General features: G+C 68.0%; 49 protein-coding genes and 1 pseudogene. 25 read left to right on the forward strand and 25 right to left on the reverse strand.

Annotated elements, in window-relative coordinates; genetic code table 11:
• Window positions 1-399: 399 nt before the first annotated feature.
• The gene (argS, locus tag OQF70_RS11155; RefSeq protein ID WP_280537643.1) at window positions 400-2229 is read right to left on the reverse strand and encodes an arginine--tRNA ligase; all 1830 of its coding nucleotides are present in this window, start codon (window positions 2227-2229) and stop codon (window positions 400-402) included.
• A gap of 332 nt (window positions 2230-2561) precedes the next feature.
• On the opposite strand from argS, the gene OQF70_RS11160 reads away from it, so the two are divergent.
• From OQF70_RS11160 to mptA, 5 genes are all read left to right on the forward strand, one after another.
• The gene (locus OQF70_RS11160) at window positions 2562-3359 is read left to right on the forward strand and encodes a CTP-dependent riboflavin kinase (protein ID WP_280537644.1); all 798 of its coding nucleotides are present in this window, start codon (window positions 2562-2564) and stop codon (window positions 3357-3359) included.
• Complete coding sequence (gene ribB, locus OQF70_RS11165) at window positions 3359-4036, forward strand: 3,4-dihydroxy-2-butanone-4-phosphate synthase (protein ID WP_280537646.1); 678 nt, start codon at window positions 3359-3361, stop codon at window positions 4034-4036. The genes OQF70_RS11160 and ribB overlap by 1 nt, the downstream gene beginning before the upstream one ends.
• 122 nt (window positions 4037-4158) lie before the next feature.
• The gene (locus tag OQF70_RS11170; protein WP_280537648.1) at window positions 4159-5088 is read left to right on the forward strand and encodes a branched-chain amino acid transaminase; all 930 of its coding nucleotides are present in this window, start codon (window positions 4159-4161) and stop codon (window positions 5086-5088) included.
• A gap of 54 nt (window positions 5089-5142) precedes the next feature.
• Complete coding sequence (locus OQF70_RS11175; protein ID WP_280537650.1) at window positions 5143-5556, forward strand: hypothetical protein; 414 nt, start codon at window positions 5143-5145, stop codon at window positions 5554-5556.
• A gap of 100 nt (window positions 5557-5656) precedes the next feature.
• Complete coding sequence (gene mptA / locus OQF70_RS11180) at window positions 5657-6616, forward strand: GTP cyclohydrolase MptA (RefSeq protein ID WP_092816580.1); 960 nt, start codon at window positions 5657-5659, stop codon at window positions 6614-6616.
• Here the strand turns inward: mptA and OQF70_RS11185 are convergent, their stop codons facing one another.
• The 3 genes from OQF70_RS11185 to OQF70_RS11195 form a co-directional block, all read right to left on the reverse strand.
• The gene (locus OQF70_RS11185) at window positions 6617-7480 is read right to left on the reverse strand and encodes a helix-turn-helix domain-containing protein (protein WP_280537653.1); all 864 of its coding nucleotides are present in this window, start codon (window positions 7478-7480) and stop codon (window positions 6617-6619) included.
• Between the two features lie 104 nt (window positions 7481-7584).
• Window positions 7585-9237, reverse strand: coding sequence for a DUF255 domain-containing protein (locus OQF70_RS11190; RefSeq protein ID WP_280537654.1), 1653 nt, complete (start codon window positions 9235-9237; stop codon window positions 7585-7587).
• A gap of 72 nt (window positions 9238-9309) precedes the next feature.
• Window positions 9310-10014: a helix-turn-helix domain-containing protein gene (locus tag OQF70_RS11195; RefSeq protein WP_092816587.1), complete on the reverse strand. Its 705-nt coding sequence runs from the start codon at window positions 10012-10014 to the stop codon at window positions 9310-9312.
• 109 nt (window positions 10015-10123) lie between these two features.
• On the opposite strand from OQF70_RS11195, the gene OQF70_RS11200 reads away from it, so the two are divergent.
• From OQF70_RS11200 to arcS, 3 genes are all read left to right on the forward strand, one after another.
• Window positions 10124-10621: a GNAT family N-acetyltransferase gene (locus tag OQF70_RS11200; RefSeq protein ID WP_280537655.1), complete on the forward strand. Its 498-nt coding sequence runs from the start codon at window positions 10124-10126 to the stop codon at window positions 10619-10621.
• Window positions 10622-10833: 212 nt separating this feature from the next.
• Entirely contained in the window at window positions 10834-12555 is a 1722-nt protein-coding gene (locus OQF70_RS11205; RefSeq protein ID WP_280537656.1) for a hypothetical protein, read from the forward strand.
• A gap of 66 nt (window positions 12556-12621) precedes the next feature.
• A complete protein-coding gene (gene arcS, locus OQF70_RS11210; protein ID WP_280537658.1) occupies window positions 12622-14400 on the forward strand; it encodes an archaeosine synthase subunit alpha in 1779 nt (592 codons plus the stop codon).
• A 40-nt stretch (window positions 14401-14440) separates the two neighbouring features.
• Here the strand turns inward: arcS and OQF70_RS11215 are convergent, their stop codons facing one another.
• The 3 genes from OQF70_RS11215 to OQF70_RS11225 all read right to left on the reverse strand — a co-directional run bounded on the left by OQF70_RS11215 (window position 14441) and on the right by OQF70_RS11225 (window position 16881).
• A complete protein-coding gene (locus OQF70_RS11215) occupies window positions 14441-14779 on the reverse strand; it encodes a hypothetical protein (protein ID WP_280537659.1) in 339 nt (112 codons plus the stop codon).
• Between the two features lie 68 nt (window positions 14780-14847).
• Window positions 14848-16521, reverse strand: a complete 1674-nt coding sequence (locus OQF70_RS11220) for an AarF/ABC1/UbiB kinase family protein (RefSeq protein ID WP_280537660.1) — start codon at window positions 16519-16521, stop codon at window positions 14848-14850.
• 3 nt (window positions 16522-16524) lie between these two features.
• Entirely contained in the window at window positions 16525-16881 is a 357-nt protein-coding gene (locus tag OQF70_RS11225) for an Hsp20/alpha crystallin family protein (RefSeq protein ID WP_092816601.1), read from the reverse strand.
• Window positions 16882-17022: 141 nt separating this feature from the next.
• Between OQF70_RS11225 and glp the strand changes: the two genes are divergently transcribed.
• Window positions 17023-18312 carry a gephyrin-like molybdotransferase Glp gene (gene glp, locus OQF70_RS11230; RefSeq protein WP_280537662.1) on the forward strand — a complete coding sequence of 430 codons (1290 nt, stop codon included), beginning with the start codon at window positions 17023-17025 and terminating at the stop codon, window positions 18310-18312.
• On the forward strand, window positions 18309-20417 hold the full coding sequence (locus OQF70_RS11235; RefSeq protein WP_280537663.1) for a molybdopterin biosynthesis protein: 2109 nt from the start codon (window positions 18309-18311) through the stop codon (window positions 20415-20417). The genes glp and OQF70_RS11235 overlap by 4 nt, the downstream gene beginning before the upstream one ends.
• Before the next feature lie 37 nt (window positions 20418-20454).
• Here OQF70_RS11235 and OQF70_RS11240 read toward each other — a convergent pair whose 3' ends face one another.
• The 3 genes from OQF70_RS11240 to OQF70_RS11250 all read right to left on the reverse strand — a co-directional run bounded on the left by OQF70_RS11240 (window position 20455) and on the right by OQF70_RS11250 (window position 22198).
• Window positions 20455-20847 carry a universal stress protein gene (locus OQF70_RS11240; RefSeq protein WP_280537665.1) on the reverse strand — a complete coding sequence of 131 codons (393 nt, stop codon included), beginning with the start codon at window positions 20845-20847 and terminating at the stop codon, window positions 20455-20457.
• A 63-nt stretch (window positions 20848-20910) separates the two neighbouring features.
• A complete protein-coding gene (locus OQF70_RS11245; protein ID WP_280537667.1) occupies window positions 20911-21264 on the reverse strand; it encodes a hypothetical protein in 354 nt (117 codons plus the stop codon).
• Between the two features lie 97 nt (window positions 21265-21361).
• Window positions 21362-22198, reverse strand: a complete 837-nt coding sequence (locus OQF70_RS11250; RefSeq protein ID WP_280537669.1) for a ubiquinol-cytochrome c reductase iron-sulfur subunit — start codon at window positions 22196-22198, stop codon at window positions 21362-21364.
• A gap of 115 nt (window positions 22199-22313) precedes the next feature.
• On the opposite strand from OQF70_RS11250, the gene engB reads away from it, so the two are divergent.
• The gene (engB, locus tag OQF70_RS11255) at window positions 22314-22937 is read left to right on the forward strand and encodes a GTP-binding protein EngB (protein ID WP_280537671.1); all 624 of its coding nucleotides are present in this window, start codon (window positions 22314-22316) and stop codon (window positions 22935-22937) included.
• A 21-nt stretch (window positions 22938-22958) separates the two neighbouring features.
• On the opposite strand, the gene OQF70_RS11260 is transcribed toward engB, so the two are convergent.
• On the reverse strand, window positions 22959-23735 hold the full coding sequence (locus OQF70_RS11260) for a formate/nitrite transporter family protein (protein ID WP_280537673.1): 777 nt from the start codon (window positions 23733-23735) through the stop codon (window positions 22959-22961).
• A gap of 292 nt (window positions 23736-24027) precedes the next feature.
• On the opposite strand from OQF70_RS11260, the gene OQF70_RS11265 reads away from it, so the two are divergent.
• Complete coding sequence (locus tag OQF70_RS11265; protein WP_280537675.1) at window positions 24028-25098, forward strand: A24 family peptidase; 1071 nt, start codon at window positions 24028-24030, stop codon at window positions 25096-25098.
• Window positions 25099-25113: 15 nt separating this feature from the next.
• On the opposite strand, the gene OQF70_RS11270 is transcribed toward OQF70_RS11265, so the two are convergent.
• The gene (locus OQF70_RS11270; protein WP_280537677.1) at window positions 25114-26073 is read right to left on the reverse strand and encodes a hypothetical protein; all 960 of its coding nucleotides are present in this window, start codon (window positions 26071-26073) and stop codon (window positions 25114-25116) included.
• A gap of 174 nt (window positions 26074-26247) precedes the next feature.
• On the opposite strand from OQF70_RS11270, the gene OQF70_RS11275 reads away from it, so the two are divergent.
• Genes OQF70_RS11275 through OQF70_RS11285 form a run of 3 tightly spaced genes read left to right on the forward strand, consistent with a single transcriptional unit; the run spans window position 26248 to window position 28408 of the window.
• Complete coding sequence (locus tag OQF70_RS11275) at window positions 26248-26742, forward strand: cupin domain-containing protein (RefSeq protein ID WP_280537709.1); 495 nt, start codon at window positions 26248-26250, stop codon at window positions 26740-26742.
• 47 nt (window positions 26743-26789) lie between these two features.
• On the forward strand, window positions 26790-27218 hold the full coding sequence (hisI, locus tag OQF70_RS11280; RefSeq protein WP_280537679.1) for a phosphoribosyl-AMP cyclohydrolase: 429 nt from the start codon (window positions 26790-26792) through the stop codon (window positions 27216-27218).
• A 44-nt stretch (window positions 27219-27262) separates the two neighbouring features.
• The gene (locus tag OQF70_RS11285; protein ID WP_280537681.1) at window positions 27263-28408 is read left to right on the forward strand and encodes a hypothetical protein; all 1146 of its coding nucleotides are present in this window, start codon (window positions 27263-27265) and stop codon (window positions 28406-28408) included.
• 33 nt (window positions 28409-28441) lie between these two features.
• Here OQF70_RS11285 and glmM read toward each other — a convergent pair whose 3' ends face one another.
• On the reverse strand, window positions 28442-29800 hold the full coding sequence (gene glmM, locus OQF70_RS11290; protein ID WP_280537683.1) for a phosphoglucosamine mutase: 1359 nt from the start codon (window positions 29798-29800) through the stop codon (window positions 28442-28444).
• Window positions 29801-29954: 154 nt separating this feature from the next.
• Between glmM and OQF70_RS11295 the strand changes: the two genes are divergently transcribed.
• Complete coding sequence (locus OQF70_RS11295; protein ID WP_280537684.1) at window positions 29955-30554, forward strand: hypothetical protein; 600 nt, start codon at window positions 29955-29957, stop codon at window positions 30552-30554.
• Between the two features lie 48 nt (window positions 30555-30602).
• Here the strand turns inward: OQF70_RS11295 and lipA are convergent, their stop codons facing one another.
• Window positions 30603-31541, reverse strand: coding sequence for a lipoyl synthase (gene lipA / locus OQF70_RS11300; protein WP_280537685.1), 939 nt, complete (start codon window positions 31539-31541; stop codon window positions 30603-30605).
• 113 nt (window positions 31542-31654) lie between these two features.
• Between lipA and htpX the strand changes: the two genes are divergently transcribed.
• Genes htpX through OQF70_RS11320 form a run of 4 tightly spaced genes read left to right on the forward strand, consistent with a single transcriptional unit; the run spans window position 31655 to window position 34369 of the window.
• Window positions 31655-32527, forward strand: a complete 873-nt coding sequence (gene htpX, locus OQF70_RS11305; RefSeq protein ID WP_280537686.1) for a zinc metalloprotease HtpX — start codon at window positions 31655-31657, stop codon at window positions 32525-32527.
• Between the two features lie 41 nt (window positions 32528-32568).
• Entirely contained in the window at window positions 32569-33174 is a 606-nt protein-coding gene (locus OQF70_RS11310; protein WP_280537688.1) for a hypothetical protein, read from the forward strand.
• A gap of 5 nt (window positions 33175-33179) precedes the next feature.
• Complete coding sequence (locus OQF70_RS11315; RefSeq protein WP_280537690.1) at window positions 33180-33722, forward strand: hypothetical protein; 543 nt, start codon at window positions 33180-33182, stop codon at window positions 33720-33722.
• Window positions 33719-34369 (forward strand): YigZ family protein, encoded by a 651-nt coding sequence (locus OQF70_RS11320; RefSeq protein ID WP_280537692.1) that lies wholly within the window; start codon window positions 33719-33721, stop codon window positions 34367-34369. The genes OQF70_RS11315 and OQF70_RS11320 overlap by 4 nt, the downstream gene beginning before the upstream one ends.
• A gap of 275 nt (window positions 34370-34644) precedes the next feature.
• Here OQF70_RS11320 and OQF70_RS11325 read toward each other — a convergent pair whose 3' ends face one another.
• Window positions 34645-34863: a hypothetical protein gene (locus OQF70_RS11325; protein ID WP_280537693.1), complete on the reverse strand. Its 219-nt coding sequence runs from the start codon at window positions 34861-34863 to the stop codon at window positions 34645-34647.
• An 81-nt stretch (window positions 34864-34944) separates the two neighbouring features.
• A complete protein-coding gene (gene upp / locus OQF70_RS11330; RefSeq protein ID WP_280537694.1) occupies window positions 34945-35622 on the reverse strand; it encodes a uracil phosphoribosyltransferase in 678 nt (225 codons plus the stop codon).
• A gap of 155 nt (window positions 35623-35777) precedes the next feature.
• Here upp and OQF70_RS11335 point away from each other — a divergent pair, with 155 nt between their 5' ends.
• Window positions 35778-37982 carry an ATP-dependent DNA helicase gene (locus OQF70_RS11335; protein ID WP_280537695.1) on the forward strand — a complete coding sequence of 735 codons (2205 nt, stop codon included), beginning with the start codon at window positions 35778-35780 and terminating at the stop codon, window positions 37980-37982.
• Window positions 37983-38029: 47 nt separating this feature from the next.
• Here the strand turns inward: OQF70_RS11335 and OQF70_RS11340 are convergent, their stop codons facing one another.
• Together OQF70_RS11340 and OQF70_RS11345 are read right to left on the reverse strand one after the other, a co-directional pair.
• On the reverse strand, window positions 38030-38488 hold the full coding sequence (locus tag OQF70_RS11340; protein ID WP_280537696.1) for an NOB1 family endonuclease: 459 nt from the start codon (window positions 38486-38488) through the stop codon (window positions 38030-38032).
• Entirely contained in the window at window positions 38488-38733 is a 246-nt protein-coding gene (locus tag OQF70_RS11345) for a PRC-barrel domain-containing protein (protein WP_092816640.1), read from the reverse strand. Before OQF70_RS11345 ends, OQF70_RS11340 begins: the two co-directional genes overlap by 1 nt.
• 183 nt (window positions 38734-38916) lie before the next feature.
• Between OQF70_RS11345 and infB the strand changes: the two genes are divergently transcribed.
• Window positions 38917-40710, forward strand: coding sequence for a translation initiation factor IF-2 (infB, locus tag OQF70_RS11350; RefSeq protein WP_280537697.1), 1794 nt, complete (start codon window positions 38917-38919; stop codon window positions 40708-40710).
• Between the two features lie 36 nt (window positions 40711-40746).
• Here infB and OQF70_RS11355 read toward each other — a convergent pair whose 3' ends face one another.
• The 5 genes from OQF70_RS11355 to OQF70_RS11375 form a co-directional block, all read right to left on the reverse strand.
• Window positions 40747-41130, reverse strand: coding sequence for a DUF5811 family protein (locus OQF70_RS11355; protein ID WP_280537699.1), 384 nt, complete (start codon window positions 41128-41130; stop codon window positions 40747-40749).
• Window positions 41131-41265: 135 nt separating this feature from the next.
• On the reverse strand, window positions 41266-41766 hold the full coding sequence (locus tag OQF70_RS11360; protein WP_280537700.1) for a pyruvoyl-dependent arginine decarboxylase: 501 nt from the start codon (window positions 41764-41766) through the stop codon (window positions 41266-41268).
• 108 nt (window positions 41767-41874) lie between these two features.
• Window positions 41875-43098: a proteasome-activating nucleotidase gene (locus OQF70_RS11365; RefSeq protein WP_280537702.1), complete on the reverse strand. Its 1224-nt coding sequence runs from the start codon at window positions 43096-43098 to the stop codon at window positions 41875-41877.
• A 143-nt stretch (window positions 43099-43241) separates the two neighbouring features.
• Window positions 43242-44723, reverse strand: coding sequence for a tRNA guanosine(15) transglycosylase TgtA (gene tgtA / locus OQF70_RS11370; RefSeq protein WP_280537703.1), 1482 nt, complete (start codon window positions 44721-44723; stop codon window positions 43242-43244).
• A gap of 50 nt (window positions 44724-44773) precedes the next feature.
• Window positions 44774-46645: a site-2 protease family protein gene (locus OQF70_RS11375; RefSeq protein ID WP_280537704.1), complete on the reverse strand. Its 1872-nt coding sequence runs from the start codon at window positions 46643-46645 to the stop codon at window positions 44774-44776.
• 152 nt (window positions 46646-46797) lie between these two features.
• On the opposite strand from OQF70_RS11375, the gene OQF70_RS11380 reads away from it, so the two are divergent.
• The gene (locus tag OQF70_RS11380) at window positions 46798-47016 is read left to right on the forward strand and encodes a hypothetical protein (RefSeq protein WP_280537705.1); all 219 of its coding nucleotides are present in this window, start codon (window positions 46798-46800) and stop codon (window positions 47014-47016) included.
• A gap of 87 nt (window positions 47017-47103) precedes the next feature.
• On the opposite strand, the gene OQF70_RS11385 is transcribed toward OQF70_RS11380, so the two are convergent.
• Together OQF70_RS11385 and OQF70_RS11390 are read right to left on the reverse strand one after the other, a co-directional pair.
• Complete coding sequence (locus OQF70_RS11385; RefSeq protein ID WP_280537706.1) at window positions 47104-48093, reverse strand: 5,10-methylenetetrahydromethanopterin reductase; 990 nt, start codon at window positions 48091-48093, stop codon at window positions 47104-47106.
• A gap of 148 nt (window positions 48094-48241) precedes the next feature.
• A pseudogene (locus OQF70_RS11390) lies at window positions 48242-48991 on the reverse strand (coenzyme F420-0:L-glutamate ligase); the annotation flags it as partial.
• Between the two features lie 622 nt (window positions 48992-49613).
• Between OQF70_RS11390 and OQF70_RS11395 the strand changes: the two are divergent.
• Both OQF70_RS11395 and OQF70_RS11400 read left to right on the forward strand, forming a co-directional pair.
• Entirely contained in the window at window positions 49614-50198 is a 585-nt protein-coding gene (locus OQF70_RS11395) for a hypothetical protein (protein ID WP_280537707.1), read from the forward strand.
• A gap of 10 nt (window positions 50199-50208) precedes the next feature.
• Window positions 50209-50832, forward strand: a complete 624-nt coding sequence (locus OQF70_RS11400; protein WP_280537708.1) for a zinc ribbon domain-containing protein — start codon at window positions 50209-50211, stop codon at window positions 50830-50832.
• Window positions 50833-51020: the final 188 nt, after the last annotated feature.

Below are 51020 nucleotides of genomic sequence, written 5' to 3' on the forward strand. Positions count from 1 at the left end.
CGCACCGCACCCGCAGGCGAATTTAATTCCCCTCGACCTTCCTGAGATGGGTCGGTTCGGAATAAACACCCGAACGCTCGGTGCGTCCGTGAGGGTCGGCGGCTCCACTCCGCCCGACAACTCCCGTCGCACCACGCCAAAGGCGCGGATTTTGAGAGGAGTCGCATTTCCAGTCAACACGACCGCTTCAGATTAAGGTCTTTAACCCGCGTCACGGCCGGTAAACCGCGTTTCGTGACGTGGCAAATTAAGCGTGTTGACGGGCTTCACCCTCGGGGTCAAGCCCCGAGGCACTCGCCCTGTTCAGCCTGTAGAGCGGCCGATTTTCGATCCGGCGAGCGACGTTCGATCCGGCAAGCGACGGGTGGACCGACAGCCACCGGTCGGGTCGGCGACCGACTACATCGACTCGGGGGCCTCGACGCCGAGGACCCCGAGCGCGTTCGCGACGGTGTGTTTCGAGGCAGCGACGATCGCCAGCCGCGCGTCCCGCAGCTCCGGCGACGACGCCGACAGGACCGGACATTCGCGGTAGAAGGAATTGTACGCGTCGGCGATCTCGCGGGTGTATGTCGCGACGATGTGCGGTTTCAGCTCGTCGGCGGCCTCCTCGATCACGGCCGGGAAGCGAGCGATCTCACGGAGGAGGGCCCGCGCTTCCGCGGTTTCGAGGACGTCCGCGTTCACGTCGACGGATGCCGTCCCGCCGGCGTCGTCGCTTCCGGTCGTCGCATCGGCGGTGACGCCGGGGACCGACACGTCCGCGGCCGCGGCCTCCTGGAGGATGCCGCAACAGCGCGCGTGGACGTACTGGACGTACGGGGCCGACTGCGCCTCGAAGTCGAGCGCACGGTCCCACTCGAAGGTGATCGCCTTGGCGGGCTGTTTCGAGACGATGTCGTACCGGACCGCGCCGATCCCGACCTGGTGGGCGATGCGCTCGACGTCCGACTCGTCGAGATCGTCGTCGCGGATCCGGTCGTCGAGACGGGTCTCGACCTCCTCGCGGGCACGGTCGATCGCCTCGTCGAGGAGGTCATCGAGCATCACGCCGGTCCCGCGGCGGGTCGACATCTTCCCCTCGGGCAGGTTGACGTACGAGTAGATCACGTTCTCAAGCTGGTCGACGTCGTTGCCGAGGAGATCGAGGGTCGCGTTGAGCTGGTCGGCCTGCAGCTTGTGGTCCTCGCCGAGGACGGTGACGGCGCGGTCGTAGTTGTCGAACTTCCACTCGTGATGGGCCAGATCGCGGGTGGTGTACAGCGAGGTGCCGTCCGACCGGAGGAAGACGAGGTTCTTGTCGATCCCCCACTCGTCGAGCTCGAGCTGCCAAGCGTCCTCCTCGTAAACCGCCTGGTCGGTCTCCGTGAGCCGGTCAGCGATCTCGTCGGTCGAGCCGTCGCGCATGAACCGCGTCTCCTTGACGAACTCGTCGAAGTCGGCCGGGAGGCGCGCGAGACACTCCCGCATCCCCGAGAGCACCTGGTCGACGACCTCGCCGACGCGCTCGTAGGTCTCCTCGTCGCCGTCCTCGAGACCCTGGAGGATGGACTGGATCTCGTCCTCGGCCGTCTCGACCGCCTCGGGGGCGGCCTCCTCGAGGTAGCTGTTCCCCTTGCGGTAATACCGGACGAGATCGTACTCGATCCGGTCGCGGGCTGGCGAGTCCTCGAGGTCGGATTCGTCGAAGGTCTCGTAGGCCCACGTGAAGACCGCCATCTGGCGGCCGGCGTCGTTCACGTAGTAGTGCCGATCGACGTCGTAGCCGGCCATGTCCACGACGTTGGCGACGGCGTCACCGACGATCGGGTTGCGCGCACGGCCGACGTGAACGGGGCCGGTCGGGTTCGCGCTCGTGTGCTCGACGACGACCGAGGTGTCCCGGTCCGCGAGCGCGCCGTAGTCGGCATCGATGCCGGCGGCGAGCGTGTCCGCGAGGTACGCGTCGGTCGTCCGGAAGTTGAGGTAGGGGCCGGCGGTCTCGACCGCCGCGAGGTAATCGTATGCCTCGGCGTCGATCGTTTCCGAGACGGCCTCGGCGAGTCGGCCGGCAACCTGCGGGGGCGCGTCCCCGAGCTCGCCCGCCAGCCGGAAGGACGTGCTCGAGGCGAGCGTGGCGTCCGTGTCGGCCGGCGGCTCCTCGATGCCGAGGTCGTCGGTCGGGAGATCGAGGTCGGAAAGCGCCGCCGAAAGCGCCGCCTCGACCTCCGACCGGAACTGTCGGAACATATTCCTCGTTCGAGAGGCCGGCTAAAAGGCCCTTGCGAAGCGGGAGCGACGGAACGGCGGAGCGACGACGGAACGAGACGGTGGAACGGGACCGACAGGATGGGGACGACAGGACGGGAACGCTAGGATGGAGACGACAGGACGGAAACGGTGGAACCGAGATACGGGCGGCTTTCGTCGTGACCGACGTTTCTTTATATATCCCGTGGGATGTGGGCACGTGGGATTCCGGTAACCGGGATACATCACGATCGTGTGACGCCCCATCACGTTATCGTTATCTATACCGTATTCGTTATACTTATGCCCGGCAGGCCCGAACGTCGGAGTATATGCCAGACGCGGCGGCAGCATCCGAACGGACGGGTCCCGACGAGATCGCGGCGCTCAAAACGATCGCCCTGGCGGGCGGGCTCTCGGAGACGAAAGTCTCGTGTGCGGGGCTCGCGGCGGACCTCGACGCGTCGACACAGACCGCCTCCAGGCGGCTCCAGCGGCTGGAGGCGAACGACCTGATCGAGCGGGACGTGGTCGGCGACGGGCAGTGGGTCCAGGTAACCGACGCCGGCGAGTCGGTCCTCCGCGGCGAATACGCCGATTACCGGCGACTCTTCGAGACCGAGACGAAGCTGTCCCTGACCGGCGTCATCACGAGCGGGATGGGCGAGGGGCGCCACTACATCACGCTCGATGGATACATGTCGCAGTTCCGAACGCGGCTCGGCTACGAACCGTATCCGGGAACGCTCAACGTCGAGCTCGACGAGGCGAGCGTCCGAAAGCGTGGCGAGATGGCCGGCATCGCCGCCGTCGACATCGACGAGTGGGAGGGCGAAGACCGGACCTACGGCGCCGCGTCGTGTTACGCGGCGACGATCGTCGCCGACGGGACCGATGCCGAGTCCGACGGCGAGACCGATGCCGAGTCCGACGATCGGGAGCCGCGTGAGTACGCCGGCGCACACGTCATCGTTCCGGATCGAACACACCACGACGAGTCCCAGCTCGAGGTGATCGCGGCCGACAAGCTCCGCGAGGAGCTCGCGCTTACCGACGGCGAAACGGTGCGGGTCCGGATCGAGCCGGCCGACCGCCCGGACCGCGACGGGGCAACCACGGGGGCACAGTGATGCGGGCGGACGCCGAAGCCGCCCTCGAGGGGGCGCTCGACGCCTTCCGTGCCGGCGGACCGGTCTGCATCCACGACTTCGCGGACCGGGAGGGCGAGACGGATCTCGTGTATCCCGCCCGCGCGGTCACCCCGGCAGCCGTCTCGCGGATGCGAAACGATGCCGGTGGCTTGATCTGCGTCGCCGTGAGCCATCGCGTCGCGGAGGCGTTCGAGTTGCCGTTCCTGGCGGACGCGATCGACCACCCCGCGATCGACGACGACCCGGCCTACGACACCCGGTCCTCCTTCTCGCTCCCGGTGAACCACCGGGAAACCTTCACCGGGATCACGGACATCGATCGTGCGCGGACGATCACCGAGTTGGGAACGGCGGCAGCGGCGGTCGAACGCGACCCCGAGGCCTACACCGCCGAAACCTTCGCGTCGGAGTTCCGGTCGCCGGGCCACGTCCACGTGCTCCGCGGAGCCGAAGATCTACTGGCCGATCGAACCGGCCACACCGAACTCGGGCTCGCGCTCGCGGCCGCTGCCGGGGAGCCGCCGGCCGTCGTCGTCTGCGAGATGATGGACGACGAGACCGGCTCGGCCGTCACTCCCGACGACGCCGCGGCCTACGCCGACCGACGGGGGATCCCCTACGTCGAGGGGAAAACGCTCGTCGAGGCGCTCGAGTGACCCGGTCAGCGTGATCGACGGGATCATCCGAGCCGTCGAAGAGGCCGTCAGCACGGCCGACGAATCCGGTAGCCCGTCGCGTGTTCCGCCTGATTTATGGCGGACGCCGACGAGGAGCGAGTATGAGCTTCGAGGAAATGGACGTCGACACGATCTGGAAGAACGGGTCCTTCGTCGACTGGGAGGACGCGACGACCCACGTGCTCACGCACGCGCTCCATTACGGAACCGGCGTCTTCGAGGGCGCCCGGTGTTACGACACGGAGAACGGGCCGGCGCTGTTCCGCTGGGAAGAACACCTCGACCGCCTGTTCGACTCCGCGAAGATGTACGACCTCGAGATCGACCACTCCCGCGAGGAGCTCACGAACGCGACCCTCGAGCTGCTCCGCCGGCAGGACCTCGAGAGCGGATACATCCGGCCGATCGCCTATTACGGGTACAACTCGCTGGGGGTCTCCCCGAAGGACTGCCCGACCGACGTCGCGATCGCCGCCTGGCCGTGGGGCACCTACCTCGGTGAGGAGGCGCTGGAGGACGGCGTCGACGTGATGGTCTCCTCCTGGCGGAAACACGCCTCCTCACAGGTCCCCACGAACGTGAAGACGACCGGCCTCTACGTCAACTCGATGCTGGCGGGCGAGGAGGCCCGCCGGAACGGCTACGTCGAGGCGATCGTCTTGAACAAGGAGGGCAACGTCGCCGAGGGCCCCGGCGAGAACGTCTTCCTCGTCGACGACGGCGAGATCTACACCACGGGCCGAGCACAGTCGATCCTCGAGGGGATCACCCGGGACACCGTCATCACGCTGGCCCGTGAGAACGGCTACACCGTCCACGACGAGGCGACGCTCTCGCGCGGGCAACTGTACACCGCCGACGAGCTCTTCTTCACCGGCTCCGCGGCCGAGGTGACCCCGATCCGCTCGGTCGACGACACGGAGATCGGCCCCGGAACGCGTGGCCCGGTGACTGAGGAGCTGCAGGACGCCTTCTTCGAGCTGGTCGAGCGCCGGACCGAGGAACACGACGACTGGTTCACGTACGTCTAGGTCACGCGTCGGCGGAAACGAAGCGGTTTTCGGCCGGCGAGTCGAATCCGAGGTATGGACAGTGGCGGATCCAGCGACATGACGCTGGCGTTCGAGTTGGCGGCCTTACAACAGCTTGCCGATCCCAACGCCGTGTTCAACAACGCCAGACAGTGGACCGAATACGTCGGCGTCGTCAGCGAGAAGCCGACCTACGTGGTCACGAACTTCACCCGGAAACACCGCGTTCGCCAGGACTTCTTCTCGGGGCCGCGTGGCGTCGAGGAGAGCCTCGAGAACATCAAAACCCAGTTCGAGACCGACCGACACGTCTTCGTCGGGATCACGGACGAGGACGAGGCGGTCGCCGAGGCCGCCGGCTGGGAGTTCCTCCACGTCGAGGACGCCGCGGAAGCCGCCGGCTGGACCCTCGGCGAAGACGAGGAGACGGCCGAGGCGGACGCCGACGACCGCGACGACTGGCCCTGAGCCGACGACCGCGACGACCGACGCTGGCTCCGGATCGATCATCGGTACCGACCCACACCTTTCGAAAGCCCTAATCGGGTCTCGCCCGTTCATACCGGTAATGAGCCACCAGCTCCCCGACGTGCAGGCGTCCACGCCCGACGTCGCCGTCGGCCTCTCACAGGTGGGCGTCACCGACGTACAGAAGCTCGTGAAACTGTCGCGGGGCGGGGACCGGCCGATCGTGTTGATGGCCGAGTTCGAGGTGTTCGTCGATCTGCCAAGCGGCCGGAAGGGCATCGACATGTCCCGGAACATGGAGGTCATCGACGAGATCCTCGAGGACATCACCCGCGAGGAGGCCTATCGCGTCGAGGACGTCTGCGGGGACGCGGCCGAACGACTCCTCGAGAAACACGAGTACACCTCCCGGGCGGAGGTGCAGATGACCGCGGACTACATCACGCGCGAACGGACGCCGGCCTCCGACCGGCCGACCCAGAACACCGCAACGATCATCGCCTCCGCGGAGGCGACCGAGGAGGGAACTCGCGAGGAGATCGGCGCCGAGGTGACCGGCATCACGGTCTGTCCGTGTTCACAGGGAATGTCCGAGGCGCGGGCCCGCGAGGAACTGCACGAGCTGGGCGTCGACGAGGAGACGACCGAGGCGTTCCTCGATGCGGTTCCCCAACCGGGCCACTCACAGCGCGGTCACGCGACGTTGACCGTGACCGCCGACGGCGATCCCGACGTCGACCTTCGGGAGATCATCGACATCGCCAGGAACTCGATGAGCGCGCGTATCTACAACCTCGCGAAGCGTCCGGACGAGGACCACATGACCTACCACGCCCACGCCAACGCGAAGTTCGTCGAGGACTGCGTCCGGTCGCTGGCCGACCAGACGGTCTCCGCGTTCGACCATCTCGACGACGACGCCGTGATCCGGATCGCCCAGTCGAACGACGAGTCCATCCACGAGCACAACGCACACGCCGAACGCGAGGTCACGATCGGACAGCTTCGATCGGAAGTGAACGGCGACGACATTGCCGACGACTCGGCATCGGGATCGTAGCTACCGGCCGTCGAATTCGTCACGCGATCGGAACCGATCGAGCCGCGTCGCCGCCGCCCACCGCGGTTCGAACCGGTCACGGACCGCGGCCGCGAACGTGGGATCGGTCAGATCGATCATCGCGAACGGTTCCCCCGCCGACAGCGGATGGGGGACCTCCAGACAGACCTCGGTGTCGTCGAGGAGGGTACACGACCCCTCGATGCCCTCGACGGGACGGTCACCGGATCCCTCAACGACACGGGCTTCGAACCGTTCGTCGTCGAGTAATCGCTCCAACGATCGGCTGCCGCTGCCGACCCGGTCCGGCAGTCGATCGACGAGGGCCGCCGACACGAGGACGCGCGTGTCGACGCCACGGTCGAGCGCATCGGCGATCGCGGCGGTCACGCGATCGCTTACTGCCGGCAGATCGACGCCGGCCGCCGGCGTCCCGGCAACGATCACGATCCGGTCGTCTGCCGCCGCGAGACGGTCCAACAGGAGGGCAACCGTTTCCTCGGCGCCGACCGCCGCCGTCCAAAACTCCTCGGCAACGGGGTTGTCCGCCGAAAGCTCCGCAGTAAGGGTATCGACGACCGATTCATACCGTGTCAGCCGTTCGTCGAGCTCGCGGCGCTTCTCGGCCAGCAGCCGATCGAGTGCGACGTCCGGTTCGACCGCGACGTACGTTTTCGGCCGGCTTGCGTCCTGACTCCGGACCAGATCACGATCCTCGAGTTCGTTGAGAACGTCGTAGATCCGACCCATCGGGACGTCGCTCGCCCGTGACAGATCCTTCGCGATGATCGGACCGGTTCCCACCAGCGTGCGGTAGGTCCGTGCCTCGTACTCCGACAGTCCGAGATCGCGAAGGCTCGCCATACAGGAGGTCCACACGCGACCGGTATAAACACATCGCCGGTTTATCACACCACGGTCCCGGAACCGTTTTTTGCGGTATAACTGCCGAAATCGTCGGTTCGTGCCTAGCGCATCGCTGAAACCGCGTTCAGCAACTCATCAGGAGTTTCCACGGGGTCGGAGTGGTCAGCAGACACCGCAACGATCGCGGTTCCTGCGTCGGGCGCGATCGGCGTCGGCACCTCCTCGCGGTGGGCGTTCGCCACGACGACCTTCCCGTGGTCGGCCACGCGCCACGCCGCACGGTGGAGATCGGTTCCCGGTTCGGTGCCGACGAACACCGCCGGCGTCCCGTGACACAGCCGCGCGGTGAGGCTTCCGTAACTCGCCAGCTGCACCCCGTATCGGTCGGTCGCGCCGGCGAAGGCGGCCGCCGTCTCGTGGGCAACGTCGACGTATCGGTCGGTCCCGGTCGCGACGCCGAGATCCAAAAGCGCCGTGGCGACCTCGACGTTCGTGTCGAGCGGCCTGAAGGGGTGATCGAGCAGGCCGGCACCCCCTCGCGGGCCGTCGAGGAACGATCCGTCGACGAACAGCGTCTCGATGGCCCGATCGGCGACGGTTTGGGCCACGTCGATCCCCTCGCCGAGGACGCCCTGGGCCCGGGTGAAGACGGCGATAACCCGGGCGAGATCCTCGAGGACGTCCGTCTCGCCGCCCGGCTCCTCGGCGAGGTATCGGGTTACCTCGCCCGTCGAGGCGTCGACCAGTTCGCGTTCGAGGGTCCCGAGGATCCGCTCGGCATACTCGCGAGCGTGGTCGTCGTCGGTATACGCCGCGTAGGTCAACAGCGCGTCGGCAGCAAGGGCGTTTCCGCCCGCAAGCACGGTGTGATCCCGGCGGGGAGCGGTGCGCTCGGCACGACCGTCGGCGTCGCGGGCGTAGTAGGCCCGTCCCTCGCCCGGACCGATGGATCCGCCGACGCCGATGCCGGTCCACAGATCGTCGGTGAGGAACCCGACCGCCTCGCGGGCGATCTCCTCGTAGGCGGCGTCGCCGGTGTGGAGATAGGCGTTCGCGAACGCCCGCGTCAATGCGGCGTTCGCGTCGATCGGCTTCTCGTGGTGAACGTCGTTCCAGTCACGGGTCCCGGCATACCGGAAGAAGCCGCCGGCGACGTCGTCCCGGAGGTTCGTCGAGATCGCATCCAGGGTCCGCAGCGCCTGTGACCGCTCGCGTTTGAGGGCGAACTCGATCGTTCGCGGCAGCGGGAACTTTGCGTCGTCCCCCCAGCCGGCGTGCTCGGCGTCGAACTGCACGTCGAGCTGTCCGGCGAGATGCTCCTCGATCGCCTCGGTGACCTCGCCGGACGGCGGCAGGTCGCCGGCGAGCGCGCGCGGGACACGCCCGGCCGCGTCGCCGTCCTCACTCCACCGGTCGCGGACGGATTCGAGCACCTGTCGCATTCCGTCGGGGCCAAGGTAGCCGGCGCCGGTGAGCAGCTCGCCGTCCGGCGTGAGGAAGACGGTCGAGGGGAATCCGCCCATATTGTAGCGTTCGCGAACCCGGGGCCAGCGGTCGACGTCGACCCGGATCGGGACGAACGACTCGTTGATGTTGGCGGCGATCCGCGGCTCGCCGTACGTCTTCGCGTCCATCTCGTGACAGCCGTCACACCACGTCGCGGTGAGCGCGAGCAGTACGGGGCGGTCGGTCTCGGCGGCCTCGGCGAAGGCGTCCGGCCCCCAGTCGCGCCACTCGACGTGCGTCTCGGTCATACCCGGCGGTCGGGCGGCCGGGAGGGTAAGGGCTTCGAGACGGGCGGCGTCGGCGCAGTCGACGAAGCGCCACTAGAGGCCGCGCAGGTCCTCGAGCGTGTCGTCGATGTCGCGGTCCGCGACCGCGAGCGAGAAGCCATCGGCCCGCGCGAGGTCGCCGGCGTGGTCCCACAGGTCGTCCTCGTCGATCCCGTGCAGGACCACGGCGTTCGGGGTCGGCGTGACGACCCGGAGTGCGACGAGCGGAGACTCCCCGCGCGTCACGTTCGTGAACACGAGCGCGCGGTTCGTCGACTGGCCGTAAAGCCGGTAGAACTCCTCGCTCGAGAGCCGCGAGATCGCCTGAATGGAGTTGATGACCGTGTGACCGTAGATCCGGTCGCGCTCGCCCGCGACGATCTCGGTGGCGTCCATCGCGTCGTGAAACGTCGACAGCGGGACGGCGGTCGTGTACTCCCGGAGATCGAGAACGACGTCGCTCTCGAAGCCCGCCGAGATGACGCGTGCATACTGTCTGAGCCGGTCACCGCCCCGGTCGGCGTCGATCGCGATCAGCGCCTCCACGGTCCGCCGAACGACGCCGATCCCGGGGCTCTCGCGGCGGCCGCTCTCGTAGTCGGAGACCACGGAGGAGGAGACGCCGAGCTGGCCGGCGAGCTCGGTCTGTGAGACGTCGAAGTCCGTGCGCCACTTGCGGAGGGTTGCGCCCGGATCGTCGCTGAGGGTGATCTCGCCGGCGATCCGCCGCGCCAACTCCTCTCGCGCGCGCTGACTCATCGTCACCACGTGCGGTCGAACCGGGCAAAAGGGTGTCGAAATCGGGGTTCGGCGATCATCGATATCCCGCGGCCGAAACCGTGAGAAAGCCGGCCGCTCGACGGCAGGTATGGATATCCGACCGTACGATCTCGACGATCAGGACGACGTCGCGGCGCTGTGGACCCACAAGCGGGCCTTCGAGCGTGGACTCGGCGCGGGAACCGGGGGCGAGGAAAAGGCGACCGCCTACGAGGCGAAGCTCACCGACGCCTACCGGTCGGACTGGCTCGACTGGGTCGACCGGTGCGTCGCGGCCGACGAGCGGTGTGTGACCGTCGCGGACGCCGGCGGCGAGGGAATCGTCGGGTACGTCTTCGTCCTCCCCGAGACGCACCGATTCATCTGGGACGCGGCGGTGCTCAACGAGATCTTCGTCGCGCCCGCCTACCGCGGCGAGGGCGTCGCCGACGACCTGCTGGAGGCCGCGGTCGCGCTGGCGGCCGACCAGGACCTCCCGATCGATCGGCTGATCCTCGACGTCGACCCCGACAACGAACGGGCGCGCCGGTTCTACGACCGACACGGGTTCGAGGCGTGGGGTGAATTGGTGGCTCGGCCGCTGTGAGGCGGACGAGAACCAACCGCTGTGGGTCGGAGACGGTCGGTTTCGATCAGCTCGGGGGAAGAGTCAAATATTTGATGTCTCCGGAGGATAACAACGGGTCGCGTGGATCGGGCAGGATCGAGGGGAACAAGTCAATCTTCCGACCGTTCACGGCGATGAACGGTTCGAACGGACTCGATCGTTTATGTGTGGGCGTCCCGTCCCCACGCTTGATGAGGGTTCGTGTGGCCGCGATCGCGGTCTGTCTCGCGGTCGCGGTCGGCGTCGGGGGGCTCGGGAGCGTCGCGGTCGGGGATGCGGCCGCCGAGTCACCCGCGGAGATGGCGGTCGAGACCGTGAGCGGCGCGGACGTCGCTGCGGTACACGCGGGAGCCGATGACGCCCGACGCCCGCAAGTAGCCGGCGACGGACCGGCAACCGAGAACGAGACGGGGGCCCGAAACGGAACGGAGTCCCAGGAGGGGACGGAATCCGGAAACGGAACCACGACCGAGCAGGAACCGGCTTCGGGACCGGAAACCACTCCGACGACGAACGGGACGGCGGGAACGACCGGCGGATCACCCAGGTTCGGGGCCAGCCTGAGCGCCTTCGTGCAGTCGACCTCAGCCGAAACCGAAACGACGGTCGATCAGGGGATGTGGGAAGCGGGCGCCGGCGAGTCAGTGGACGACGAGGAAGGAGTCGATCGCGCGACCGAGCTCGCCGAACAGGTCCGATCGATCCACGCGGAGCGTCGGACGCTCGCGCGGAACCGCTCGAACGGGACGATCGACGGGGCTCGATATCGTGCCGCCGACCGGCGACTCGAGGCCCGTCTCGAGGCGACGCGCGCGGCCGCCGCGTCGGCACGCGAGCTGACGCCGGACGACTCCGCCTCGAGCCGGGCGTTCGCGGCCGTCGAGAGCGCCGCCGCGGCCGCCCAGGGACCGCCGGAGACTCCGGGAGACGGGAACGGACCGCCGAGTGAGAGCCCTGGGAACGCGACCGCTCCCGGAACCGTCGGTGGCGGCCCCGGAAACGGGACCGGGTTCGAAAACGCGACCGAGCGACCGAGCGAGGTGCCCGGAAACGAGGCGACGTTCCCGTGGGACGGGCCGATCCTGCCGGACGATCCCGGTCCGAACGCCGACGGTTCGGGGAGCCGGAACGCTGCGGACGGAAACGAAAGCGGGGGCGAAGCCGGTGAAAGGGGACAGCCGGGGAACGCCGGGAATTCCGAGAACACCGGAAACGGCGGAACCGCTGGAGATGGCGGGCCCTCCGAAAGCGAACGTGACGGGGACCGTGGAACCAGCACCGACCGTGGGAAGTCGGGGGACGGCGCGCCAGGAAGCGGGAACGGACCGGAGGCCGGGAACGGGAAAAGTGACGACCCCGGAAACGACGACGCATCCGGAAACGACGACCGGCCGGGTGACGGGGCCGGAGACGACCACGGCAACGCGCCGGCCGATCCGGAGGCCGACGACGCCAGTGACGGTTCGAGCAGTTCCGAACCCAGCAGTCCCGAAAGCGACGGGCCAGGAAACGAGGGCGCCGGGAGCGGTAACTCGGAAAACGACGGCGCCGGAAGCGAGAGCTCCGGAACCGACGGTCCTGGGAACGGAGACTCCGGAAACGGCGAAAACTCCGGGGAGAACGCGGGTGAGAGAGCACCGTCGGACGATGGCAGCGGACCACCGTCCGATGGCGGAGCCGAAACCGATCCCGGAAACGGTGACGGCAGTGGTAGTGGTCGAAACAGCGGATCCGAAAGCAGCAGCGATACGGGCCCCGACAACAGCGGAAACGGAGACACCGACGACCGCGGTAACGCCGGCAACAACGGGAATTCCGATTCCGGGGGCTCGGACGGTAGGTCCGGAAACGGCGCCCAGCCGGCGGATCGACCGCGTCTCGCCACGGCGAAGAGCATCGTCACGCCGGCGTGATCCCGGCCGGCTGATCGGGTCGCCCCGGAACGCAACCTATTCGGCCGTCGGCGGCCGACGCGACGTATGACCGACCACTTCGAGGTTCACGAGCGGGACGGCGCCGCCCGCCTCGGCGAACTCCGGCTCGCGGATCCCGTCCGAACGCCGGCCCGGGCGGACCCGTTCATCGAGGACACCGGGAGTCTCTGGGCGGCCGACCGATCGATACCGGACGGCGACGAGAACGCGCTGACGGTGCTCCCACACCGGGGGTTCCCGGCCGGCACCCGCCAGGAGGTCCGGGAGGCGTTTCGGGTCGACCATCCCGACGTCGAGTTCCCCAGCGCGGCGGTCGTGAGTGCCCAGGATCCGGTCGACGCCGGCGCCGACGCGTACGTCATCTCGGAGGCGCCCGCGCTGGTCGGGCACGCGCGGGCGTTCGTCGAGGCGATGGTGCGGATCAAACGATCCCTGCCGGCCGACACCGCCGTGCTGCTGTCCGGGGTCGCGACGCCGCTGAACGTCGCGACGCTCGCGTACGCCGGCGTCGATCTCGTCGACGGAACGCTCGCGCGGGTGAAGGGCTCACAGGGCAAGTACCTGACCGCGGACGGCGAACACTTCCTCGAGGACCTCAAGGAACTCCCGTGTGCGTGCCCGGCGTGTGCGGGCCCCCGCGACGAGTTCACCCGTCAAGACTGCGAGCAGCACAACCTGAACGCGCTCGACGCCGAGCTACGGCGGGTTCGCCACCGGATCCATCGCGGCCGGCTGCGCGATTACATCGAGGGACAGGCCCGCCACGACCAGTGGCTCACCGCCACGTTCCGCCGGCTCGACGACGAGTGGGGGTTCCTCGAGCAGCGGACGCCGGTGATCCGCGACGCGGAGATCACGGCCGCAAGCGCCGAGACGATGGACCGCGTCGAGATCCGGCGGTTCGCCGACCGGGTGACGAGCCGGTATCGATCGCGGTTCGACGCGCCGCTGGTGCTCGTGCCCTGCTCGGCGACGAAGCCCTACAGCGACTCCCAGAGCCACCGACAGTTCCACGACGCGATCCAGTGGCGGGGCCACATCGCCTCGATGACCTCGCCGATCGGCGTGGTACCGCAGGAGCTCGAGACCACCTATCCCGCCCAACACTACGACTCGGTGGTGACCGGCGACTGGTCGAGCGAGGAGATCGAGTTCGTCGCCGAGGTCCTCCGGCGCTATCTCGAGCGGAACGACTACCCCCGCGTCATCGCACACGTCCCCGAGGACGGCTATCGGGAGATCTGCGAGCGCGTGGCGGACGCGGTCGACGTGCCCTTCGAGTACACCTGCGGGGACCACCCGACGACCGACGACTCCCTGGACGCTCTCGCGGCGGCGCTCGAGGGCGAGCCGGCCTACAGCAAGCGCGAACGCGAGCACAACACGGTTCGTGCACTCGCCGACTACCAGTTCGGCCCGGTCGGAGGCACGGACGCAGGCACGGGGATCTTCGGCGAGGACCTCCACACGACCGGCCGCTATCCGAAGCTGCAGGCGTGGTCGGGGCCGGCCGGCGACGCGGGGACGCAGCTGGCGACGATGGTGCCACAGTACGGCGTTCTCTCGCTCACGCTCGCGGGCGCGCGGCGTTGGGTCGACAGTGACGTCCCGACGAAACGGGTCGAGATCGACGGGTTCGTTCCGCAAGGGTCGGTGCTGGCGCCCGGGATCGTCGACGCCGACGACGCGATCCGCGTCGGCGACGAAGTCGTGATCGAGGGGCCGGCGGCGTTCGCGGTCGGCCGCGCCGAGATGCACGGCACGGAGATGGCCGACTCGACGCGCGGGATCGCGGTGACGGTCCGACACTGCGAGGAGCGGTGACCGGCCGCGGGGCCACATCACTGCATCCCGATCTCGCGCCTCACCACGTCTCGATCCGGTCCTCGCGAACGTCCTCGAGACAGCCGGCACAGTCGGGGTGGTCGGCATCGAAGCAGGCCGGCGTGCCGTCCTCGGCGACCGGAACCGCCCGGGTCTCGGCGTGTCGCCGACAGACGATACGGGCGTTTCCGTCCGCGTCCGTGGGCAGGTCGAATCGATCGGCTCCCGTCCGGTCCACGTCCGGATCATCGGATCCGGGAGCGACGTCGTCGGGCTCGGCGTCCTCGACCCCCGACCGATAGGCGCGTTTGGCCGACTCGAACTCCCGGCCCGCGCGCCGCAGCCCCCGGCGAAGCGCACGCTCGATGCCCTCGTCCATACGGGTGATCGGGGCGGCGAGCCAATCAGTCTTCGGCATCCGTCGACGCCGGGGATGGCGTCCGATCGCTATTCGTCCCGCCGCTCTCGCATACTCTGCCGGGTGAACTGCGGGCGGGCGCGGATCCCCTTCCGCGAGCGGAACGACCGGTACAACGCGATCGCGAGCGGGGCCGAGAGACCGAGCGAGAGCGCCGCGAGTTCCCAGGCGTTCGCGAACGAGTAGAGGATCGTCGCGGAGAGGACGCCGACGGCCAGCAACACCGAGTAGGCGATCCGCATCGCCAGTTTGTCGAGCACGTGGGTGTCGTCCTCGATGGTGACGTTGAGGTGGACGTCGCCGCGCTCGGCCCGGTCGAGGACGCGATCGAGCTTCGGCGGAACGGTGATGAGCGACCGGGCGGTCTCCTGGAGCTGATCGCCCGCTTCGGCGGCCATATCCCGGGCGGTCTGTTCGTAGTAGCCCTCCTCACGGAGGTAGTCGGTCGCCGTCTCGATGAAGTCGAACTCCGGATCGAGGGTGACGCAGACTCCCTCGACCACGGTCGCGACCCGGAGCACCAGCGCGAGGTTCCGGGGCAGCCGCAGCGGGAACTCGTAGATCGTCGACTCGACCTGCTCGATGATCTGGTTCACCCGATACTGTTCGATGTCCTCGCCGCGGGCGTCGGCGATCGCCAGCTCCATCACCTCGCCCATCACCTCGCGGTCGGCCTCCGGCGAGAGGGTCCCGATCGCGATCAGCGTGTCGAGGATCGCGTCGATGTCCTGGTTCGCGACGGCGACGTAGAACTCGACGATCTGCTCCTGTACGTACGGGTCGACGCGGCCGGACATCCCGAAGTCGTAGAAGACGATCGAGCCGTCCTCGGCGACCGCGAGGTTCCCCGGGTGCGGGTCGGCGTGGAAGACGCCGTCGTCGATGATCATTCGGAGATACGCGCGCTGGAGCGTCTCGGCGACCGCGGTCGGATCGTGGCCGGCCGCCTCCAGGTCGTCGATCCGGTCGATCTTGGTCCCCGGGATGTACTCCATCGTGAGAACGCGCTCGCCGGACGCCTCGGGATAGGCTGCGGGGATCCGGACCGACTCGTCGTCGGCGAAGTTCCCCCGGATCTCCGCGAGCATCTCGCGCTCGCGGTCGTAGTCCATCTCCTGACGGATCGTCTTGGCGAACTCCTCGGAGAGGTTCTCCAACGAGAAGGCCCGCCCGCTGTCGATGAACCGCTTGACGATCGGCAGCGACCACCGGATCACGCGCAGGTCGGCGTTCACGAGCGGTTCGATCCCGGGACGGCGGACCTTGACCGCGACCGGATCCCCCTCGTAGGTGGCGGTATAGACCTGTCCCAGGCTCGCGCCGCTTATCGGGTCGGGGTCGAAGTCATCGAAGACCGCGTCGACGTCCCCGAACTCGGCCTCGAGCACCTCGCGTGCCTCCGCCCACGGCGCCGGCGGCACGTCGTCCTGGAGCTGTGAGAGGACGTCGATGTAGGCCGGCGGCAGGACGTCGGGACGGGTCGACAGCAGCTGTCCGAGCTTGATGAACGTCGGGCCGAGCGTGAGCAGGACGTCGAGAAGGGTGGCTGCGCGGTCGCGTTGTGTCTCGGCGTCGACCTCGCGGGAACCGCCGAACAGGAGGAACCGTCGTCGGTCGCGCCAGTACGCGATGATGAGCGGCGAGAACCGCCGCAGAACGATCCAAAACCGCCAGTATGCGCGGAGAGTGACCAGCGTGATCACCCGTCAGTGCTCGTCGATCGCGATCGGTTGTCCGTCGGCCGAACGACGCTTCGGAACCGTGAGCTCGAGCACGCCGCGGTCCATCGTCGCCGCCGCCTCCGAGCCGACGCCATCGGGCGGTAACGGGAGATCCACGTCGAGGAACAGCGGACGGTCCTCCCGGAGGTACCGGTAACCGTCTGGGGTCGTCTTCTCCCGGCGAGCCTCGATGTCGATCCGACCGGACTCGGCGACGACCTCGGTCGTCTCGCTGGTCGCGCCGGGCAGGTCGACGACGAGGACATAGGCGTCCGCCGACTCGAGGAGGTCGGCGAACACCGCCTCGGGGAGGTCCCGAAGCGCATCGCGGAGCGCGGACATACACACCGGTACGTGGGGGAGGTCGAAAAAGGGTGTGGTCGCGATCGGCAGACGTTCGAGGGTCACGGGATGGGTGGATCGGTGGACCCGATGGGATCGGCGCGGAGACGGCCTTTTGCCCCCCGAGCGGAAAGGGGGCGTATGGACACGAAGCGACACGAGGCGGGGTTCAAGGACCGAACCCGCGTTTCGGCCGCGCGATCGACGCTGCTGGAGGCCGTTCGGAGCCACGGGCGGACCGAACGGGTTCCGGTGGTCGAGGCCGACGGGCGAACCGTCGCGGAGCCGATCACCGCACCGAGTCCGGTTCCGGGGTACGACCGGGCGGCGATGGACGGCTATGCAGTCCGCGCCAGTGATACTTTCAGCGCAAGCGATCGGTCGCCAGCCGTGCTCCGGGAAACGACCGGAACGGTCGGGCGTGAGGAGGCCGCACGCGTCCACACCGGGAGCGATCTCCCGGCGGGCGCCGACGCCGTCGTGATGATCGAGCAGGTCGAGCCCGTCGATTCGACCGACGAGATCGAGGCCTTCGACGCGGTCGCCGAGGGGGAAAACGTCGGCGCGGCCGGCGAGGACGTCGCCGAGGGGGCACACCTCTACGACCCCGGTCACCGGCTTCGGCCCTCCGATCTCGGCCTCCTGAAGTCGGTCGGTCTCGAGACGGTGCCGGTCGTCGAGCCGCCGCAGGTCGCGGTGATCCCGACCGGCGAGGAGCTCGTGCAGTCGGATCCGGATCCGGGGGAGGTGATCGAGACGAACGGCCTCACGGTCTCCCGGCTCGTCGAGCGGTGGGGCGGCGATGCGCGGTACCACGACGTCGTCACCGACGACGAATCACTGCTCCGGACGGCGATCGACGACGCGATCGGGGCGGGCGCCGACGTCGTCGTCACGACCGGCGGATCGTCGGTCGGGGAGCGCGACCTCCTGCCGGAGGTGATCGACGGACTCGGCGAGGTGCTCGTCCACGGAGTCGCGCTCAAACCCGGCCATCCGGTCTGTCTGGGGACCGTGTCTGAGACGCCCGTGGTCTCGCTGCCGGGGTATCCGGTGGCCTGCATCGTCAACGCGGTGCAGTTCCTCCGGCCGGCGGTGGCGCGCTCGCTCGGCGCGACGATCGATCCCCATCCGACGCGGCGGGCCCGACTCACCCGAAAGATCGCCAGCGAGCCCGGAACGCGGACGTTCGCTCGGGTCCGCGTCGAGGAGTCGGCCGACGGGGACGGACAGGAATCGGACGCCGAGAACGGGTCGGCGTCGACGGCAACGGCCGACTCGCTGCCCGACGCGACGCCGACGCGGGCGAGCGGCTCCGGCGTGCTCTCGAGCGTCGCGCTCGCGGACGGCTGGGTCGTCGTTCCCGAGGACCGCGAGGGGATCGACGCCGGAACCGCCGTCGACGTGGAGTACTGGGAGGTGACCGAATGACGGACCGCAAGGAGTTCCGCGATCTCGCGGCCCCGTCGGCCGCCCACGATGCGATCGCGTCGCTCGATCTCGATCCGGGCGTCGAGGCGGTCCCGCTGTCCGACTCACGGGGCCGGATCCTCGCCGAGCGGATCGACGCGGACCTCGACGTCCCGGGGTTCGACCGCGCCTCGATGGACGGCTACGCGGTCCGTGCCCGCGACACCTTCGGAGCCGACGAGGCCGATCCAGTCGAACTCGAGCGCGTCGGGGCGGTCCACGCCGGGGAGGAGCCGGACGTGGCCGTCGAGCCCGGAACGTGTGCCGAGGTCTCGACCGGCGCGGTGCTACCCGAAGGCGCCGACGCCGTCGTGATGGTCGAACGGACCGACGTGGTCGGCGGCGAGAACGATGCGAACGACGAAGACACCCGAATCGCGGTCCGGACGTCGGTCGCGCCGGGCGACCACGTGATGGTGGCCGGAGCGGACATCGCCGCGGGTGCCAGGGCGCTCGGGCCGGGAACGCAACTGACGCCCCGCGAGATCGGCCTCCTGTCGGCGTTGGGCGTCGAAACCGTTCCGGTCCGTCGGCGTCCGCGCGTCGGGATCGTCTCGACGGGCGACGAGCTCGTCCGTCCCGGCGAGACGCTCGACAGCGATCGGGGACAGATCTACGACGTGAACTCGACGACGATCGCGGCCGGCGTCGAAGAGGCGGGCGGCGAGCCGGTGTTGTACCCACACGCCGGCGACGACTACGACGAGATGGAGCGGTTGCTGCTCAAAGCGGCCGACGAGTGCGACCTGGTCGTCTCCTCGGGATCGACCTCCGCGAGCGCCGTCGACGTCATCTACCGCGTGATCGAGGACCGCGGTGAGCTGCTGTTACACGGCGTCGCCGTAAAACCTGGCAAGCCGATGCTCGTCGGCCGACTCGAACGATCGTCGGACGCGAGCACGACGACTGATGCGAGCCCGACGACTGATGCGAGCCCGACGACTGATGCGAGCCCGACGACTGACCCCAACACCGCGACGGACGACGACGAGCGACGTGGGGAATCGGCCTACATCGGGCTGCCCGGCTACCCGGTGTCCGCGCTCACCATCTTCCGGACGTTCGTCGCGCCGGCGATCCGCGAGGCCGCCGGCCAGCCCGAGCCCCGGACCGCGACGATCGAGGGAGAGATGGCCGTCCGCGAGCGGTACGGGGAGGGACGACTCCGCCTGATGCCGGTCGGGCTGCTCGAACGTGACGGGCGTCTCGACCACGGAACGACGGCGGACGGGAGCGGCGACCGTCCGCTCGTCCATCCCGTCGACAAGGGATCGGGCGCGACGACGAGCCTGGTCGAGGCCGACGGCGTGGTGGCCGTCGACCCCGATACGGACTATCTCGAGGCTGGCGAACCGGTCACCGTCCAGCTGTTCTCACCGGACGTGCGGCCGCCGACGCTGCTCGGCGTCGGCGAGGACGATCCGGCGCTCAACCGGCTGCTCGACCGGATCGATCGGCCGCGATACCTGCCGGTCGGAACCCGGGAGGGACTCCGACGGCTGCGTGACGGACTGCCGGACGTCGCCGTCGCGGCCGGACCGATCGACCGGGACGTCGAGGCCGTCTCGCTCGGCGGCTGGACACGCGAGTGGGGGCTGATCGTGCCTGTGGAAAATCCCGCGGACGTGACGGAACTGGCCGACCTCGTGGACCGGGCGGTGCGGTTCGTGAATCGGGGGACGGACTCGGGATTGCGAGCGAGTCTCGACGACGCACTCGAGGCCCTCGCGTCGGAGCGGGGGACCGACCGTGGGGAACTTGTCGACGCGATCGACGGCTACGACCTGACGGTTCGCGCCTTCGAGAGCCCGGCGCGTCGGGTGCTCGCGGGGGAAGCCGACGTCGGCCTCGGACTTCGGACGACCGCGGAGCGACTCGGAACCGGATTCTGCCCGCTCGGCGTCCAGGACGTTCGGGTGCTCGCGAACGCTGAGCGGACCGATACGGACGGGGTGTGCGCCCTCCGTGAGGCGCTCGACGACGTGCTCGGCGGCGCGGGCGGGGAGACATCGTCCGTTTTCGACGGTCTTGCGGGGTACGACGGCGGAACCGACGGAGAGCTCTAGGCCGCAGGGCGAGGACCGGGAGCGACGGGGCCGACGCTCACTCCCGCGGAACGGCGACGACCGGACGATCGGCGTCGGCGAGGATCCGTCGAGCGACGCTGCCGAACAGGGCCTCCTCGACCGGCGATCGGTCGCGCAACGAGATCACGATCTCGTCGGCGCCGAACGACTCGGCGGCGGCACGGACGTCCTCGGCGGGGTCGTTGCCGCGAACGAACTGATGGGTCTCGACGGTCGCGGCCGCGAGCCTGACGGCGACGACGTTGAGCGCCTCCTCGCCGTCCCGGACGTCCGTGGCGCTCGTGTCGTCGCCGCCGAGTAGGGAGTTGACGGCGTGAACGGTGTCGTCAGCATCGACCCGATCGGCCAGATAGTCACAGCTCGCGGCGCTGGCGTGAACCGAATTCGTGGGACACAGGAAGGTGGTCACGACTCGGATCCGTCGCCGAGCCCGCTTAACCGTTTCCGCGGGCGGGTCCCGGCTTGGCCGCCGTCACTCCTCGGGCAGGTCGTCGGCCGAGGTCGGCACCTCCTCGACCTGTCCGGCCAACGTGGCCGCGTCGCCCGCGACCGTCGATGGGTCGACGCCCGCCTCGTTGGAGACGAGCCGGAGATGGGCCGCAAGCAACGCGAGCGGTTGCAGCGCCTCCTGTTCGCGGTCGTCGGCGTGCTGTGAGAAGGTCGTCTCGACCTCACCGTCCCGAACGACGCCCGCAAAGAGCGCGTCGACGTCCGCATCGAGGAGCTCGCGTGCGTGCTCGACCTCGCGTGCGAACGCGTCGTTGTCCGTCGCGGTGTCCGTGTCGACGTCGTCATCGGCTTCGTCGCCGGCATCGGGCGTGGGCATACCGATCGGTCGCGGGCGCGAAGACAAAAGGGCGCGGGTCGGACGGAGCGTGGGCCTGGAGGCTGGCCGATCGGGGCCACCCGAATCGACGTCGACGTCAGTTCGGGCGCGGGCGCGCAATGAACAGCGTCTGGACGATGTTGAACGGGTCGTACACCGACTGGTGACACTGACAGTAGACGCCGTCGGCGGCGTCATAGCGGGAAGACTCCTCGTTCTTCTTGTACCCCGGAACACAGCAGAAATGGGTACAGACGTTGAGCCAGGCGAGGAAGCCGTTCTCCGTCGAGGCGGCAAGCCACTCGTCCTCCTGTGCCGCCTCCTCGATCAGCGGCGATCGAATGACCGTCGCTGTGAGCGTGTCCTCCGCGTCCTGGGACCGCCAGTTCGCGCTTGCAGGTTTGCCCATTCCATCCTGTCCGATACCGTTACCCCACTCCTCGTAGTCGTCGAAGGAGTCGACGTGGAGCTGTTCGCCGGTTTCGTACTCCTCGCTTTGCCAGTCGTAGCCGCCGGGGGCGGCCCGGAAGAGATTGTCGGACTCGAACTCGGGCTGGATGTTCTCATACCCCTCCATCCCACAGTACTGGAACCACTCGCCGGAGTAGGTCACGTCGCCCGCCATATCCTCCTGGGCGACGGTGATCTCGACGCCGTTTTGGGTGATCGTCGTCACTTCCGGCCACTTCCCGCGGAGGTAGCCGTCATCGGTGATCTCGATCGGGATCTGGGGCATCCCGCGCGGTGCGGGACCGCCGACGAGCTCGATCGCCATCGCGGTCGTCTGCCCACCGCCCGTACCGGTGGAACTCGTTAGGGAGTTAACCGTCGCTGATCCCGTCGCGCCGACGCCCGCGAGGGCGCCTCCGCCGACGACGCCCTTCACGAACCGTCGTCGTCCGGACTCGGGTGGGTACTTATCATCCGCGCTCATACCCGAAACCTCGCTCGCGCCGGTGAAAAGCGTGACGAACCGCCCGCCACGTCACCGGCTGCCCCGACACAGCCGCACACGCGCTTTTTAAAAGGGTGCGGCCGGTAACGTCCATATGTTCGAGGACCGGCCGAATCGCGACGCGGAAGTCGTTCTCGTCGGGCGGTCGAACGTCGGGAAGTCGACGGTGATGCGGGATCTAACCGGCCACGACGTCTCGACCGGCGGGAAGCCGGGCGTCACGCGCCAACCGAACCACTTCGACTGGACGGCACAGGACTTCATGTTCACCGACCTTCCCGGGTTCGGCTTCATGTCCGGCGTCGAGGACGAGCGGCGAGAGCAGATACAGACCGACATCGTCCACTATCTCGAGGAGTACGCGGACCACATCCTGGCCGGCGTCCTCGTGCTGGACGGCAACAGCGCGGTGGAGATCATCGACCGCCATGCGGATCGCGGCGAGGTGCCACACGACGTCGAGATGTTCGGGTTCCTCCGTGAGGTCGGGATCGAGCCGATCGTCGCCGTCAACAAGATGGACAAGGTCGACGACGAGGACGAGCGGCTGAACGCGATCTGTGACCGGCTGGGGCTCTACCCGCCCTGGCAGCAGTGGCAGGGGGAGACGATCGCGCCGATCTGTGCCAAACGGGGCTCGATGGAGCCGCTGTATGAGTGCCTGCGAACCCGATTTCACGAGGCGAAGCGTGACGACCTCCTCGGGTTCGTGAGCTAAGTCCCTCCGTCGAGCGTCCGGTCAGTTTCCGCCGCGAACGACGTGTCCGTACTTCAGGAGGGCGACGAACACCCCGCCGCCGACGAGGTTTCCGACGGTCGCCAACGAGAGGAACGCGAGGTAGTCGAGAACGGATATCGACGGCGACATGAACACGCCGAAGAGGACCTCCACGTTGCCCGCGATCGAGTGCGGGAGATGCAGGATTCCGATGGTCGCGGTCACGATCCAGATGATGAGGATCCGGCTCGTCGTCTCCTGTGCCGCCGTGATCAGCCAGGCGAGCAACCCCATCAACCACCCGGCGAAGACCCCGGCGACGAACAGCCAGCCGAGGTCGTGGGTGACGAGCTTGAGCGCGATCGCCTCGAAGGCGGCCGGCGTCACCACGCCGAGCCCGGGCATCAACAGCACCGCGAGCAGGGTGAACAGGAGCCCGCCGACGAGGTTCCCGACGTACACGAGCACCCACAGCCGAAGCAATCCGCGGATCGACGCCTGGCCGTCCAGCACCGGAACCACCGCCAGTGTGGTGTGTTCGGTAAACAGCTCTGAGCGGCCCAGGATGACGAAGACGAAGCCGACCGAATACGCACTGGCGAGCAGCAACTCGGTGGCGAGATCGCCGAACCCGCCCGCCGAAAGCGTGAGAATTGTCGCCATCAGCAATGGGCCGAAGCCGATGTCCAATCCCGCCGAAACGCCCGAGAGCAGCAGTCCCGATCGCTCCCGATTGATCTCGTGTAACCCGCTCTCGATCAGCGACTCGAGGACGTCCCGGGTCGGTTTCTGCTCCATCACGGCCGTGTTGGTTGATTCGCGGTCGGACACGAGGGGGGCTCTCCCAACTCGGACATCGACCCGCCGGTATGCAAACGTTTCCCCCACGATCACCTGTGCGCGTGTCGACGGGATCGGCCCCGAAAACGGTTATGCGATAGACACCCATAGCCGGGCGAACGGCGGCCGGTCGGGGGAACGATCGGTCGAGTGGCTCCCAGTCGGACGACGACGTGGTGACCGGTGCCCCACGGCGGCACGATCGATCACCGATCCCAACCACTATGCCGGTCGACGCCACGGATGAGGTATGTACGCGACGGCACCCGATCTGCTCCGCCTGGCGATCGTGCCGGTCTTCGCGTGGGCCGCGCTCCGCGATATCCGGACGCGGCGACTCCCGAACCGGCTGTGGCCCCCGGTGTATCTCTTCGGCGCGGTGCTGTTGGCGGTCGACCTCCTGATCCGCTGGCCGATCGGCGGCGTCGCCGACCGGCTGTTCCTCGTTCGGGTCGCGATCAGCCTCCTGTTCATCGCGCCGCTTGGCGTGGCGTTCTGGTACGTCGGCGGATTCGGCGGCGCCGACGCCAAGGCGCTCGTGGCGCTGGCGATCGTCTACCCGACGTTTCCGACGTACGTGCTCCCGATCGCGGGGATCCCGGCGCTGCCGGCGGTCGAGCCGGCGCTCGGCGTGTTCTCCCTGACGATCCTCACGAACACCGTCCTCGTCGGCGCCTGCTACCCGGTCGGGCTGGGGATCTACAACGCCCTCCGCGGCCGGCGATCGCCGGTGATGGTCCTTGCACGACCGGTCGCCATCCATCGGCTGCTGGCGGTCCACGGTCGACTCTTCGAGACGCGCGGGGGCTACACCCGGAACGGGCTCGACCTCGACGCGCTCCGGATGTACCTCCGGTGGCGCGGGACGACGCTGACCGCGGTGCGTGAGGACCCCGACCGCCATCGTGACCCGGAAAGCGTGACCGAGACGTACGCGCCGACCGACGGCGCGGCCCATCTCGAACCGGTGACTGACGGTGCCGAGGGATCCGCGACTGGCGACGCCGAGGGAACCGCGGCTGACGGCGCCGAGGGATCCGCAACTGACACCGAACCGATGGACATCGAACCGCCGGACGACGAATCGGCTGCCGACCCCTGGGCGGCCGCCCGGTTTCTCGAGTCGATCGAGGGAACGGCCTACGGCACCGACCCGGAAACGCTGCGCGAGGGGCTCGAGACCGTCGCCGACCCCGATCGGGATCGCGTGTGGGTCTCACCCGGGATGCCGTTCGTCGTCCCGATGTTCCTCGGGATCGTCGTCTCGCTCACCTACGGCGACGTCCTCTTTGCGGTCCTGCGGGCGATCGGGCTGGCGTAGGACCCGTACCTCGGGTCACCCCTCGGCGTCGATGGCGATCTCGCGGGTCGGGCTTCCGCCGCGCCACTGGAGATGGAGCCGCATCGACGGATCATCCATCTCGGCGATCTCGGGGTCGGTGACGTCGTGTTCATAGACGTATTCGGCGACGTCTCCGGCCACGACGTCGATCGTGATCGATGCCGCGGGCGCATACGCGATGCGCGGCCCGACGCGGTTGATCGCCGCGACGAAGGTCCCGTCGACGTCGCCGACGTTCTCGACGGTGATCGTCGCGGTGACGGTCTCGCCCAGCGTGATCGCGTCCGGCGCGTCGACCGAGACCGCGAAGTCGGTCGGGCCGCGCTCAAGCGCCGCCGTCGTGTCGGCAGCAAGCGCGTGAGCGCCGACGGATCCGTCACCGTCACCCTCGCCAGTTCCGTCGTCGGTCCCCCAGACGAGTCGGGCGTCGGACGCTCCAGGGAGCGGATTCGGAACCTGGACCGCGACCCAGCCGCGCTCGGCCGGATCGGGCTCGGGCCACCCGTACGCCTCGCCGAAGTCGGCGAGGGTCCCCGGCGACGGGCCGATCCCGGTCGTCGCCGGGAACGTCTCCGCCGGCGTCTCGAGCGCGAAGGAGTCAGGCGGGGACGACGTCGGGTCCTCGACGGCGACGTCGGCGACCACGTACTGCGACCCGCGGCCGCCATAGACGCCGTAGGAGTCAGGCGAGTCCATCGCGACGAGCTCCGGACGAACGGTCAGGTCGTGCACGGTGACGCCGGTCGCATCGGATCCACCGGGCGTGTCGGATCCACCGGGCGTGTCGGGTCCGTCCGTCGGTTTCCCGTCGTCAGTGCCGGTTGCGGTTCCGGTGACTGAGGGATCGGTCCCGTTTCCGTCGCCGTCACTGAGGGCGTCCCCCAGACAGCCGCCGACGGAGACGATCGCCGGAAGTGCGGTCCCGACGAGCACCCGTCGTCGAGTCGGATCCATACCGGCGGTACGGAGTCGTCTCCCAAAAGATCACGATTGGAACAAAGGCCCGTTTGAGCCATCTCGACCGCGGATTCCGGGCGAACAGGCCGCATACCGACCGTGATGAGTCGCCGGCTCGACCACCGGATGGGGCTGCACAACGACTACGTCGTTCGCCGCCAACGGCGTCATATGGATCCGGTCAACCAGGCGGATCTGGAGTGGACCGAACTGGACCGCGAGGACGCGACGTTCCGCAGGAAGCAGCTCGGCGAGGCGGCCGACGGCGCGGATCTCGGCTGTAGCCTCTATGAGCTTCCAGCCGGGGGACGGTCGTGGCCCTATCACTACCACACCGCAAACGAGGAGGCGATATACGTGCTCGCGGGAGCCGGAACGCTGCGTCTCGGCGAGGAGACGCATTCGATCGAGGCGGGCGATTACGTCGCCCTCCCGGCCGACGCATCCGGCGGCCATCGCGTGGTCAACGATGGCGACGATCCCCTTCGATATCTGGTCGTGTCGACGATGCGAGAGCCGGACGTGACGGTGTATCCGGACCGGGACCGGGTCGGCGTGTTCGTGGGATCGCCGCCGGGCGGACGCGACGGACGATCGCTGCACGGATACTACCCGATCGACGGTGACGTCGATTACTGGGAGGACACGACATCCGATGGCGAGTGAGCGAGCGCCCCAAAAGGCCTATTCGACCGCTCCGCCTCGATCGGAATATGAGTGAGGCCGCAGACCGAGACACGGAGGCCGCGGACGGCGGCGACCGGGGATCCGGAGGCCCTGACGCGACGATCGACGTCGCGTTCGGCGAGGACGGGCTCGTCCCCGCGATCGCCCAAGACGTCGACTCCGGCGAGGTGTTGATGCTCGCGTACGTCACCGAGGAGGCACTCGACCGGACGCTCGAGACGGGCGAGGCGCACTACTACTCCCGGTCCCGCGAGGAACTGTGGCACAAGGGCGGGACCTCCGGACACACCCAGAACGTCGCCGAGGTCCGCGTCGACTGTGACGCCGACACGCTGTTGTATCTCGTCGATCAGACGGGCGGCGCGTGTCACACCGGCCACCGGTCGTGTTTCCACCGAACGGTCGAGGGCGAGCACGTCGGCGAGCGCGTCTTCGATCCCGACGAGGTGTACTGACCGATGGTCGCCGTCGCGACGCCGACGCCACGGGGGACGATGGCGTGAACGACGCGGTCGCGAACGTCGAACCGGTCGCGTCGGCCGCAAGCGCAGCCGCGGAACTGCGCGAACGATACGACGAACGCCACTCGATCGAGTCGCGGATCGACGAGGTGGGTCGCGACCGCGTCGAAGCCGCCGCGGACGCGTATCGGCGGGCCGTCCGGGTGCTCGACCGGTACGAGGAGGACGCGACCGGCACCGGCGATTTCGGCTCCTACGTCCGCTTCGAGGGCGAGTTCGAGGCAGCCACCGACGTCGGCGACGACGTGCCCGCGGGCGAGGCGTTCGCGGCCGCGAACGAGGCCGTGGACAAGCGGCGACTCTCGGAGTCCGACTTCGACGCCGCCCGGGAGGCGCTCGAGCCGGCCGGCGAGTACGTCTCGCTGCTCGAGGAGCGCGACGAGGCGGTCGACGAGTATCGGCGGGCGAGACACGACGCCAGCGAGGCTCGCGACCGACTGGCCGATCACCTGGCGGACCGCGAGGCGGTCGCGGACCGGGACCACGTCGATCTCGACGCGCCGGTCGATCGCATCCGCGAGCCGGTCGAGCGCTACAACGAGGCGGTTCGGGAGGCGTTCGAGTCGTTCCTGAAAACCGAACGCACGCGCGAGGTCTTCGCCCTGCTCGAGACGGCCGAACGCTATCCCCTCGTCGAGATCGACCAGCCGCCACGGGATCTCCAGGAGTACGCCGACGACCACGCCGCCGGCGAGGAGCCGCTGCCGACGCTGCTCGAGTACGCCGACTACTCGCAGTCGAAACTGGACCACTACGTCGACGACCCCGGCGCGCTTCGGACCGCGGTGGCGGTCCACCGGACCTGGATCGACCGTCTCGACGGCGAGCCGTTCACGCTCGCGTGGCCGCCGACGCCGGCGGAGGAGCTCCGCTACCGGATCAAGGAGCTGACGCCGCTGGTCTCGCGGTTCGCGGACGAGGGGACGGTTGCACTCCTGCGGACGGTTCGCGACCGGACGCGCGAAGACGACTACGAGCGAATACGCGAGGCGGCGGTCACACGGGCCGAACTCGACGAGGCCGACAGGGAGCTGCTCGCCTCGGGCGCGATCCACGACCGGGTGGCGACCGCCCGCGACGTACTCGATCTGATCGAGACGGTGCTCGCGGAGACGGAGGAGTAGACCGCCTGAACGAGGAGAGACTGGCCGGAGTCGTTACCGCGCGTCCTCGAGCGCCGCGAGCACCCCGTCCGCGAGTTCCTCGGCGCGGTCGGCTGACCGGGCCTCGGCGTAGACGCGGACCTTCGGCTCCGTCCCCGAGGGGCGGACCAGGACCCAGGCGTCGCCGTAATCGAGCCGGTAGCCGTCCGTGGTGTTCGGCTCGGCAGCCGCCTCGCGGACGTACGCTTCGGCGGCACCCAACAGGCGATCGAGTTCGGCGTCGGAGTCGTAGGAGACGTTGTGGCGGACGTTGACGTAGTCAGCGTAGGGTGTGACGACCTCGCTGGCGGGGCGGCCGTCCGCGAGCAGCTCGAGAAACCGCGCCGCGATGTAGGCGCCGTCCCGCGAGAGCCGATACTCCGGGAAGAAGACGCCCCCGTTGCCCTCGCCGGCGATCGGGACCCGTTTCCCGGCTGCTTGGAGCTCTCGGACCCGAGTGATGATGTTCGTCGCACCGATGGGCGTCAACTCGAGGTCGGCGCCGACGTCCTCGCACACGTCGACGAGCCGCTGGGAGACGTTGACCGCCGAGACCGCAGCGTCACCCGCCGAGAGAGCATCGGCAGCCAACGCCGCCAGCGAGGCGTCGCCCTCGATGTACGCACCGGTCTCGTCGACGAAGACGGCCCGATCGGCGTCGCCGTCGTGCGCGATCCCGAGATCGGCGTCGCTCGAGCGGACGAGCCGCTGGAGATCCCCGAGATGTTCCGGAACCGGTTCCGGGAGCCGTCCGGGAAACCGGCCGTCCGGCTGCGCGTTCACGGTGCGGACCGAACAGCCGAGACGACGGTAGATCGCCGGATTGGTCAGCGATCCGGCACCGTGACCCGGATCGACGGCGACGGTGAGGTCGGCGTCGGCGATGGCCGCCCGGTCGACGGCTTCGACGACGGACTCGACGTAGGCGTCGTTCACGCCGTCGATGGTGGTCGTTTGACCGGCACCCCGCCAGTCGGTCTCATCGAACTCCTCGCCGAGAACGTGGTTCTCGACGCGCTCGAGGGCGTCGACCTGAAGCTCGACGCCGTCGTCGCCGACCAGCTTGATGCCGTTGAACTCCGGCGGGTTATGGGAAGCAGTCACGAGGACGCACGGAGTCTCCCGGACCGCACAGTACCGGCCGACTGCGGGCGTCGGGGCCACACCGAGCCGGTCGACGTCACAGCCGACCGCCGCGAGCCCGGCCGCGGCGGCGTTACAGAGCAGCTCGCCGGTCGTCCGGGTGTCCCGTGCGACCGCGACGCGGTCGGTCTCCCACACCGTGCCCGCCGCCTTCGCCACCCGCAGCGCGAACTCCGGCGACAGGTCGGCGATCGCGACCCCGCGCGTCCCGCTCGAGCCGAACAGCTTCATACTGGGTGCACGGACGCACCGGGGAAAGCGATTCCGAAGCCACCCCACTCGAAGTCCGAAGCCACCCCACTCGAGGTCCGAAGCCGCCCCACTCGAGGGGCTAGACGATGGCGATGTCGGGACGTTCATACGACCGCGGCGGCTACGCGAACGTATGACGCTGTCACGACGGGCGTTGCTCTCGAGCGTCGGGACCGCCGGGACCATCGCGGTTGCTGGCTGTCTCGACTTCGCCGCCGGAGAGGGGCCACAGGGACCGTCGGGAGAGATCGACGAGTTGTCGTGTGACGACGACTCTTTCCGGCGACTCGACCAGCGGTTTCCCGAGGACGAGGCGAGCTACGTCTCGGCATACACCGCCGACGACGTCCGGTTCGAGCTCGCGCTCCAGGGGGCCGAGAAGACCTACGGCAGCGATCTTCGGATCGTCCTCCGCTGTCTCGACCAGGACGTCGACGCCGAGATCGCGAGCGACGAGCACATCGCGGTGCAGCGACGAACGGCGTCCGGGTGGCAGGACGTTCGTGGAACACCCGACGGCAGCGAGGTGACGTATCCGGAGTCGACGAAAGTCGTCAACTCCGGCGAGGGATACACGTGGTCGCTTACGCTCCGGGAGGAGGCGGTCGCGGACACGCTCTCGACCGCCGATCTCGAGGTCTGTCCCGCCCTCGGCGCCGGGACACACCGGTTCGTTTACTGGGGACTGCCGGGCGACGTCGCCATCGGTCGGCAGTTCGAGATCATCGGTTAGTCAGCGGTTCGATCGTCGAAGTCGACGGTTCGATCGCCACGGCCGGCGTCAGGAACCGCCGGCCGCACGAGCACGCTGCCGGGCCGCCTCGATCGAGGTTCCCTCACGAAGGAGTGCGTCGACGAACAGCTCGCCGGCCTTGTAGGAGGACCGGACCATCGGTCCCGACGCACAGTACAGGAAGCCGAACTCCTCCTCGGCGACCCGACGCCACGTCTCGAAGACGTCGGGATGGACGTACTCGAAGACGTCGAGATGTGACCGGGAGGGCTGGAGGTACTGCCCGAAGGTGACGATATCGACGTCGATCTCGCGGAGATCCGACAGCGTCCGGTAGACCTCGTGGTCGTACTCACCGACGCCGAGCATCAGGCTCGTCTTCGTGTGGATGTCCGAGGTTCGGTTCACACGATCGAGCACCGCCAGCGACTGTTCATAGCCCGCGCGGCGGTCACGTACCGGCCACTGGAGCCGTTCGACCGTCTCGACGTTGTGGGCGATCACGTCGGGATCCGCATCGATGATCCGGTCGATCGCGTTGGGGTCCCCCCCGAAGTCGGGGATCAACACCTCGACGAGAATTTCGGGATCGCGGTCGTTGATCGCCCGGATCGTCTCCGCGAAGTGTGCCGATCCGCCGTCGGCGAGGTCGTCGCGATCAACGGACGTCAACACGACGTACTCGAGCCCGATCTCGGCGACTGCGTCGGCGACGTTCTCGGGCTCGGTGGGATCGAGCGGATCCATCCCACCCGTTTCGACGTCACAGAAGTTACACCCTCGCGAGCACCGATCCCCCATCAGCATGAACGTCGCCGTGCCGGGCCCGTCGCGGCCGGACCAACACTCGCCGAGGTTCGGACAGTTGGCCTCCTCACAGACCGTGTTGAGGTTCCGGTCACGAAGGGTCGATTTGATCTCGGTGAACCGCGTGCCGGCCGGTGGCTGCGTCTTGAGCCAGTTCGGTTTCCGCCGCCTCGATGCCATACCGGTCATTGGACGCAAGCCGGCAAAAACGTGGGGATCGATCCGTCCAGGGCGGTCGGTTCGCGGCGTTTGGGTTCGGCACGCTTTAGCATCTTCACCGAGTATATGCGTGTATGGAGTGGAGCACCGACTGGGGCCTCAGGGGCAGAATGGCGTTCACGATGTTCCTGCTGTTCGCCCTCTATCTGGCGTTCGTTGGGGTCCTCGTGTCCGTATTCAACGCGGGAATCTTCGTCACCCTCCTGCTGCTTGGCGGCTTCTCGCTTGCACAGTACTTCTTCAGCGACAAACTCGCCCTCCGAAGTATGGGCGCCCGAACGGTGGAGCCCGACGAGGCGCCGGAGCTTCATCGGTCGATCGAGCGGCTGAGCCAGCAGGCGGACCTCCCGAAACCGACGGTCGCGATCGCCGACACCCAGGTCCCGAACGCGTTCGCGACCGGGCGCAACCAGCAGAACGCGACGGTCTGTGTCACGACGGGACTGTTGAACACCCTCGATCAGGACGAGCTCGACGGCGTGCTCGCCCACGAGCTCGCGCACGTCAAGAACCGCGACGTGATGGTGATGACCATCGCGTCGTTCCTCTCGACCATCGCGTTCTTCATCGTCCGATGGGGCTGGCTGTTCGCCGGTAACGACCGAAACGCCCCGCCCGTGTGGGTCGCGATCGTCGTGTCCCTGCTCGTCTGGATCGTCTCCTTCCTGCTCATCCGCGCGCTCTCGCGGTACCGGGAGTTCGCCGCCGATCGGGGCGCGGCCAGCATCACCGGCAATCCGAGCGCGCTCGCGTCGGCGCTCCAGCGGATCAACGGGCGGATGGATCGAGTCCCCAGCGAGGACCTCCGACAGGAGGCGGAGATGAACGCGTTCTTCATCATCCCGATCCGGTCGGGGCTCATCGGGAAACTCGCCAGCACGCACCCGCCGATGGAGCGACGTGTCGAGCGGCTCCGCGAGCTCGAGCGCGAGCTCGAAACCGCGTGAGAAAGGCCCTAATCCCTCCGGCCCCTACGCCGGGACAGTAGATGGGACTCTTCGAGACGATCCGGTCCGTGTTCGGCACGAACGCGGAATCGGACGCCACGCGCGAGGCCGACCCCGAGGACCTCTTCGGGATGTCGACGGCCTATATGACGATGGAGGCGGACCTCGGGTACGACCACGTCGGGGAGGCGGCGCTGTGTTTCTCCGGCGTCGACTCGACGGCGTTCGCCGACGCCGTCGACGACGTCGAGGCGATCCTCGATGCCGGCGAGGCGGAGACGGGGACCGGCTTCCACCAGCACGAGGACGACCACGGCTATCGCTGGTTCGTCCTCGAGGATGACGATCCGGAGGACCTCGTGACGAGTGTCCACTTCGCGGCCGACACGTTCGTGGAGGCGGGATTCGGGTCGCGACTGCTTGCGGCCGTGTTCGGCTTCGAAACCACGGATCGGTGCGCGTACTGGATCTACTCCTTCCGCCGAGGTGCCTATTACCCGTTCGTGCCGACCGGATCCAGCGATCGGGACGAGCGCGTCGAGTTCAAGCTTCGGTCGGTGCTTGAGTCCGAACTCGACGTCGAGGACGACGAGTCCTACTGGTACCCACTGTGGCCGGATGCGTCCGGCGATCATCCCTGGGAGTGACCCGGATGGGCGAACCAACCGAGAGCCCTGCTGAAGCGGAGACGGCTGAGGACGGCGCGACCGACGATGACGGGATCGGTCGACGGGGAGACTCGTCTCGGGACGACACCCGGTATGGCGGTCGAGACCGCTCCCCGAAGCCGGTGCTTCGAGCGATCGCGGTCCAAGCGGCGGTCCTCTCGGCGGCGACGCATATCCTCTGGGCGTGGCCGCGTTTCGGTACGGGCACCGACCCGCGCCCCGCCACGTTCCTCCTGGCGGCGGCGTTCACCGTGCTTATCGCGGTTGCGACGGTTCGAGGCGGAGAGTACCGCCGGCTGTATGCCCTCGGTGCCGGGACGCTGGCGGCGTTTCTCGTCGGCTTCCTCCTGTGGCATCGGACCGCCCCGATCGAGGCGCTGGTCGGCGACCCGTACGCGCTCGTCGGGAAGGCTGCTGAGGGCGTCGGCGTCATCGCGTTCGTCGCGCTGTACCGACTTGCACCCCCGACGGCAGTCGCACTTGATCGCCTCCGGAAGGATGATGAGCGGACAGGACCGGAGGAATGACCGATCCGGACCCGTACCTGACGGTCGCCGAACGGGCACGGGCCGCCTTCGAGGTGCGGGGGTCGGAGTTCATCGGGCACGTCGGGCCGGCATCGTCCGTCGAGGGGGCGGAGACGTTCGTCGACGCGATCCGGACCGAATACGACGACGCGACCCACAACGTCCCGGCGTACCGTGTGCCGGCGACATCACCGGAGGAACGGTCATCGAATGGGCACGGAGACGATTCCGTGATGATCCGGGAATACGCGAGCGACGACGGCGAACCATCCGGGTCCGCCGGAAAGCCGGCGCTGAACGTCCTCCAGGGGCGTGATCTCCGCAACGTGGTCGTCGTGATCACGCGCTATTACGGCGGGACGAACCTCGGCGTCGGCGGGCTCGTACGGGCGTACGGACGTGCCACGAAGGAGGCGATCGAGGCGGCCGGCATCCGTGAAGAAGTCCCACACAGGCAACTAACGGTGACGACGTCCTACGACGACTCCGGGACCGTTCGAGGGATCCTGGAGTCGGTGGGCGTGGATTTCGAGGCCGACTACGACGTCGACGTGCGCTTCGCGGTTCGGGTTCCGGTCGCGGCCGTCGCGGAGCTCGAGGACCGGCTCCGAAGCGCGACCAGCGGACGCGTCTCGATCGACGAGTGATCGACTGCCGACGAGGACTGATCGAGCTGTTCGGCGGAAATCGATCGGACGAGCCAGCCGGCACCGGCGCCGGATCGAGCCCGAGCGTCAAAATGGCGAACAGGCGATGAAAGCTGGAACCGAACGTGGGGGTGTCGCTCGGCAGAGAACGTGGATCCCACGGCGGACATCGCGCACCCGCCTCGCCGGCCGTGGGACAGGCAGTCAGGACATACGGCGGCTGGAGCGGTATCAGGTATATACCTCCGGACGGATCTCGACTCGAAACGTGGTGTTCAGTCGACGATGATGTCGGAGCTGTTCCCGGCGACGCCACCGGAATCTGGCTCCATCTCCCGCTGATACCGGTCGATCCACTCGGCGAAGCAGTCGGGGCAGAGCCGCTGGGTGTCGATGTTCGCGCGGTCGACGCTCAGCCGGATCGTTCGGGCGAGCGCGTCCGGCGTCGGGTCCCCGCAGGCGCTACAGGGCTCGTCTGGCTCCGCGTCGGTCATACCGGTAGCTCATCGGGCAGTCTCTTAAAATGGATGGGGCGATCGTCGTCCGGAGGCGTACCAGTCCGATCGGAAACGGAATCAGGTCGTGCGGAACGCCCGATCGCCGGCGTCGCCGAGTCCCGGGACGATGAAGCCGTCATCGTCGAGGTGGTCGTCGATGGAGACGGTGAGCAGGTCGGCCTCGGGGGCGGCGTCGCCGACTCGAACGAGGCCATCGGGTGCCGAGACCGCCGACAGGACGAACAGGTTCTCGTAGCCGTCAGCCTCCGAGAGCACGTGGTCGAGGACGGCACACATCGTCGACCCGGTCGCGAGCATCGGGTCGGCGATGATGACCGTGTCGTCCTCGGTGATCTCGGGGAGCTTCACGTAGTCGATCGTGATCGGGAACTCGCCGGCGTCGTTCATCCCGGCGTCCTCGTCGCGCCCCGCGGAGATGACGCCCTGTTTGGCCCGCGGGAACGCCTTGAGCAGCCCCTCGACGAACGGGGTGGCGGCGCGCAGCACGTTGATGATCACGACGTCGTCGAGGCCCTTCACGCGCTCGCCGGTCGTCTCGGCCAGCGGCGTCGTGACGGGGACGAACTCAGTGTCCATCGCGCCGTCGATGATCTCGTAGCCACAGATGCGGCCGAGTTTGACGAGCCCCTTCCGGAAGGCGACCTGTTCGGTCTCGACGTCCCGGAGCCGCGAGAGGGTATCCTTCGCCAGCGCGTGTGTGATCAGGTAGGCGTCGTCGCGGTCTTCGATCGTCATTATCGGCGATACCGGTCGCCGAATCTTTAAAAATCCGGTTTCGTCGTCCCCGACCGCGAGGATGACCGTCCCCGAGCCCACGAACCGCTTCGGTCCCCGATCAGTTTCACCGAGGTACCCGACCCCTTTTAGCCGATGACGCCGAACCATCGACCGTGTCAGACCCGGCGTATCTGCGGTTCTTTCCGTACGAGGAGCCCTATCCGAACCAGCGCGAAGCGATGGATAGGGTCGCGAACGCGCTCTCACGCGGCCAGGACGTCCTCTTCGAGGGCGCGCCCGGAACGGGGAAGACCCTCTCGGCGCTCGTGCCGGCGCTCGAACACGCACGCGAGCACGATCGGACGGTCGTCATCACCACGAACGTCCACCAGCAGATGCGCCAGTTCGTCGAGGACGCGCGGGCGATCACGCGAACGGAACCGATCCGGGCGGTAGTGTTCAAGGGGAAGTCGTCGATGTGTCACATCGACGTCGACTACCAGGAGTGTCAAACGCTACGGGACACGACGCGGTCGCTCGTCGAGGCCGAGGCGGACAAGGGCGAGCTCGAGCGCCGCCAACGCGAACTGTTGGCGGAGAGTCGCGACGGCGACGCCGCGGCCGCGGAGGCACGCGAGGTCGTAATGGAGGAACTCGACGATCTGGACGAGGAGATCGCGGAGATCGACGCGACGAACGTCTGTGACCACTACTACAACAATCTCACGCGGGACACGGACGCGTTCTTCGAGTGGCTCTTCGAGGACGTCCGAACGCCCGAGGACGTCTACGAATACGCCGAGGAGCGCGACCTGTGCGGCTACGAACTGCTGAAGGAGGGGATGGAGGGCGTCGACCTCGTCGTCTGCAACTATCACCACCTGCTCGATCCGACGATCCGTGAGCAGTTCTTCCGCTGGATCGACCGGGATCCCTCGGAGATCATCACCGTGTTTGACGAGGCACACAACGTCGAGGACGCCGCACGCGAGCACGCGACGCGAACGCTCACCGAGAACACCCTCGAGTCGGCGCTCGAGGAGATCGACGGGAGCGACGATTCCCGAGCCGAGGCCGCCGAGAACGTCGTCTCGGCGTTCCACGAGGCGCTCGTCGAGACGTACGATTCGGCCCTGGGGTTCGGGGAGCGAGAGTCGATCGGCGATCGCTGGGAGGACGTCTCGATAGCCAACGAGGACCGTCGCGACGACCTCACGCTCGCGTTCCTTGACCGATACGCGGGTCGCGGGATCGACGTCGAGGCCGAGCTCGCGGTCCAGCTCGGACGGGCGTTCGACGAGGAGTACGATCGCCAGTATCGGGAGGGAGAGACGACGAGCCGGAAGGAATCGGGAACCCTGCAGGCCGCACGGTTCATCGCGACGTGGATGGACGAAGGTGCGGAGTTCGGCCAGTATCCGGTCGTCTCCGTGCGACGCAACGAGACCACCGACGAGGTCTACGGCCGGGCGGAGCTGTACACCTGTATCCCGCGAACGGTCACGAGCGAGCTGTTCGAGGAGGTCGCCGCGTCGGTCCTGATGAGCGCGACGCTGCGCCCCTTCGACGTGACTGCCGACGTGCTCGGGCTCGAGGACGTCGCGAGCTTGGCCTACGAACTCGCGTATCCGGCGTCGAACCGCGTCACCTACGCCGTCGACACGCCGCCGCTTTTCGCCTCGGACCGATCGGACCCGGAGGTGCAGGGGACGATCGGCGAACTCCTCCGGGACGCCATCCGGTTCACGCCGGGGAACACGCTGGTCTTCTTCCCGTCGTATTCCGAGGCCGAACGGTACTATGAACGACTCCGAAGCGGGATCGACGGACGCTCGGAACCGGATCGAGCCGGACCGCTCGGGACGCTCCTCCTCGACGGATCGAGCGTGGAGACGGAGACCCTCCGCCGTCGCCTCGTCGACGGCGACGACTGTACGCTTTTCACCTCGCTGTGGGGAACGCTGGCGGAGGGCGTGAGTTTCGACGACGACGCGGCACGAACCGTGATCGTCGTCGGCGTCCCGTACCCACACCTCTCGGACCGAATGGAGGCAGTTCAGGCCGCCTACGACCGCGCGTTCGCCGAGGGCTCCGGAACCCGTGACCCGGGATGGACCTACGCCGTCGAAGTCCCGACGGTCAGGAAGACGCGGCAGGCGCTCGGTCGGGTCATTCGGGGCCCCGACGACTTTGGGGCCCGGATACTCGCCGACCGACGCTACACCGGCGCCGATATGGGCAAGTATTCGGTCAGGGATCGGTTCCCGCCCGAGGAGCGTTCAGAGCTCATCGACATCGCGCCGGAGAAGGTGAAGTTCGGGATATTGAACTTTTTCACGGACCACGACGCCTACGACGGGGATCCGCCGAGCCCGTAGCGGACGGGAGACGGGAACGGCGACCCCGAAGACCGGCTTTTGACGCCTCAACTCGGGTTCTTGCGGGTCAGATCGCTCCCGCAGACCGGACACCGGTCCCGATCGTCGTCGAACGTCCGGCCGCAGCCGGCACACTGAAACAGCCACTCGCGCTCCTCGGTGATGCCCTCGCGGGCGATGGGGTCGACGGCGACGTCGAGCCGCTCGGCGACGTTCTGCATCGCGTAGTCGTCGGTGACGAGCGTGGCGTCGAGTTCGACGGCCGCGGCGATCAGACGAACGTCGGTCTCCGAGAGCGTGTCGGCGTCACCGGAGTTCCGGGCGGCGCGTTCGACGCGCGCGATGACGTCCGCGTCGGGAACGTGCACGTGCATTCCCGACCCCTCCATCGCGCCGAACCGGAGGGCGTGACCGCCGTCGAGCTCCTCGTGGACCGCGGGAATCGACGCCGTGGGGCCGTCGACGTCGTACTCGTGGATGAATGCCGACGAGTCGAGAACGAACATTACCGCGAAACGACGATGTAGTCCTTGACGGCCTGCACGTTCCCGACCGGGATCTCGATCCGTCCTCGGTCGTCGGCCGAGAAGCCCACACGACCGGGGTCGAGCTGTTCGTGCGGCGAGACCAAGAGGTTTCGCAGCTCGCCGGTTTTGAGGTTCATCGTGATGTTGTACAGGTCGCCGAGTTCGGTACCGTCGGCGCCCATCACGGCTTTACCCGAGAGGTTCTCCGCGAGGATGTCGGCCATACGTCGATCGATCCGGGGCGTCACCTTAAACGCCACGGGCCGTCAGACGGTCGGCGGACGGAAACCGATCGATCCGTGGTCGGGAGCGCTCCGAAACGGGCGAGATCGCCCCTTCGCGTTTTGAAACACTTAACTGGCGTCCACGACTCGAACACGATAAGTAACCTTCTCGGGGGCATTCCGATGACCGACGACACACACTCCACCACCCTTCGAACGCCGATCGTCGCCGTGCTCGGCCACGTCGATCACGGCAAGACCAGCCTGCTCGACAAGATACGCGGATCGGCCGTCAGCGAGGGCGAGGCCGGCGCGATCACCCAACACATCGGGGCGACGGACATCCCGTTGGCGACGATCTCGACGATGGCGGGCGAGCTCGTCCAGCCAGAGGACTTCGACCTGCCGGGATTGCTGTTCATCGACACGCCGGGGCATCACTCCTTCTCGACGCTGCGCGCGCGCGGCGGCGCGCTCGCCGACATCGCGGTGTTGGTCGTCGACGTAAACGACGGCTTCCAGCCGCAAACCGAGGAGGCGATCGACATCCTGCGCCGAACCGGAACCCCGTTCGTCGTGGCCGCCAACAAGATCGACACGACGGCCGGGTGGAACCCCCAGGAGGGACTGCCGATCCAGGAGACCTACGAGGAACAGTCCGAGCGCGCCCGGTCGATGCTCGATGAGAACATCTACGCGCTCATCGGCGAGCTCTCGGATGCGGGGTTCTCGGCCGACCTCTACTGGCGCGTCCAGGACTTCCAGAAGAACATCGGCGTCGTCCCCGTCTCCGCGATGACCGGGGAGGGAGTCCCGGACCTGCTGACCGTGCTGATGGGCCTCTCCCAACGGTTCATGAAGGAGGAGATGGCGATCGACGTCGCCGGCCCCGGCGTCGGCACCGTCCTCGAGGTGAAAGAGGAGCGCGGCTTCGGCGCCACCGTCGACGCCGTGATGTACGACGGCGTGATCCGGACGGACGATCAGGTCGTCATCGGGGGACAGGATGAGCCGATCGTCACGGACATCCGGGCGCTGTTACAGCCCCAGCCGCTGGCGGAGATCCGGACCGAAAAGCAGTTCGAGAAGGTCGATTCGGTCGCCGCGGCGGCGGGCGTGAAGATCGCCGCCCCCGACCTCGCGGACGCGATGGCCGGTGCGCCAGTCCGGGTCGTCCGCGACCGGGACATCGACGACGTGATCACCGAGGTGACCGCCGAACTCGAGGAGATCGACGTCGACACCGCCGAGGACGGGGTCGTGATCAAGGCGGACACGCTCGGATCGCTCGAGGCGATGGCGAGCGCGCTCAAGGAGGCGGAGATCCCGATCATGCGCGCCGAGGTCGGCGACATCGCGCCGCGGGACGTCGCGATCGCCGAGACAGCGAACCAGGACGAACACAAGGCGATCCTCGGGTTCAACGTCGACATTCTCGCGAACGCCAGCGACGAGCTGGAGGCCGCCGACGTCAAGCTGTTCACCGACGACGTCATCTACCAGCTCATCGAGGAGTACGACACGTTCGTCGAGGAACGCAAACGGGCCCAACAGGAGACGATCCTCGACAAGATCGTCAGACCGTCGCGGTTCCGCCTGCTGCCCGACCACACCTTCCGGCAGAACGACCCCGCCGTCGTCGGCGTCGAGGTGCTTGCGGGGACGCTCCAGAACAACCGCCACGTCGTCGAGTTCGAGAACGGCGAGCCCGACCGACGAGGCCAGCTCTCGGGCATCCAAAAGCAGGGCGAGGACGTCGAGGAGGCGCGGGCGGGCGAGCGCGTCAGTGTCGCCATCGACGGCCCGACCGTCGGCCGCCAGATCGAGGAGGGCGACGTCCTCTGGACGGAGATCCCCGAAAAGCACGCGAAGATCCTCGAACAGGAACTCTCCGACGACATCACCGCCGACGAGCTCGAAGCGCTCCACGGCTATCTCGACAAGCGGCGGAGTCGTGACCCCTTCTGGGGGAAGTGAAGAACGGATCCGGTCGCTACGCGTCGGTGAGAGTGGTCACTTCGCCGTCGGTGTGATCTCGCCGACCGCGTCCATCACCTGGAGGGCCGCACTCGCCGCGAGCCCCTTGGCGACCTCCTCGGTGTCGGTGTCGGCCAGCCCCGTCTCGAGGTCCTCGACGTCGGGGGAGAACCCGGCGGTGACGGGATGTCCGGCGGGCGGGTTTACCGCGACGGTCGCCTGTGGGCCGTTGCTCCCGACGGAGAGTTCCGATCCGACGACGTAGCTGTTGGGGAGGTACGATTCCGTTCGCGAGACGATCCCGGCAACCGCGGTTCGAAGCTCGCGTTCCTGTGTCGCGGACAGCTCGATGGCCGTCCGGTCCGGTTCGCCGGCTGGGGTGACGCCCGGTGATCCCGCGTACGGGTTATTGCCGTTCATTGAGGATGGGATCGATAGGGCCACCGCGTTCAAAAAGGCGTCGGCGATCGGGGGCGGGGTGGAACGGGAGATCGATCGGATCAACGGTTCGGTCGATCGGCAGAGCCGGTCAGCGGACCCGGTCAGCAGAGCCGGTCAGCAGATCGGTTCCGACTCCCCATAGGCCGCGATCACGACGACGCAGGTGTGTGCGTCCGGGGCCGGCTCCGCCGACTCGACGAGGGTCGTCCGGTCCCGCAGGTCCCAGTCGCGGAGTTGGGCGCCCGCATCGAGACCGTCGTCGATCCCCGCCCGGACCGCCGTCGGGTCGTCGCCGGTCACCTCGTAGAACAATCCGGGACCCGGGCCGGTCGCCCACCCGAGCCCGGCCGCGATCGTCCCGGTGTCATCCTCGGCGGCGCCGGTCACCGACTCGGGCCCGACGAGGCGTTTCGCCTGCACGACGAACAGGCGGTTGCCGGCCGGACCGAGGTCGGGTGCGCGGTCGACGATCTCGACGGTCGCATCGGCCGGGACGACCGAGGAGACGGTGACGAGGTTGTAGTTGTGCAGGTTCGCGTCCGCGAGGGCCGCGTCGTACGCCGCCATCGCCGTCGGGGCGACGCCGACGCCGGCGGCGACGTGGATCGATGCCATCATCGATGATCGGCGGGCGACGCGCTAAGGGATTTCGAAACCGACCGACGGACGAACCCGGTGGGGAGATGGAGACCCCGGAAGAACCGATCGGGGTGCGCGAGACGGTCAGTATTGGTAGTGAATGTTGCGGTCCGCGGTTTCCTCCGCCGAGTCGAGCTTCTCCACGGCGTCCTCGAAATCGGCTCGGGTCACCTCGGTTCGGCCGTCACGGATCGCGAACATCCCGGCCTCGGTGGCCAGCGAGGCGAGGTCCGCGCCGCTGAACTCCTCGAGGTCCGTGACGAGCCCGGAGAGGTCGAGGTCGGCGGCGACGTTCATTCCCTCGGTGTGGATCTCGAGGATCCGTTCGCGGGCCTCGGCGTCGGGCTTGGGAACCTCGATGAGCCGGTCGAAGCGGCCCGGCCGGAGGATCGCCTCGTCGAGCATATCGAACCGGTTGGTCGCGGCCATGATCCGGATCTCGCCGCGGTCGTCGAAGCCGTCCATCTCGGAGAGCAACTGCATCATCGTCCGCTGGACCTCGGCGTCGCCGGAGGTCTTCGAGTCCGTCCGCTTGGCGGCGACGGCATCGATCTCGTCGATGAAGATCACGGCGGGCTCGCGGTCGGCGGCGAGCTCGAAGAGGTCACGAACCAGCCGTGACCCCTCGCCGATGAACTTCCGGACGAGCTCGGAACCGGCCATCTTGATGAAGGTGGCATCGGACTCGTTGGCGACGGCCTTCGCGAGCATCGTCTTGCCCGTCCCGGGCGGCCCGTGCAACAGGACGCCGCTCGGCGGTTCGACGCCGACCGTTTCGAACGTTTCGGGGTTTTCGAGGGGGTCCTCGACGGCCTCACGGACGTCACGGATCTGGTCGTCGATGCCGCCGATGTCCTCGTAGGTCACGTCCGGCGAGGCGTCGACCTCCATCGCCTGTGCCCGCGCGTCGGTTTCGTCGTCGAGCACCGTCTGGATGGCGAAGGAGTCGTTGATCGCCACGCGGTCACCGGGGTCGAGATCGGCCGACACCGAAGAGGCCGCCTCGGTGAGCACCTCCTGGTTGTTGCCGTGCTGTTTGATCACGACGCCGTCCTCCGTGGACTCCTCAACGGAGGCAATGTACAGCGAGGAGGTCTTCAGGACCTCGTTCTCCCGTTTGAGTTCGTCGACGTCGCGCTGGAGTTCCGACCGGCGGCTTTCGACGTCCTCGAGCCGCTGTTCGAGCTCGTCGTTCACCTGCACGATCCGCCGGAAGTGCTTGCGGATCGCTTCGAGCCGTTCCCCATCGCTCATCTCGGGATCGAGTTCGAGGCGGGGACGGTCCGGCAGTGACGGACTGTGGGACATTCGTTGCCGGTGGTACGGTTTCGGCGTACATGTGCCTTTGGGTCACGGCCCGTTTTCCGGACGGACCGGGCGTAGAATGTGACCAGTGCGACGATCGGTGCGGCGATCGTCGTGAGTCAGCGTCCGTGCGACGGTCGGGGGGATCAGCGTCCGATCGTCGCGAGATTCTCGAGCGCGACCGATTCGGGGAGCCGGTCGAGCACCGTCTCCTCCCAGTCGTCGTGTGCGAACGTGATCGTGGTTTCCGGATGGTCTCCGGCGAGTCGGGTGACGCCGTCGACGGCGGCGCGGCGCAACGCGGCGTTCGACCGGGCTGGTGCCTCGGCGGTCAACGGATAGGTCTCCGACAGCGCCGGCGGGATGGGTCCGAACGGGGGCCTGACTCGCCACACGGCGTCGTAGTCGTGATCGGAGGGCGGCTTCGAGACGGTCAGGAGGAGCGACTCGGGAACCGACAATCGCCCGAGTCGATCGTGGTGGCGTGCGATCTCGGGGCGACGGGCGGAGTCGGCCGAAAGCGAGAAGAACGTTCCCTTCGAGACGGGGTCGGTCCTCTCGAGCTGGTCGCGGTGGTCGAGCAGCGCCTGATAACCGTCCCACATCGCCGGGTGGCCACGGGCACGGCGTTCGACGAGTTCGAGGAGGGTTCCGGACCGAAGGGCCTCCTTCACCCGACGGAGTTCCTCGAGGGTGACGTGGAGGTTGTGCTCGGCGAGCAGTCGTTCCCGCTCGGCATCCGCGGCGTCGCGGAGGGACGCGGGCGTGTGCTCGGCACAGATCGGGCAGGAACACGGGAGATACGTGAGGTCCTCGAGGTGTTCGGTACCCGAAACCGTTAGATAACGACCGTCACGCGCCATCAGCGCGTAGGCCGCCGAGTCGAACAGGTCACAGCCGCAGGCAACCGCGAGCGCGAGCATCATCGGGTGGCCGGCGCCGAAGAGGTGCACCGGACAGTCCGGGTCGAGCCCGCGTTTCGCCCCCATCACCACGTCGACGACGTCGGCGTACCGATAGCCGTTCATCAGGGGGACGACCGCACCGATCGGGAAGACGTCGAGGTCCGTCGCGGCGGCGTGGCGGCCGGCGCGTTCGCGGAGATCCGGGTACGTCGATCCCTGGACCGGGGCGTTGACGAGCATTTCCCCGGTATCGATGGCGGCAGCGTCCGCCAGTGCCGTCTCGGTCGTCTCCAGGTCGGCCGCGGCGCGCTCGCGATCGACGTCGGGGGGCGTCGGGACGTCGACCGGCGTGGCGATGTCGGAGCCGATCGCGTGTTGGAACTCGATGATCTCGGCGGTCGTGACGTCGATGTCGCCGTACTCCGCGAGCTGGAACGACCCGGAATCGGTCATGATCGCGCCGTCGAACCCCAGCATATCGTGGAGCCCCTCCTCGAGCGCTCGTTCGCGAACGCGGTCGGTGCTGTGGATGATGTAGGAGTTGGTTATCAGGGCATCGACGCCGAACGCCGACCGGAGGCGCCCCGGCTCGATCGTGAGCACGTTCGGGTTGATCACCGGCAGGAGGGCCGGGGTTTCGACGGTCACGCCGGCCCGCGGGACGGTAAGGCGGCCGAGGCGTCCGGCGCCGTCGTGGTCCCGGATCTCGAACTGCTCGCGCATATCGCGTCTGCGTCGGGGCGGGCGGTAAGGGTTGCGTTCGGCGCTCCCGGTTAGCCGAGCACCACGGGGCCGAACAGCATCACGAGCAGGGCGACGAGCATCGTCACGCCGATACCGGTGGTGATCGTCCGGGTGAGACGGGGCTTTGCGTCCACGGGGAGCCGCGAAACGACCGCCTCGGTCGCGGTCCGGAGGATCCGACCGCCATCGAGCGGGAAGGCCGGAATGCAGTTGAAGAAGGCCAGCTGGAGGTTGATCCACCCGGTCCAGAAGAGCACGTTCGCGCCGAGGAAGACGGCGGGATCGCCGAGCGCCGACAGCGGCCCGGTCACCTCGTAGAACGGGACGTTCGTCCCGACGAAGCCCGCGAAGTTGTACTGCACGCTCGGATCGACGATGGAGTAGAACGGCAACACGGTGATCAACAGCAACGTGCCGAGGAACGTGTCGCTCGCCGTGCCGGTCAGCATCGAGAGATACTGGTCGGCCGGATAGTCGGTCACGCCGAGGCTATCGATCGACACGCCCGAGAACCCGGTGGCGATTTGGACGCCGAGGTACGCATCGCCCGCCGACCGGTCACCCGTCGACGCGTCATCCGGCGACGACTCACCCGTCGATGCGTCCCCGCTGGCCGGTGTCGCGTTCTCATCGGCTCCCGATGCGGCACCGTCGCCGCCGTTCGATCCCAGCGTGACCGTGAACTCCTCGCGGTCACCGTCGACATAGCCGACGATCGTGACCGTCTCGCCGGAATCCCGCGCATCGATCGCCGCGCTGAGGTCTGCCCCATCGACGACGCGATCGTCACCGACGGCGGTGATGACGATGTCCTCGCCGGCCGGGGCGCCTGCGGTGGCGTTGAGCGGTCCATCGGGAACGACAACGGTGAGCGCGCCGATCGGACCCTCGACGGTCGTTCCGTTCGCCGTCTCGATGGTCGCGACGTGGTCGTCGCCGACGGCCTCACGGAACGCCGCTTCAGTGGTGACCGGATCGCCGTCGACGGCCGTGATCGTGTCGTTGACGGCCAGTCCACCATCGCCGGCAAGCGGCGACGTCTCCGCGACGCCGGTGACGAGCAGCGATCGATCGATGGTCCGGTCGGTGCCGTCGTGTAGCGTGACGGTGATGCGGTCGTCGGTGTTCTCGGAGAGCTGACGGGAGAGGTCGGTGGCGTTGTCGACCGGAGCGCCGCCCACGGCGACGATCCGATCACCCGGGCCGATACCGGCTTCCGCGGCGGGCGATCCGGAATACGCGCCGCCGATCGCCGCGCCGGGTGCGACCGAGACGGCACCCGCAACGGGACCGAACAGCAGTCCGAAGGTCACGAGCACGACGATGAAGTTCGCGGTGACGCCGGCCGCGAACATCCGGGTCCGACTGCCGCGGTTCGCCCGCCCGGTCGACTCCTCGTCGGGTTCGACGAACGCCCCGACCGGAACGAGGGTGAACAGGGCGAGTCCCATCGAGTCGATCTCGATGTCCTCGACGCGGCATAAGAGTCCGTGCGCCCCCTCGTGAACGACGAGGGCGACGAGCAGCCCGCAGACGATCTCGAGGGCGACCGAGAGCGGGAGGAAGTCGTTGACGCCGGGAATGATGAGGACGTTCTGGGGGGTGTTGATGCCGGTCGGTTCCGGCGGGTTCGAGAGCACGCTGAGCGCGTTCGCGATCAACAGCAGGAAGGTCCCGACCATGATCACGAGCGCGACGCCGACGCCGACGTTCGCGACCGCTCGCCAGAGGCGTTTCGGCGCCGAAAGCCGGTCGAGTAGCGCCTTTCCGCGTTTCGTGTGGATCGTCGTCATCGGCCCGGAAATCCGTACCGACTCGGGGAGGAGCCCACGGTTGTCCAGCCACGCCGCCGCCGCGGTGTACGCGAGCACCCCCAAGAGGATCCACAGCAGGGAACTCATTGGCGGCTGTTCGACTGCATCCCGGGTAAGGAGTTCGATCGCCGATACGGGTCGAATGGAACGAACGACCGGAACGAACCGTGCGGACACCGTTCCCGAGGCCGCCGTGCCCATCAACAACACCCAAATACCCCACCGTCCTACCGTGGGGTATGACACCGGTCGAGTTCCTCGCGGAACTGGTCTTCGGCGTGTACCAACTGGCAAGCATCTTCATCGAGAACGTGGTGGCCGGCGGCGACCCGCTCTCGATCGTCGCGTTCCTCGTGGGACAGGTGCTGCTCGTCGGTTCGATCGTCGCGATCGCCTACCTCGCGGTCGGCGCGCTGGCGAGTACGGTCGGCGTGCAGATCCCCTCGCCCGGGAAGTAGCGCCATCACGACCGACCCACCCACTCGAGCACCGGCCTGCACCACCATCGATTCCCGCTGAGAAGCCGTTTTTTCATTCCCGACGAGTCACGCCGAGAAGACGTCTCGAAGCGCCGCGGCGGCGTCATCGACGGCCGCGTCCACGTTCGGACCGATCGGTGATCCGACGACGAGTCCATCAGCGTACTCCGCGATCTCGTTCGCCCGCTCGCGAAGCTGCGCCGGCGAGCCGGCAAGGCTGAACGCGTCGATCATCGCCGGCGTCACCGTCTCGAAGGCCTCGGAGAACTGCCCGGCACTGACGAGGCTGCCGATCGTCTCGGCGGTTCCGTGGTCGATCCCGTGTCGATCGAGCACCGGCGGCGCCGCGCCGGCGGTGATGAACGCAACGGCGGGGCGGGCGGCTTCCCGGGCGGCGTCGGGGTCGGCGTCGACGCTCACGCTCGCGTAGCCGATCAGATCGAACTCGCCGCGATCGGCCGGGCGATCCGCAAGCCCCTGGTCCACCTGCTCACGTGCCCAGCGGAAGTCGTCCGGGTGCGAACCGTTGAACAGCAGGCCATCGGCGTGTTTCGCGGCCATACGGCACATATGCGGCCCCTCGCCGCCGACGTAGACCGGCAGGTCTGCCCCCTGTGGCGGCTCGTAGTTGAGGCCGGCGTCGGTCGCCTCGAAGGTTCCCTCGTGGTCGATCCGGTCGCCACCCCAGAGTCGCCGTGCCGCCGTGAACGCCTCGAGCACCGGCCGGAGGCCGCGTTGGTCGCCGAGCCCAAGGTTCGCGAGCGTGGACGGATCGCCGGGACCGATCCCGAAGACTGCGCGGCCGTCCGAGACCTCATCGAGCGTCGCGACCCGCGAGGCGAGGGTGACCGGATGCGTCTCGAGCGGGTTGACGACTCCGGGGCCGATCCGAACCGTCGTCGTCTCGGCCGCCAGCCGGGACAGGAACGCCCACGGGTCGCGGTTGTTGTAGTGACACGTCGAGAAGACGGCGTCGTAGCCGGCAGCCTCCGCGGCGACGCCGCGGTCGACGAGTCGATCCAGTTCCTCCTCCGGAGTGAGTTCGATTCCAAGCATGATCAATCACGAGCCGGGATCAGTCGCCACCTTCGCCGCCACCGCCGTCCTCACCACCAGTCCCATCGTCACCACCAGTCCCATCGTCACCACCAGTCGTATCGTCACCGTCAGTCGTACCATCACTGCCGGCTCCACCGTTCCCGCCGTCGTACGTCCAGTCGCGAAGCGCCTGCCGGACCAGGTCGTCTTCGACGTCCCGAAAGTGCGCGTCGGATCCGTCGTGGTCGCCGAACGTGAAGTCGCGAACGACCACCACCGGCGTTCCGCCGTCCCCCTCGCCCGCGATGAGGTTCGCCGCCGCCGCCAGCTCGTCGACCACGTTTTGCACCGTCACACCGAGTTCACGCCCGTCCCGGTCGGATTCGCCCCGCCAGTCGCGGCTGGCGGGCAGTCCCGCCCACCCGATCGCGACACCCCGCTGGCCGTGTCGAAACGGACGACCACAGGTATCGGTGACGACGACGCGATCGGCGGGCAGCCCATCGCGGATCCGGTCCGCGCTGGCGGCGGGCCGCTTCGGAAGCAACAGGAGGTCACCGTCGGGAACGTTCGACCGATCGATGCCGGCGTTGACCCCGATGTGACCGAACCGGGTCGCCGTGAGCAGGAACGGTTCCTCAAGGATGATCTCGGTCGACTCCTCGAGGACCGCCTGCGCAAAGCGCGGATCCTTCGGATCGCCGGTCGCCGCTTCGAGCCCGTCAGCAAGCTCCTTCGCCCGCGATCCCGGGGGGAAGTCGTCGAAGTCGTAGACGCGGCCCTCCGCCTTCGAGACGACCGTACTGGCCACGCAGACGACGTCGTCGGGGCGGAGGTCGACTCGATCGCGGATCAAGGCGGCGAGGTCGTCTCCCTCCCGTATCTCGGGCAGACCGGGAACCGCGAACACGTCCATACGGTTCCGTATCGGCCGGCCGAGGGGAAAACCTCGACGGTACTGGCGGAGGCAGCCGGAATCGCCACCGTCTATCAACTGCCCGAAATTTATAAGTGCGGGTCGAAAGCGTATGTAATCAACGGCGATGCCAGGGAACGACAGGGACGACTCGGATCGGGACGAGGAGTCCAACGACGGTGAGTGGCAGTTCGGGTCGGGTGACGATGGTGGGGGAAACCGGTCCGACGGCCGGTCGCGATCCGGTCGATCCGACCGTTCGCGCCGATCGAGAGCCCGACGCGACGACGGCGAATCGGGCGATCGCGGTCAGTCCGCGAGGCGGTCGACACGCCGATCGACCGCCGAGGGGAGAAGCGATGATCCCGACCGCGGACGGACGGGCGATCGAACTCGGCACAGCGGCCCGAGTGGAACGGAATCGGACGGAACCCGGTCAAGCCGGGGTGCCAGCGACCGGTCCGCCGGGGGGTCAGCGACCCACGGAACCGGCCCGAACGGCGAGGCCAGCGTAAACGCAAGCGACAGCACTACTGCTGATGCCGCCGGGTCGAAGGCGAACGCGGGATCGTCAACGGCGGGAGACACACAGGGGCGAGGGGACACGACGACCGACGACCGGGTGTCGACCGAGAACGGACCGAACGGCCAGCCGACTCCGACGGAGAACGGAGCCGCCGGTTCCACACCGGACACGTCGGCTGCCGCCGCCCAGTCCGAAAGCGATCAGCCGGCAGCAGCCGATCGGGCGGGCGGTCAGCTCGGACCGGCCGAGGTCTACTGCACGAGTTGCGGAGAGGTCATCAAGGAGATGGCCGAGATCTGTCCGAGCTGCGGCGTTCGACAGCAGGCCGCCGCGGCACCGGCCGGAGGCGGCGTACCGGCAGGCGGGGGTGCCCCGGCTGGGGGCGCTCCAGCTGGGGGCGCTCCGGCTGGCGGCGGGATGGCCGGCGGCGCCGCAGGGATGTCGGATATGCGGAGACACGAGCTCGAGAAGGTCGCCAGGAAGAACAAGGGCACCGTGATGCTCGTGAGCTTCATCCTTCCCTGGGCGGGATACCTGATGATCGACGAGACCGTCTTCGCGGCGTTGAGCTTCCTGAGCGGACACTACTTCCTGTTGGGACACCTCATCGTTCCGTTCCACGCCAAGGCGATCATCGATAACGCCCGACGAGAACTCGATCAGGCGGGAGCAACCTGGTGAGTGGTGGAGAATGAGCGTTACCGAAGTCTACTGTCGGAGCTGTGGCGAACGGATCAAAGCTGACGCGGAGATCTGCCCGAACTGCGGCGTCCGCAACCAGGCCCACCAGGGCGCCCAGCCGGCTCGAGGCGGCGGACGGCGGCGCGGTGCTGGCGGGCAACGACGCGCACAGGGCGGGGCAGCCACGCAACGCTCCCCGCCGTCCGACAGCTGGGTCTACGGCGTCGGCGTCGGCGCCGCCCTCTGGGTGATCGTCGCGATCCTCCAGCTCCGCGCGATGTCGGCCGTGCAGGGCATTCAGGCGGGGGGATCCCCCCTCCAGGCCGGAAGCGAGGCGCTCACCTCGCTGTTCGTTGGCGGCCCTATTCAGCTCATCGCGTGGGTCGTGTTGCCGATCGCGTTCTACTACGACAGCAAGTACGTCGCCTACGCGACCGACTGGAACCCCTCGACCGGACTGTTCGTCGGGATCGCGGCGTTGGCGCCGATCCTGAGCAGCCTCATCGGAATGATCGCGATGGTCGGAATGGGGCTCCAGGGGATGTTCGTGGGCAGCATCCTGGTCCCGCTCGTCGTCGCGGGACTGGCGAGCTACTACCTCAAACGCCGGTACGACCTGGTTCCGTCGGAGTGACGCAGGCGACCGGGACCATCGAGCCTCGATCGGGTGACTCAAGCCCCGCCGGGCCCTAGCGGCGACGGGCGGCGGTGACGAGGGGTTACCCCCACCGAGCCCCGTGTGACGATCGGTTTTCTTCCTGTCTCTTTTTCTCTTCTTTCGCTGCCGTTAATACAACTTGTATAAATCACGGAGATCACCAT

This window comes from Halopenitus sp. POP-27 (assembly GCF_029889855.1).
Classification (GTDB): domain Archaea; phylum Halobacteriota; class Halobacteria; order Halobacteriales; family Haloferacaceae; genus Halopenitus; species Halopenitus malekzadehii.

Bases quoted from the DNA above. Each gene is read 5' to 3' on its own strand.
- OQF70_RS11355 (WP_280537699.1), bottom strand. From the start codon at position 41,130: ATGAACGGCAATAACCCGTACGCGGGATCACCGGGCGTCACCCCAGCC.
- OQF70_RS11380 (WP_280537705.1), top strand. From the start codon at position 46,798: ATGACACCGGTCGAGTTCCTCGCGGAACTGGTCTTCGGCGTGTACCAA.
- OQF70_RS11160 (WP_280537644.1), top strand. From the start codon at position 2,562: ATGCCAGACGCGGCGGCAGCATCCGAACGGACGGGTCCCGACGAGATC.
- mptA (WP_092816580.1), top strand. From the start codon at position 5,657: ATGAGCCACCAGCTCCCCGACGTGCAGGCGTCCACGCCCGACGTCGCC.
- OQF70_RS11345 (WP_092816640.1), bottom strand. From the start codon at position 38,733: ATGGCCGACATCCTCGCGGAGAACCTCTCGGGTAAAGCCGTGATGGGC.
- OQF70_RS11325 (WP_280537693.1), bottom strand. From the start codon at position 34,863: ATGACCGACGCGGAGCCAGACGAGCCCTGTAGCGCCTGCGGGGACCCG.
- OQF70_RS11360 (WP_280537700.1), bottom strand. From the start codon at position 41,766: ATGGCATCGATCCACGTCGCCGCCGGCGTCGGCGTCGCCCCGACGGCG.
- tgtA (WP_280537703.1), bottom strand. From the start codon at position 44,723: ATGCGCGAGCAGTTCGAGATCCGGGACCACGACGGCGCCGGACGCCTC.
- OQF70_RS11245 (WP_280537667.1), bottom strand. From the start codon at position 21,264: ATGCCCACGCCCGATGCCGGCGACGAAGCCGATGACGACGTCGACACG.
- OQF70_RS11175 (WP_280537650.1), top strand. From the start codon at position 5,143: ATGGACAGTGGCGGATCCAGCGACATGACGCTGGCGTTCGAGTTGGCG.
- OQF70_RS11315 (WP_280537690.1), top strand. From the start codon at position 33,180: ATGGGCGAACCAACCGAGAGCCCTGCTGAAGCGGAGACGGCTGAGGAC.
- OQF70_RS11365 (WP_280537702.1), bottom strand. From the start codon at position 43,098: ATGTCCCACAGTCCGTCACTGCCGGACCGTCCCCGCCTCGAACTCGAT.
- OQF70_RS11185 (WP_280537653.1), bottom strand. From the start codon at position 7,480: ATGGCGAGCCTTCGCGATCTCGGACTGTCGGAGTACGAGGCACGGACC.
- infB (WP_280537697.1), top strand. From the start codon at position 38,917: ATGACCGACGACACACACTCCACCACCCTTCGAACGCCGATCGTCGCC.
- OQF70_RS11375 (WP_280537704.1), bottom strand. From the start codon at position 46,645: ATGAGTTCCCTGCTGTGGATCCTCTTGGGGGTGCTCGCGTACACCGCG.
- hisI (WP_280537679.1), top strand. From the start codon at position 26,790: ATGAGTGAGGCCGCAGACCGAGACACGGAGGCCGCGGACGGCGGCGAC.
- OQF70_RS11235 (WP_280537663.1), top strand. From the start codon at position 18,309: ATGACGGACCGCAAGGAGTTCCGCGATCTCGCGGCCCCGTCGGCCGCC.
- glmM (WP_280537683.1), bottom strand. From the start codon at position 29,800: ATGAAGCTGTTCGGCTCGAGCGGGACGCGCGGGGTCGCGATCGCCGAC.
- OQF70_RS11385 (WP_280537706.1), bottom strand. From the start codon at position 48,093: ATGCTTGGAATCGAACTCACTCCGGAGGAGGAACTGGATCGACTCGTC.
- OQF70_RS11270 (WP_280537677.1), bottom strand. From the start codon at position 26,073: ATGGATCCGACTCGACGACGGGTGCTCGTCGGGACCGCACTTCCGGCG.
- engB (WP_280537671.1), top strand. From the start codon at position 22,314: ATGTTCGAGGACCGGCCGAATCGCGACGCGGAAGTCGTTCTCGTCGGG.
- OQF70_RS11340 (WP_280537696.1), bottom strand. From the start codon at position 38,488: ATGTTCGTTCTCGACTCGTCGGCATTCATCCACGAGTACGACGTCGAC.
- OQF70_RS11400 (WP_280537708.1), top strand. From the start codon at position 50,209: ATGAGCGTTACCGAAGTCTACTGTCGGAGCTGTGGCGAACGGATCAAA.
- ribB (WP_280537646.1), top strand. From the start codon at position 3,359: ATGCGGGCGGACGCCGAAGCCGCCCTCGAGGGGGCGCTCGACGCCTTC.
- OQF70_RS11195 (WP_092816587.1), bottom strand. From the start codon at position 10,014: ATGAGTCAGCGCGCGCGAGAGGAGTTGGCGCGGCGGATCGCCGGCGAG.
- OQF70_RS11170 (WP_280537648.1), top strand. From the start codon at position 4,159: ATGAGCTTCGAGGAAATGGACGTCGACACGATCTGGAAGAACGGGTCC.
- OQF70_RS11190 (WP_280537654.1), bottom strand. From the start codon at position 9,237: ATGACCGAGACGCACGTCGAGTGGCGCGACTGGGGGCCGGACGCCTTC.
- OQF70_RS11215 (WP_280537659.1), bottom strand. From the start codon at position 14,779: ATGGACGAGGGCATCGAGCGTGCGCTTCGCCGGGGGCTGCGGCGCGCG.
- OQF70_RS11205 (WP_280537656.1), top strand. From the start codon at position 10,834: ATGAGGGTTCGTGTGGCCGCGATCGCGGTCTGTCTCGCGGTCGCGGTC.
- argS (WP_280537643.1), bottom strand. From the start codon at position 2,229: ATGTTCCGACAGTTCCGGTCGGAGGTCGAGGCGGCGCTTTCGGCGGCG.
- htpX (WP_280537686.1), top strand. From the start codon at position 31,655: ATGGAGTGGAGCACCGACTGGGGCCTCAGGGGCAGAATGGCGTTCACG.
- OQF70_RS11275 (WP_280537709.1), top strand. From the start codon at position 26,248: ATGGATCCGGTCAACCAGGCGGATCTGGAGTGGACCGAACTGGACCGC.
- OQF70_RS11200 (WP_280537655.1), top strand. From the start codon at position 10,124: ATGGATATCCGACCGTACGATCTCGACGATCAGGACGACGTCGCGGCG.
- OQF70_RS11250 (WP_280537669.1), bottom strand. From the start codon at position 22,198: ATGAGCGCGGATGATAAGTACCCACCCGAGTCCGGACGACGACGGTTC.
- OQF70_RS11260 (WP_280537673.1), bottom strand. From the start codon at position 23,735: ATGGAGCAGAAACCGACCCGGGACGTCCTCGAGTCGCTGATCGAGAGC.
- OQF70_RS11225 (WP_092816601.1), bottom strand. From the start codon at position 16,881: ATGTCCGCGCTCCGCGATGCGCTTCGGGACCTCCCCGAGGCGGTGTTC.
- arcS (WP_280537658.1), top strand. From the start codon at position 12,622: ATGACCGACCACTTCGAGGTTCACGAGCGGGACGGCGCCGCCCGCCTC.
- lipA (WP_280537685.1), bottom strand. From the start codon at position 31,541: ATGGCATCGAGGCGGCGGAAACCGAACTGGCTCAAGACGCAGCCACCG.
- upp (WP_280537694.1), bottom strand. From the start codon at position 35,622: ATGACGATCGAAGACCGCGACGACGCCTACCTGATCACACACGCGCTG.
- glp (WP_280537662.1), top strand. From the start codon at position 17,023: ATGGACACGAAGCGACACGAGGCGGGGTTCAAGGACCGAACCCGCGTT.
- OQF70_RS11310 (WP_280537688.1), top strand. From the start codon at position 32,569: ATGGGACTCTTCGAGACGATCCGGTCCGTGTTCGGCACGAACGCGGAA.
- OQF70_RS11295 (WP_280537684.1), top strand. From the start codon at position 29,955: ATGACGCTGTCACGACGGGCGTTGCTCTCGAGCGTCGGGACCGCCGGG.
- OQF70_RS11265 (WP_280537675.1), top strand. From the start codon at position 24,028: ATGTACGCGACGGCACCCGATCTGCTCCGCCTGGCGATCGTGCCGGTC.
- OQF70_RS11320 (WP_280537692.1), top strand. From the start codon at position 33,719: ATGACCGATCCGGACCCGTACCTGACGGTCGCCGAACGGGCACGGGCC.